Source organism: Terribacillus sp. 7520-G (genome assembly GCF_002271665.1).
Taxonomy (GTDB): Bacteria; Bacillota; Bacilli; order Bacillales; family Amphibacillaceae; genus Terribacillus.
This window is the reverse complement of the sequence record NZ_NQFP01000045.1, coordinates 1-46865: the sequence shown is the minus strand read 5'-3', so window position 1 is coordinate 46865 and position 46865 is coordinate 1. Positions and strand designations below refer to the sequence as shown.

At 46.8% G+C, this 46865-nt stretch carries 53 protein-coding genes; 35 read left to right on the top strand and 18 right to left on the bottom strand.

Annotated elements, in window-relative coordinates; all coding sequences use genetic code 11:
* Positions 1 to 251: 251 nt before the first annotated feature.
* Positions 252 to 473, top strand: a complete 222-nt coding sequence (locus CHH53_RS17945; RefSeq protein ID WP_369819903.1) for a hypothetical protein — start codon at positions 252 to 254, stop codon at positions 471 to 473.
* A 306-nt stretch (positions 474 to 779) separates the two neighbouring features.
* Positions 780 to 893 carry a YjcZ family sporulation protein gene (locus tag CHH53_RS15300; protein ID WP_095217001.1) on the top strand — a complete coding sequence of 38 codons (114 nt, stop codon included), beginning with the start codon at positions 780 to 782 and terminating at the stop codon, positions 891 to 893.
* Between the two features lie 39 nt (positions 894 to 932).
* Here the strand turns inward: CHH53_RS15300 and CHH53_RS15295 are convergent, their stop codons facing one another.
* A complete protein-coding gene (locus CHH53_RS15295; RefSeq protein ID WP_233135147.1) occupies positions 933 to 1376 on the bottom strand; it encodes a YrvL family regulatory protein in 444 nt (147 codons plus the stop codon).
* 63 nt (positions 1377 to 1439) lie between these two features.
* Positions 1440 to 1958 carry a GNAT family N-acetyltransferase gene (locus CHH53_RS15290; protein WP_095216999.1) on the bottom strand — a complete coding sequence of 173 codons (519 nt, stop codon included), beginning with the start codon at positions 1956 to 1958 and terminating at the stop codon, positions 1440 to 1442.
* A 136-nt stretch (positions 1959 to 2094) separates the two neighbouring features.
* Here CHH53_RS15290 and CHH53_RS15285 point away from each other — a divergent pair, with 136 nt between their 5' ends.
* The 9 genes from CHH53_RS15285 to CHH53_RS15250 all read left to right on the top strand — a co-directional run bounded on the left by CHH53_RS15285 (position 2095) and on the right by CHH53_RS15250 (position 7463).
* Positions 2095 to 2301, top strand: a complete 207-nt coding sequence (locus CHH53_RS15285; protein ID WP_095216998.1) for a hypothetical protein — start codon at positions 2095 to 2097, stop codon at positions 2299 to 2301.
* A gap of 140 nt (positions 2302 to 2441) precedes the next feature.
* Entirely contained in the window at positions 2442 to 3527 is a 1086-nt protein-coding gene (locus tag CHH53_RS15280; RefSeq protein ID WP_095216997.1) for a DNA alkylation repair protein, read from the top strand.
* Between the two features lie 17 nt (positions 3528 to 3544).
* Entirely contained in the window at positions 3545 to 4129 is a 585-nt protein-coding gene (locus CHH53_RS15275) for an LOG family protein (RefSeq protein WP_095217008.1), read from the top strand.
* A 111-nt stretch (positions 4130 to 4240) separates the two neighbouring features.
* On the top strand, positions 4241 to 5128 hold the full coding sequence (locus CHH53_RS15270; RefSeq protein ID WP_095216996.1) for a helix-turn-helix transcriptional regulator: 888 nt from the start codon (positions 4241 to 4243) through the stop codon (positions 5126 to 5128).
* A 1-nt stretch (position 5129) separates the two neighbouring features.
* Positions 5130 to 5702 carry a hypothetical protein gene (locus CHH53_RS15265; protein WP_095216995.1) on the top strand — a complete coding sequence of 191 codons (573 nt, stop codon included), beginning with the start codon at positions 5130 to 5132 and terminating at the stop codon, positions 5700 to 5702.
* A 100-nt stretch (positions 5703 to 5802) separates the two neighbouring features.
* Entirely contained in the window at positions 5803 to 5955 is a 153-nt protein-coding gene (locus CHH53_RS17430) for a hypothetical protein (RefSeq protein ID WP_158221580.1), read from the top strand.
* A gap of 69 nt (positions 5956 to 6024) precedes the next feature.
* Positions 6025 to 6513, top strand: a complete 489-nt coding sequence (locus tag CHH53_RS15260; protein ID WP_095216994.1) for a YbaK/EbsC family protein — start codon at positions 6025 to 6027, stop codon at positions 6511 to 6513.
* Positions 6514 to 6622: 109 nt separating this feature from the next.
* Positions 6623 to 7150, top strand: coding sequence for a signal peptidase I (gene lepB, locus CHH53_RS15255; RefSeq protein WP_095216993.1), 528 nt, complete (start codon positions 6623 to 6625; stop codon positions 7148 to 7150).
* A 1-nt stretch (position 7151) separates the two neighbouring features.
* A complete protein-coding gene (locus CHH53_RS15250) occupies positions 7152 to 7463 on the top strand; it encodes a CHY zinc finger protein (protein ID WP_095216992.1) in 312 nt (103 codons plus the stop codon).
* A gap of 158 nt (positions 7464 to 7621) precedes the next feature.
* Here CHH53_RS15250 and CHH53_RS15245 read toward each other — a convergent pair whose 3' ends face one another.
* The gene (locus tag CHH53_RS15245) at positions 7622 to 8788 is read right to left on the bottom strand and encodes a cation:proton antiporter (protein WP_095216991.1); all 1167 of its coding nucleotides are present in this window, start codon (positions 8786 to 8788) and stop codon (positions 7622 to 7624) included.
* 289 nt (positions 8789 to 9077) lie between these two features.
* Here CHH53_RS15245 and CHH53_RS15240 point away from each other — a divergent pair, with 289 nt between their 5' ends.
* The gene (locus CHH53_RS15240) at positions 9078 to 9629 is read left to right on the top strand and encodes a GNAT family N-acetyltransferase (RefSeq protein ID WP_095216990.1); all 552 of its coding nucleotides are present in this window, start codon (positions 9078 to 9080) and stop codon (positions 9627 to 9629) included.
* 26 nt (positions 9630 to 9655) lie between these two features.
* Here CHH53_RS15240 and CHH53_RS15235 read toward each other — a convergent pair whose 3' ends face one another.
* The 3 genes from CHH53_RS15235 to CHH53_RS15225 all read right to left on the bottom strand — a co-directional run bounded on the left by CHH53_RS15235 (position 9656) and on the right by CHH53_RS15225 (position 13397).
* The gene (locus CHH53_RS15235; protein WP_095216989.1) at positions 9656 to 10888 is read right to left on the bottom strand and encodes an L-lactate MFS transporter; all 1233 of its coding nucleotides are present in this window, start codon (positions 10886 to 10888) and stop codon (positions 9656 to 9658) included.
* Between the two features lie 110 nt (positions 10889 to 10998).
* Positions 10999 to 11730, bottom strand: a complete 732-nt coding sequence (locus tag CHH53_RS15230) for a LytR/AlgR family response regulator transcription factor (protein ID WP_095216988.1) — start codon at positions 11728 to 11730, stop codon at positions 10999 to 11001.
* 2 nt (positions 11731 to 11732) lie between these two features.
* A complete protein-coding gene (locus CHH53_RS15225; RefSeq protein ID WP_198946064.1) occupies positions 11733 to 13397 on the bottom strand; it encodes a sensor histidine kinase in 1665 nt (554 codons plus the stop codon).
* A gap of 316 nt (positions 13398 to 13713) precedes the next feature.
* Between CHH53_RS15225 and kduI the strand changes: the two genes are divergently transcribed.
* The 4 genes from kduI to CHH53_RS15205 all read left to right on the top strand — a co-directional run bounded on the left by kduI (position 13714) and on the right by CHH53_RS15205 (position 17566).
* Positions 13714 to 14544, top strand: coding sequence for a 5-dehydro-4-deoxy-D-glucuronate isomerase (gene kduI / locus CHH53_RS15220; RefSeq protein ID WP_095217006.1), 831 nt, complete (start codon positions 13714 to 13716; stop codon positions 14542 to 14544).
* 12 nt (positions 14545 to 14556) lie between these two features.
* Positions 14557 to 15333 (top strand): 2-dehydro-3-deoxy-D-gluconate 5-dehydrogenase KduD, encoded by a 777-nt coding sequence (gene kduD / locus CHH53_RS15215; protein ID WP_095216987.1) that lies wholly within the window; start codon positions 14557 to 14559, stop codon positions 15331 to 15333.
* Between the two features lie 213 nt (positions 15334 to 15546).
* Entirely contained in the window at positions 15547 to 16557 is a 1011-nt protein-coding gene (kdgT, locus tag CHH53_RS15210) for a 2-keto-3-deoxygluconate transporter (protein ID WP_095216986.1), read from the top strand.
* A gap of 58 nt (positions 16558 to 16615) precedes the next feature.
* Positions 16616 to 17566 (top strand): sugar kinase, encoded by a 951-nt coding sequence (locus CHH53_RS15205; RefSeq protein WP_095216985.1) that lies wholly within the window; start codon positions 16616 to 16618, stop codon positions 17564 to 17566.
* Between the two features lie 32 nt (positions 17567 to 17598).
* Here the strand turns inward: CHH53_RS15205 and CHH53_RS15200 are convergent, their stop codons facing one another.
* Positions 17599 to 18360, bottom strand: a complete 762-nt coding sequence (locus CHH53_RS15200) for an IclR family transcriptional regulator (RefSeq protein ID WP_095216984.1) — start codon at positions 18358 to 18360, stop codon at positions 17599 to 17601.
* 97 nt (positions 18361 to 18457) lie between these two features.
* On the opposite strand from CHH53_RS15200, the gene CHH53_RS15195 reads away from it, so the two are divergent.
* The gene (locus tag CHH53_RS15195; protein WP_095216983.1) at positions 18458 to 19117 is read left to right on the top strand and encodes a bifunctional 4-hydroxy-2-oxoglutarate aldolase/2-dehydro-3-deoxy-phosphogluconate aldolase; all 660 of its coding nucleotides are present in this window, start codon (positions 18458 to 18460) and stop codon (positions 19115 to 19117) included.
* Between the two features lie 56 nt (positions 19118 to 19173).
* Positions 19174 to 19392, top strand: a complete 219-nt coding sequence (locus CHH53_RS15190) for a hypothetical protein (protein WP_095216982.1) — start codon at positions 19174 to 19176, stop codon at positions 19390 to 19392.
* A 63-nt stretch (positions 19393 to 19455) separates the two neighbouring features.
* On the opposite strand, the gene CHH53_RS15185 is transcribed toward CHH53_RS15190, so the two are convergent.
* On the bottom strand, positions 19456 to 20505 hold the full coding sequence (locus tag CHH53_RS15185) for a glycoside hydrolase family protein (protein ID WP_095216981.1): 1050 nt from the start codon (positions 20503 to 20505) through the stop codon (positions 19456 to 19458).
* 377 nt (positions 20506 to 20882) lie between these two features.
* Positions 20883 to 21377 (bottom strand): energy coupling factor transporter S component ThiW, encoded by a 495-nt coding sequence (gene thiW, locus CHH53_RS15180; protein ID WP_255374717.1) that lies wholly within the window; start codon positions 21375 to 21377, stop codon positions 20883 to 20885.
* Positions 21378 to 21737: 360 nt separating this feature from the next.
* Between thiW and CHH53_RS15175 the strand changes: the two genes are divergently transcribed.
* Complete coding sequence (locus CHH53_RS15175) at positions 21738 to 22043, top strand: hypothetical protein (protein ID WP_095216980.1); 306 nt, start codon at positions 21738 to 21740, stop codon at positions 22041 to 22043.
* 287 nt (positions 22044 to 22330) lie between these two features.
* On the opposite strand, the gene CHH53_RS15170 is transcribed toward CHH53_RS15175, so the two are convergent.
* On the bottom strand, positions 22331 to 22774 hold the full coding sequence (locus CHH53_RS15170; protein ID WP_095217004.1) for a MarR family winged helix-turn-helix transcriptional regulator: 444 nt from the start codon (positions 22772 to 22774) through the stop codon (positions 22331 to 22333).
* A 28-nt stretch (positions 22775 to 22802) separates the two neighbouring features.
* Positions 22803 to 24014, bottom strand: coding sequence for an MFS transporter (locus tag CHH53_RS15165; protein WP_095216979.1), 1212 nt, complete (start codon positions 24012 to 24014; stop codon positions 22803 to 22805).
* A gap of 111 nt (positions 24015 to 24125) precedes the next feature.
* Here CHH53_RS15165 and CHH53_RS15160 point away from each other — a divergent pair, with 111 nt between their 5' ends.
* From CHH53_RS15160 to CHH53_RS15150, 3 genes are all read left to right on the top strand, one after another.
* On the top strand, positions 24126 to 24443 hold the full coding sequence (locus tag CHH53_RS15160) for an NUDIX hydrolase (protein ID WP_233135145.1): 318 nt from the start codon (positions 24126 to 24128) through the stop codon (positions 24441 to 24443).
* Positions 24444 to 24762: 319 nt separating this feature from the next.
* Positions 24763 to 25212 carry a flavodoxin gene (locus CHH53_RS15155; RefSeq protein WP_095216978.1) on the top strand — a complete coding sequence of 150 codons (450 nt, stop codon included), beginning with the start codon at positions 24763 to 24765 and terminating at the stop codon, positions 25210 to 25212.
* Positions 25200 to 26237 (top strand): ribonucleotide-diphosphate reductase subunit beta, encoded by a 1038-nt coding sequence (locus CHH53_RS15150; RefSeq protein ID WP_095216977.1) that lies wholly within the window; start codon positions 25200 to 25202, stop codon positions 26235 to 26237. Before CHH53_RS15155 ends, CHH53_RS15150 begins: the two co-directional genes overlap by 13 nt.
* Before the next feature lie 21 nt (positions 26238 to 26258).
* Here CHH53_RS15150 and licT read toward each other — a convergent pair whose 3' ends face one another.
* Complete coding sequence (licT, locus tag CHH53_RS15145) at positions 26259 to 27116, bottom strand: BglG family transcription antiterminator LicT (protein WP_095216976.1); 858 nt, start codon at positions 27114 to 27116, stop codon at positions 26259 to 26261.
* Between the two features lie 56 nt (positions 27117 to 27172).
* Between licT and CHH53_RS15140 the strand changes: the two genes are divergently transcribed.
* The 7 genes from CHH53_RS15140 (at position 27173) to menC (ending at position 32097) form a co-directional block, all read left to right on the top strand.
* Positions 27173 to 27364, top strand: coding sequence for a hypothetical protein (locus CHH53_RS15140; protein ID WP_095216975.1), 192 nt, complete (start codon positions 27173 to 27175; stop codon positions 27362 to 27364).
* A 178-nt stretch (positions 27365 to 27542) separates the two neighbouring features.
* On the top strand, positions 27543 to 28079 hold the full coding sequence (locus CHH53_RS15135) for a TetR/AcrR family transcriptional regulator (protein ID WP_158221579.1): 537 nt from the start codon (positions 27543 to 27545) through the stop codon (positions 28077 to 28079).
* On the top strand, positions 28076 to 28396 hold the full coding sequence (locus CHH53_RS15130) for a DMT family transporter (protein ID WP_095216973.1): 321 nt from the start codon (positions 28076 to 28078) through the stop codon (positions 28394 to 28396). The genes CHH53_RS15135 and CHH53_RS15130 overlap by 4 nt, the downstream gene beginning before the upstream one ends.
* Before the next feature lie 13 nt (positions 28397 to 28409).
* Positions 28410 to 28760 (top strand): DMT family transporter, encoded by a 351-nt coding sequence (locus CHH53_RS15125; RefSeq protein WP_095216972.1) that lies wholly within the window; start codon positions 28410 to 28412, stop codon positions 28758 to 28760.
* 217 nt (positions 28761 to 28977) lie between these two features.
* Positions 28978 to 29646 (top strand): GntR family transcriptional regulator, encoded by a 669-nt coding sequence (locus CHH53_RS15120; protein ID WP_255374716.1) that lies wholly within the window; start codon positions 28978 to 28980, stop codon positions 29644 to 29646.
* A 54-nt stretch (positions 29647 to 29700) separates the two neighbouring features.
* Positions 29701 to 30948 (top strand): MFS transporter, encoded by a 1248-nt coding sequence (locus tag CHH53_RS15115; RefSeq protein ID WP_095216971.1) that lies wholly within the window; start codon positions 29701 to 29703, stop codon positions 30946 to 30948.
* Positions 30949 to 30969: 21 nt separating this feature from the next.
* Positions 30970 to 32097, top strand: coding sequence for an o-succinylbenzoate synthase (gene menC / locus CHH53_RS15110; RefSeq protein ID WP_095216970.1), 1128 nt, complete (start codon positions 30970 to 30972; stop codon positions 32095 to 32097).
* Positions 32098 to 32148: 51 nt separating this feature from the next.
* Here menC and CHH53_RS15105 read toward each other — a convergent pair whose 3' ends face one another.
* From CHH53_RS15105 to CHH53_RS15095, 3 genes are read right to left on the bottom strand one after another with little or no spacing between them, the layout of a single operon-like run.
* Positions 32149 to 33153, bottom strand: coding sequence for a FecCD family ABC transporter permease (locus CHH53_RS15105; RefSeq protein WP_095216969.1), 1005 nt, complete (start codon positions 33151 to 33153; stop codon positions 32149 to 32151).
* Positions 33150 to 34145 (bottom strand): FecCD family ABC transporter permease, encoded by a 996-nt coding sequence (locus CHH53_RS15100; RefSeq protein WP_095216968.1) that lies wholly within the window; start codon positions 34143 to 34145, stop codon positions 33150 to 33152. Before CHH53_RS15100 ends, CHH53_RS15105 begins: the two co-directional genes overlap by 4 nt.
* Before the next feature lie 42 nt (positions 34146 to 34187).
* Entirely contained in the window at positions 34188 to 35111 is a 924-nt protein-coding gene (locus CHH53_RS15095; RefSeq protein ID WP_095216967.1) for an iron-hydroxamate ABC transporter substrate-binding protein, read from the bottom strand.
* Positions 35112 to 35320: 209 nt separating this feature from the next.
* On the opposite strand from CHH53_RS15095, the gene CHH53_RS15090 reads away from it, so the two are divergent.
* Complete coding sequence (locus CHH53_RS15090; RefSeq protein ID WP_095216966.1) at positions 35321 to 36367, top strand: NAD(P)/FAD-dependent oxidoreductase; 1047 nt, start codon at positions 35321 to 35323, stop codon at positions 36365 to 36367.
* Positions 36368 to 36479: 112 nt separating this feature from the next.
* Here CHH53_RS15090 and CHH53_RS15085 read toward each other — a convergent pair whose 3' ends face one another.
* A complete protein-coding gene (locus CHH53_RS15085; protein ID WP_095216965.1) occupies positions 36480 to 37538 on the bottom strand; it encodes a tartrate dehydrogenase in 1059 nt (352 codons plus the stop codon).
* Between the two features lie 397 nt (positions 37539 to 37935).
* On the opposite strand from CHH53_RS15085, the gene CHH53_RS15080 reads away from it, so the two are divergent.
* Positions 37936 to 39252, top strand: a complete 1317-nt coding sequence (locus CHH53_RS15080; protein WP_095216964.1) for a hemolysin family protein — start codon at positions 37936 to 37938, stop codon at positions 39250 to 39252.
* 320 nt (positions 39253 to 39572) lie between these two features.
* Here the strand turns inward: CHH53_RS15080 and CHH53_RS15075 are convergent, their stop codons facing one another.
* Together CHH53_RS15075 and CHH53_RS15070 are read right to left on the bottom strand one after the other, a co-directional pair.
* Positions 39573 to 41102 carry an MDR family MFS transporter gene (locus tag CHH53_RS15075; protein ID WP_095216963.1) on the bottom strand — a complete coding sequence of 510 codons (1530 nt, stop codon included), beginning with the start codon at positions 41100 to 41102 and terminating at the stop codon, positions 39573 to 39575.
* The gene (locus tag CHH53_RS15070; RefSeq protein WP_095216962.1) at positions 41099 to 41986 is read right to left on the bottom strand and encodes a TetR/AcrR family transcriptional regulator; all 888 of its coding nucleotides are present in this window, start codon (positions 41984 to 41986) and stop codon (positions 41099 to 41101) included. The genes CHH53_RS15075 and CHH53_RS15070 overlap by 4 nt, the downstream gene beginning before the upstream one ends.
* Positions 41987 to 42302: 316 nt before the next feature.
* On the opposite strand from CHH53_RS15070, the gene CHH53_RS15065 reads away from it, so the two are divergent.
* From CHH53_RS15065 to CHH53_RS15050, 4 genes are all read left to right on the top strand, one after another.
* Positions 42303 to 43070, top strand: a complete 768-nt coding sequence (locus tag CHH53_RS15065) for a DeoR/GlpR family DNA-binding transcription regulator (protein WP_095216961.1) — start codon at positions 42303 to 42305, stop codon at positions 43068 to 43070.
* Positions 43070 to 44356 (top strand): four-carbon acid sugar kinase family protein, encoded by a 1287-nt coding sequence (locus CHH53_RS15060; protein ID WP_095216960.1) that lies wholly within the window; start codon positions 43070 to 43072, stop codon positions 44354 to 44356. The genes CHH53_RS15065 and CHH53_RS15060 overlap by 1 nt, the downstream gene beginning before the upstream one ends.
* Before the next feature lie 14 nt (positions 44357 to 44370).
* Entirely contained in the window at positions 44371 to 45381 is a 1011-nt protein-coding gene (gene pdxA, locus CHH53_RS15055) for a 4-hydroxythreonine-4-phosphate dehydrogenase PdxA (RefSeq protein WP_095216959.1), read from the top strand.
* A gap of 97 nt (positions 45382 to 45478) precedes the next feature.
* Positions 45479 to 46825, top strand: a complete 1347-nt coding sequence (locus tag CHH53_RS15050; protein WP_095216958.1) for a gluconate:H+ symporter — start codon at positions 45479 to 45481, stop codon at positions 46823 to 46825.
* Positions 46826 to 46865 lie beyond the last annotated feature (40 nt).

Genomic DNA, 46865 nt, shown 5'->3' with positions numbered 1-46865 from the left:
TCATTTCCTGCTTCTTTTTTTATGCGTCTTTTATCATCGTAACTTGCTTTCTTACTCTTCATTCATCACAAAAGGACCGCCGAAACTGTGAATAATTTCTCGTTTAAAAAAATGATATCCTCGTCATTTGGGCTTTCCTCCCAATTTCCCCTTATCCAGTTTATGTAGGCGTGATGCGGGAATACATTCACCAAGCGTGGCCGCGCAACGTTAAACTACTGCGAAAGAGACATCTTGAGGAGGAGATTAACATGGCACAGAACAATAACAGCAAAATGAGTTATGAAGAAGCGGGTAAGAAGGCGGACAAGCAACGTCCAATAATCATGACAAAGGATTTTACGAAGACATCGGCTCAAAAGGCGGACAAGCAAATGCAGAGAAGTACGACAAAGAGCACTTCCAGGATATCGGCTCAAAAGGCGGACAAGCAAATGCTGAGAATCATGACAAAGAGCATTTCCAGAATATAGGTTCCCAAGGCGGCAATGCGACAGCGGACAGCCACGGACAGGACTTCTATGAAGATATTGGGTCCAAGGGCGGCAAGGCAAACGCAGATGCCCATGATAAAAAACACTTTCAGGAAATTGGCTCAAAAGGCGGCCGTTCCAATAATAACAATTAAGAAAGCGGCTTGAATGATGGAGAAGGCAAAAAGATCGCTTCCGAATTTACAGGTTCGGAAGCGATTTTTGCTGTTTATGGAATATTTCATACTTGGTAACCCTTATGCAGCCACATACATAAAATGACTTGAATCAAAAAGGAGGGATATCATGTCTGAAGGTTATGGCAAAGGTTACGGCAGTGGTTTCGCGCTTCTAGTAGTACTTTTCATTTTGTTGATCATCATCGGTGCTTCCTACGTTGGCGGTTACGGCGGTTATTAATTGAATGAAGAGGGGAAGCCGCATTATGCAGTGCGGCTTCTATTTTTTCTTTTTCATTTCATGATCCAAGGTCGCCTCTATTAACGCAATGAAGGCAGCCAGGACAATCTCTGTATACCAAGCTAATCGTACTGGTTCATAAAAGCCATTCACGATCGAGATGATGAGCCAATTCATGATGAAATTCAAAGAAAAGGCAACCATGTATTCATGAAATGTCTGTGTCTTTTGCTTGTTAGTCAGGATATGGTAGCAAGCTTTTGCGAAAAACTCGCCGGCAAGGCTCAGTAATAAGTATATACCGACAAAAATGGCTAAATGTTTGGGTGATTCATACGCAATCTCAAGAATGCTGAAGACGCCCAAGAATCCGAAATAGTAGAGTGCAGCAACAAAAGCAATGGAACACCCTGCGAGTATGAATGGAAGGATTGTCATCAATATCTTTGAATCTTTGTTTTGTTTTATCTTAGGCTGTCTCATTGCCACTGCTATCACCCCATACGTTCTCTCTGGCTGTTCATACGTATTACGCGGCTGAATGTTTCATATAGATGTATAGTCAGAGCGAAGCAGGCTATAAATGGTCATATCAAGAAAGATACCATTCAATTTTTCGTATTCGCGCAACATACCCTCTTCATGAAAACCTGATTTCTCCAATAGTCTGCGAGAAGGTATATTTTCGGGCTCCACTTTTGCTTCTATCCTGTTAAGTCCTAATGTATGAAAGCCTTCCTCAAGCAAAGATTGCAGTGCCTGACTCATATATCCCTTTCGCCAGAATTCCTTTCCTATCTCATAGCCTATTTCGCCTCGTTGGTTTCCGGTATCGATGTAATTGAACCCGCAAGTCCCGACAATCGTGTCATCATCCAATAGAATCGTGTAGCGGGCAGCGTTATCAAGCTGTGTAATATATAGAATCATCTCTTCTGCTTGCTCCGCAGATTGCATGGGAGTGATATTCATAAAGGCAGTCACATCAGGATCGGACCAGAAGCGGAATAAAGCTGGTGCATCAGAAACAGAAATCGGGCGTAATCGGATTTGTTGTTTGGACAAGCTGCATGCTCCTCTCTTTGTATAAGAAAATCAATTCCTGAATATGTAATGCGAAAGGTGATGAACAACGATGTCATCTTTGTTTCAATAGGGCTTTCAATCGTTCTGCCGATGGCACTTGAAGAACGTTCCTGACATGGATGTTGGGGCGGCCCCTTTTCAGTCAGGCTCCGATTTTGGCAGCGCCAACGCTCCAAACATACTGTGGCTGCTCGGTGCGGAGCTTTTAATTGCATACGACCGCATTGAAAATACGGACAAGCGGATTGCGATCAACGGTCTAAAAACGACAAAAAAGGAGCTGCCATTCATCGTCGCCGGCACGAGAAAGGCCGTCAAATGAGTTTTCATGGGCTCTCAGCTATTTTGCCATCCTTTTCTTTGTTCTTTTTTTGAAAGGGAGCATATCCCCTCAAAGCGTCATTGTAGCTTACCGCTTTTTTCCTGTAGAATATAGACAAAGATAACCTGGGGGCGGTAAAGGTGGCAGAACCACTGAAAGCTATATATACGAGCGATTTCCTGGAAGGTTTCGCATTTAAAGTAAAACAAGCTTATCCGGTCTTTGATGACAGAAAGTTCATGGAAGAGGTGATGGATGAGCGCTGGGAAGATCTCGAGCTGAAAGGCCGGATCCGGAAAATCAGCCAGACACTCGGGGATTTCCTTCCCGGAAATTATCCGGAGGCTTTAGGTATCCTGCTGGCGATCCAGGAACAGTGTGAAGGGTTTCCTTACTTATTTTTCCCGGACTTTGTGGAAGTTTTCGGTCAGCAGCCAGAGTATGAAGAGCTGTCACTTCAAGCGTTAGAACAATTCACGAAGCGGTCGACTGCGGAGTTTGCCATCAGGCCATTCCTGATCAGGTCCCCTGATAGGATTATGAAAAGAATGGCGGAATGGGCCCGGTCGGATGATCATCATGTGCGCCGTCTGGCAAGCGAAGGCTGTCGGCCAAGGCTCCCATGGGGCCAGGCGCTTCGGCAGTTCAAGAAAGACCCAAGTCCCATTTTTCAGGTGCTGGAATTATTGAAAGCTGATGATTCCCTGTATGTACGAAAGAGTGTCGCCAATAATCTGAATGATATTGCCAAGGATCATCCTGAGCAGGTCATCAGCACTGCCAAACGATGGAGCGGATTTTCCCCGGAGACGGACTGGATCATCCGGCATGGATGCCGTACATTGCTGCGGAGCGGAGAGCCGGAAGTAATGGCTTTATTCGGTTACGAGGAGGCAGCCGGGATTTTGACAGAAGCCAGCATAGCTGCAGGGCATCAACGGGTATACATCGGAGACACAGTAAGCCTGACATATTCGTTTAAAGTAAAGAAGCAGGCGAAGCTGCGTGTGGAATATGCCATCGATTTTATTAAAAAGCGCGGGATATCGAGGAAAAAATTCCTTCTCTCGGATCGGATATTTACAGCGGGGGAAACGGTGACGAAAGGACGAGTCCATAACTGGAAAGATCTTACGACCAGGATTCATTATCCGGGTATGCACCGGGTGGTGCTGTTGGCCAATGGTTCTGAAATTGCTCATACAGAAGTGGAACTACTTAAGTGAAGGAGAGGAATGGAATGATGGAACGAATTGCTGTTTTCTGCGGGTCAAGTGAAGGGGCATCACCAGCTTACGTCGCTGCGGCTAAGGAAGTGGGAAAAACATTGGCGGAGCAAGGTTTGACACTGGTATATGGAGGAGCGAGTGTAGGATTGATGGGAGCTGTGGCGAATGGTGCGATGCAAGCAGGAGGGCATGTCATCGGCGTGATGCCTGATTTCCTGGAGAAGCGGGAAATCGCCCACTCACATGTATCTGAACTGATCGTCGTTTCTTCCATGCATGAACGAAAAGCGAAAATGGCAGAGCTGGCAGATGGCTTCGTGGCACTTCCTGGCGGTCCGGGGACACTGGAGGAATTTTTTGAAATCTTCACATGGGCCCAGCTCGGGCTTCACAAGAAGCCGCTGGGCATCCTGAATGTAGAGGGATATTATGATTTGCTGGTGAACTTATTCGATCATATAGCACGGGAACGTTTCATGCATGAGAAATATCGGACAATGGCATTGGTGGATGACAATCCAGCAAGTCTTCTTGAAAAGTTCCGTCAATATGAGGCCCCTGAAGTTAAAACATATATCAGACGAACAGAGCAGACGTGATGGCGTCTGCTTTTTAATTCATGCCTTTATGGTCATGTTTTATAATTGAGCAAAAATTATCAAAAAAAGTCCAGGCTCTTGCGATAAGCTGTAATCATAGGAGGTGCACGAATGCTAGTTCATGAATCGGCCGTTCAAACAGCCATTTCTTTTATAGAAAATAATTTGCATGAGCCGCTTACAGCGGATCAAGTCGCCAGTCAAGCCGGCTTCTCCAAATACCATTTTCATCGATTATTCCAGTCTTCTGTCGGGTTGTCATTCACGGATTATATTCGCCGGAGAAGGCTGGCTGGAGCATCGGCTGCGCTTTTGCATACTGAGCTGGGGATACTTGATATCGCATTCATGTATCAGTTTGAATCTCAAGAGGCGTTTACCAGGGCCTTTAAAAGGCATTACAATCTTCCGCCAGGAAAATATAGACGCATGATGCGGGGAGCACTGCATCAGAAGGAGGAAAAGATGGAAGCAAACCAAGTAAAGGGATGGATATTAAGCGGTTCAGATCCCCACAGCTATGAAATGGGTATTGATTATAAGCAGGTGCATCAAGGGAAGGCGTCTGGCTATTTGAAGTCGAAGACAGTCATGGGAGGTGATGAATTTGCAACGATGATGCAGCAGTTCAAGGCAGCGAAATATTTAGGCAAAAGGCTGCAGCTGACTTGCTTCATCAAAACCCAAGATGTACAAGGCTTTTCCAGCATGTGGATGAGGGTGGATAATGCATTGGATGATGTAATCCAATTTGACAATATGAGCAATCGTCCGATAAAAGGGACGACCAATTGGACACGGTATCGTATCGTGCTCGATGTCCCGGATAATAGTGCGGTCATTTCCTTCGGTGTGATTTTATCCGGAAAGGGAAAGGTCTGGGCGGATGGATTCCGGTTTGATGAAGTAGATGAATCGGTTCCGACAACGAATTTGGATATGACCTATGATTTACAAGACGAGCCGATCAATCTAGCCTTCGAGGAAGAGTTGGGCTGATATGCTCGAAATGCTGTTCGATGTCATCCAGCTCCTCCTATTGTATTGGAAACAAGGCGTTCCGGTTGAGGTGTTATTCGTGTGGATACCGATGCCATTCTTACTTATGGTATCTGAATTGATCACCCGCCGTATCATCAATCAGCCCTTGGGTAACGCTTCTGCTTACGTAAAACTAATAGGCACTTGTATTGTATTAAGTGGAGCATGGATTGCACTGCTCCCCAGCTTGCTTCATATTGCAGGGGAATTCAACATGATCTCCATCATTTTTCCTCTCGATGAAGCTGTGCTGCTGGCAGGTATATCCCTGGCGATTGCTGCGTGTCTGCTGCCGCTGGCTGTCATATGGATCAAGCTGGAAAGAAAAATCACGAAATGCATCTATGTGGTTGCATGCGGCACAATCGATGCAATGGCAGTGCATGCCGCAGCCGAGGCATTGGGAATGGAATTGCCCCTGATGGTAAGCCTGCTTTTCGGGCTGGCGTTCTGCATGCTGACAGCTGCCGTGCCGAACTTGGACTATGCAGATGAACAAATGACGCATCACTTCAAAGGACAGCATACATAAAATGCTGGTCCTTCTTTTTTTGGTTCCCATTCTAACCTATTACCTATATAGCCAGCATCTTCATTATGGTAAAATATTCAAAAAGAGGAGGCTTTGCAATATGTCGGATTTCCAAATCGGCAGTCTGTTTGTGCATGTGAAGGATGCGAATGAAGCAGCGAATTGGTATGCCAATCTTTTAGGCACTTCCGGAGCTCCTGGGCTTTTAGGCAGATACCATCCTGTGTACAAGGTCACGGCGAGATGGAGATGAAAGCAGTCTTCCAATCCAATGAACTACATATCCAAGGTGCATTTTACTAAGGAATAGGAGGTCTATGAAATGAGTATCGAGAACGTAAAGAACTATTTGGCAAATTTCAATCGAAGCAGTGATATCATAGAGCTCGATCTGTCCAGTGCCACTGTAGAGCTAGCTGCAACTGCCCTCGGAGTGAAACCTGCACGGATTGCCAAGACATTGGCATTCAGGGGAAAAGAAGCGGCAGAATCCGTTTTGATCGTTGCAGCAGGTGATGCAAAAATCGATAATAAAAAATTCAGGCAGTTTTTTGGTGTGAAAGCACGGATGCTTTCAGCTGATGAAACACTGGAACGGACAGGTCACGCTGTCGGAGGGGTTTGTCCGTTTGGATTGAAAAATGATTTGGCTGTCTATATGGATATATCCTTGCAGCGTTTTTCGACTGTATTTCCTGCATGCGGCAGCAGTAATTCAGCAATAGAACTGACGTGTGAAGAACTTGCCGAATTTGGCAAAGGGAAAGAATGGATAGATGTATGCAAGGGCTGGAGTGGCGACACGGCATGAAAGCAATGGCAGCTGTGTGTAAGGGATACTGCTTTGCTTCTGTCTCTGACACTGCTAAACTAAGCATGTACCCTATACTTCACAAAAAGATAGGTTAGGAGAAAGAATCATGTCAGAAAATAATACAAAAAAAGAAGTATTCTCCTGGTTGCGAGCAATCATCATTGCCGTTGTCATTGCTTTTGGCTGCCGATATTTCTTGTTTACACCATCAACGGTCCACGGAGAATCGATGCTGCCGACATATCATGACAGTGATCACGTCATTGTCAGCAAGGTTTCGAAAATAGAGCGGAATGATATCATTGTATTCAACGCCCCTGATGCGGATGCGCATTATATCAAGCGGGTGATCGGTCTTCCGGGGGATACAATCGAAGTGGTGGATAATGTGCTGTATGTGAATGGCGAAGCCCAGGACCAATCCTATCTGCGGGAGGATATGGTAACTGGTGATTTCAAGCTCAAGGAATTGACGGGCGAGGAGAAGGTGCCGGAAGGTGAAGTGTTCGTCATGGGAGATAACCGCACGAACAGTAAAGACAGCCGCATGTTCGGATTCATTTCAGAGAAAGAGGTAATCGGGGAAGTGAAGATGACCTACTATCCATTCTCTGATTTCCATATCGGCGACTGATATGTGTCAGGTACACGGAAAGACAGTCGATGGGGAAACGAGATGTGAACATTATCATTCTCCATTGGATGTCGTAGCAATCAAGTTCGCCTGCTGCAAGGACTTCTATCCTTGTCATCAATGCCATGAAGAGACTGCCGGTCATCAGGCAGAAGTCTGGCCGAAAGACCAATTCGATGAACATGCCATCCTTTGCGGTGTGTGTAAAACGACACTTAGCATCAATGAGTATATGCATACAGACCATTGTCCAATCTGTAAAGCAGCATTCAACCCAGGTTGTCAGCTGCATCACCACTTATATTTCGAATGAATGAAAAGAGGCTGCCGTTAATTTGGCAGCCTCTTTTCATTCATTTTGCTCTCCTGCTCCAGGCTTGAAGGAAAAGGGTGATATGGATATCCCGATGACAGCCAAGCCTGGATGCAGCGCTTTTGGGGCAGGAGGAGATGATCCGCCCCCTTAGATGATCAGGATGCGGAACGCTGTGTACCAGCATCCCCCGTCCGGGAAAATATGAACTTCAGCATGGATGGTGTGACAAGTGTCGTCACGATGACCATGATGATGATGCTCGTATAATATTCCGGATCGAGCAGCCCAGAGCTTAACCCAGTACCTGCAATGATCAAGGCTACTTCTCCGCGGGAGACCATACCTGTACCAATGGCCATGGAAGATTTTCCATTGAATCCGGTCAGCCTTGCGCCAAGTGCGCCGCCGAACAGCTTCGTCACAATAGCCATGATACTGATGAGCACGATGAATAACAGCTGTGACCCGACTCCTTCAAAACTGATATTCAAACCGATGCTGACGAAGAAAACAGGAACAAAGACACCGTAAGCAATCGGCTCCAGCTTATGCTCGACCACTTCCTTATGCTTGGTCTGGGAAATGGCAATACCAGCTGCAAATGCGCCGATGATGCCAGCAACGCCCATATACTCAGCGAAGTAGCTGAACACAAGCGCCAGGATGATCCCGGCAGAAACAACCGTCTCACTTACCTGGAAGCGCGCAAACAGCTTCATCACCATTGGAATCAGCCAAATGCAAGCGATGATGATGATACCGAAGAAGAGCACTTTCTTCCCGATCAGCGCGCCAAGACTGACTGATTCTCCTGTACCAAGCACACTCATCAATACTGCAAGCAGCACGACAACGAGAATATCGTCCACGACAGCAGCACCTAATATTGTCGTCCCTTCCCTGGAATTAAGCTTGTTCATTTCCTTCAATGCCTGAACGGAAATGCTGACACTCGTCGCGCAGAATAGCAGGGCCAAGAACAGTGCATGCCCTTGACTCATACCGAATGCGAGTGCAAGGCTGTAACCGCCGATGAATGGGAAAAGCACACCGAGGACGGCAACGGAAAAAGCGGATTTCCAGTTTGCTTTCAGCTGTTCCAGGTCTGTCTCCAAGCCGGCGATGAACATGAGGACAAGTACACCAATTTCGGAGAATTCATGAATGAAGGATGTCTGCTGTATCCATCCGAGCACTGCAGGTCCGAGGATGACACCGGCAAGAAGCTCCCCCAGGACGGATGGCTGCCCGATTTTCAATGCCAGCTGGCCAGCAATCTTTGTAAACAAAAGAATTAAAGCTAAGTGTAATATGAATTCCATATCTGACTCCTTTGTAGTTTATATTTATGCAATTTCCAGACACAAAAAAGGCATATCCGCCAGTTTTCACTGTGGATATGCCTAAAATGGACACAGAGGGGCCTGGGGTGGCAGGCTCCTCCGGAAATTGCATATGTATTTGATTATAGTTATTCATTATAGAGCAGGATCAGAACGAACACAACCATTTTTCATCAGTTTGCCACGGGCAGCGTATCTAAGGAATCCCAAGCATACGGCGCAGATCCCATCTTCTTATTGCTATAATGAAGAAGAAGGGGGTAAGTGTATGTATGAAAGTGGGAGGCTGCAAATCAGGCCTTTAGAGAAAAGGCATGCGAGGGAGCTTTTGGAGCTGAACTTGCGGAACAGGGAACTTTTCGAATCCATCTCACCAGTGGAACGCAGTGATTCGGATTATGACCTGGAGAAATATCGAAAAAATATCGAAGCTGCCAAGGAGGATTGGAAGGAAGATGCAAGATACGAATTCGGAATATTCCTTAAACAGGATGATTCCCTGATCGGAACCGTTTCTTTGTTTTTCATCGAGCGGAAGACAGCGGAAAAATGCATGATTGGTTACTCGCTGGATGAAGCGCATAATGGAAAGGGCTATATGACGGAAGCTGTACAGTTAGTCCTGGATTTTGCTTTTGGAGAGGCAAAGTTTCATAGGGTCGAAGCAGGTGTGATGCCGCGAAACCTAGGTTCGATAGCGGTCCTTGAGAAATGCGGTTTCCAGCGGGAGGGCTTGGAACGAGACGTGCTGCGGATCGGTGGCCGGTTCGAAGATCATTATAAGTATTCCATATTGGCGACAGATCCACGTACAAAGTAAAACCAGGAGCAGGGACTGCTCCTGGTTTAATGCTGCTGGGATGGAATAGGGCGTGAATGCCGTCTCCGATCGCGGTCTCCTTTAGCAGCAGCAGGCTGCTGCGGGCTCCGAACCGTGACTGCAAGTAAGAAAGAAATGAGACAAAGGACACCGATGGCTATGAATGTCGGCTGGAAACCGCCAAGCAATGATGCAATGAAGGAGCCGCCGAGCGCACCGATACCGAAGCCCTGATAAATCACGCCGTAGTTTTTGCTCTGATTCTTCAAGCCGAAGTAATCGGCAACGATTGTCGGGAAGACTGTGATATTTCCGCCGAAGAAGAAAGCAACGGCTGCCACACAGACAAAGAACAGTGTTGTGGATAGTTCGACCATGCTTAGTACTGCGACAGCTCCGGCAGTGACAAGCAAGCCCGCTGCAACCAAGTACAGCCGTTCCACCTTATCGGACAATGCCCCCAGCACGACTCTGCCGGTTGTATTGCAGATGGCCACGACTGCGACAGCGTTAGCTGCTGTTGCGGCAGAAAGGCCGGCGAGTTCCATGCCGGCATCTTTGACGATACCGATCAAATACAAGCCGCTCATACACGCTGTCAGGAAGATGACAAATAGGATGTATGCCTGCTTTGTATGCAGCATTTCCCTGATGCTGTAATTCTTATTTGCCGCTTTAGCGGTTGTTTCCTGCGGCAGGATGGCGTCTTTAAGGAAGAATGCCCCGCCGCTGATCAGGATGAGGGCTGCAATTCCCCAAATGACGAAGGTGCCTTGCACGCCTGCAGAGGAGAGCAGTGCTTGATTGATATATTTGAAGACAAAGCTGCCTGTCCCAAATGCACCAACCGAAATCCCGGATATGAGACCTTTCTTTTCCGGGAACCATTTGATGACGTTTGATAATGTCGTGATGTAAGCAATGCCGTTGGCAAAACCGACAACCACGCCTGCCAATAGATAGATAAGCCAAAGTGACGCAGCCAGTGAGCTCAGTATCAGACCGGCTCCGAGCAGGATACCGGCAAAGATGACCAGCTTCCTGATACCGAATTTATCCTGCAGCTTTCCCCCGAAAAGAGTCGATACTGCCAATGCGAAGCTCGTGATGGAGAAGGTGATTGCCACAGAGGAGACGCTCCACCCATATGCATCAGCCAATGGCTGGTTGAATAGACTCCATGTATATATAGTACCTAGGCCGATTTGTGTGATGATCGTACCGAGAACAATCAGCCAGCGATTTGTTTCCGTTTTCATGGGAAATCCCTCATTTCATCTGCGTTGTGTTGATGGTTCTATCATATCCGCTGCAGACTTATTTGAAAGCGTTTTCCAATGAGTTGCATCAATGGAGGAATGAATGGTCCTTAAAGGCGCATGATCTGTCTGAATGCTTTTGCCTTGCTTCGGCTGACCGGGATTTGCTCGTTCAATCCCTTCATTTTGACAAGATATGTATTATGGAACCAAGGCAGGATTTCGTGTATTTTCTCCGTGTTTACAATATAGGAACGATGACAGCGGAAAAACCTATCTGTTGGAAGCTGCTGCTCAAAGGTACTGATGGAGCCGGGATAGGTATATACCTCATCCTTTGTATGGACATTCGTCTGTTTTTCATCGGCCTCGGCATAAGCGATATCGTGTAAGTCGATTACATAAATCTTTTCATCTTTCCAAACATTGAGGCGTGCCGGCGGCTTTGCCGTTTCCTTCCTGCCTGCTACGGCGGGGGCGTGCTGCGATTCCAGCTTTTTAAGCATTGCTGCAACCCGTTCCTCGCTGTATGGCTTTAATATATAGTCGAATGCTTCCAACTCGAATGCTTTGGCTGCATGCTCCTTGTAGGCGGTTGTAAATACGATGATCGGTTTATGCTTGAATTTGGCCAGACTCCCGGCCAGCATCATGCCATCCAGCGATGGCAGATTGATATCGAGGAACAGGACATCGGTTGTGTGTTCCTGGAAATATTTCAGCACATCCAATCCATCATCGAAGCAGTCTGTCACATTGATGGAGCTGTAAGTATCAATCAAATACCGCAGCTCTTCCTGTGCCGGGAATTCATCCTCTGCAATGATTGCGCGTAACGTCATGTTCATTTCCCTTCCTTTACTGGTATATCAAAGTAGATCTCGGTACCGGGATCCAGCAGATTGATAGTCAGGCCTTTGCCGTAGATCAGACGGACACGCTGATGTACATTTGCCAGCCCGATATTCTTCACACTCGCTTCATCCCGATATAATTTGTCAACGATTTCCGGATCGATGCCGGCACCTGTATCCCTGATGATGATACGGATAAAATCACCCTTGTCCTTGACGGAGAGATAGACAGCGCCTTGCCACTTACGTTTCCGTACGCCATGATGGATGGCATTCTCCACCAGCGGCTGCAGAAGCAGGCTTGGTACTTTTATCTGCACGGGATCGATATCATACACGATTTGCAGTTTATCACCGAAACGGGATTTTTCGATTTCCACGTAATCCCGCACCTGTTTCAGTTCCTCTTCGATAGCGATCATTTCATCATGGAGCTCTAAGTTATAGCGCAGATAGCCGGATAGGTTGTGGATCAGCTCCCGTGCCCGGTTCGGATCCCGCCGCGTTGTAGAGGCTATCGCATTCAGAGAGTTAAAAAGGAAGTGCGGGTTGATTTTCGACTGGAGGGCCTTCAGTTCGGCTTTATTGGCAGTCTCTTTGATTTGCTCGATCCGGGAGATTTCCATCAGATTCGAAATGATTTGTGCCAGCCCTATCCCAAGTGTCTGCAGGGAATCGGTGATACGGTTTTTCTTCTCATAATAAATTTTCAATGCACCTGTGACTTCATCGCCTTCCTTAAAAGGAACGATCAGCAAGCAGTGCATCTGCGGCAGGTGATGATCATCCACTTCATTCCGGATGACGATTTGCCCGCTGGACAAGGCTTGCTTTGTCATATCGCTGACGATGGATGTAGTATCCCGATAGCGCTCCTCCCCCAGACCATAGTAAGCCACAACGGTTTTGGTATCTGTTATGGCCACTGCATCCGCCCCGATTTCTTCCTTGATGATCTGGCAGATACGCTGTAAGGAAGCAGGCGTGATGGAGCGGAAATAAGGAAGCGTCTTATTGGCAATATCCAAAGCAAGTTTCGCTTGGGCAGCAGCAATCTGCTTCTTTTCTCCTTCGATATTATGTACCAGCAGGATGAGCAAGCCAATGCTGATTTCACCGACCATCATGGGAACGGCAATCTGTTCGACGATGGAAATCCCCTGTGACCTTGGCTCCCCGAGTGCGATGATCAAAAGCATGGTCAATGCCTGACTCGATACGCCTGCAGTGATACCTACGTACCACCAACGATGCTTTTTGACCCTTTGGTTGATGAAACCAGAGGCGAAACCGGCGGTTACGCTGGTAATCAAGCAAGGCAAGGAAGTGATGCCGTCGATGTCGATCAAATAACGGTGGAGGCCGGAGATAATCCCCGTGATGATGCCTACCCATGGTCCGAATAATATCCCGCCTGACAGGATGGCCACGGTCCTGATATTGACAAGGGAGCCTTCCACTTCAATACCGGAATATGTCCCGAAAATGGCAAAGCTGCAAAAGACGACCGTCAGTACAGTGATTTCACGGACTGAATGGTTTTCCTTCTGAAGAATTTCCTTGAAGCCTTTGATTTTGGTCAAGAAGAACAGGATGATCAATAGCAAGGCAGCACGCTCAAATATCGATATGATCATTTCCAATGTTGAATGCATAGGTGTAATCCCTTTCATATGTATTGCTATTAGTTTATCAGAAATTTCGGCTGGAAGGGAGTGGATGTGGTAATGATTGGAGAGAAGAATAATAGATTCATTTGGTTGAAAATCCGGTATGGAAATAATATGTCATAATGTATAAATAGGCTGGATTTATCTGTATGAAAGCGCTATAATTATTATAATGAAACACTGTTCCATAATACGGAACATTAATCTGGCATCACGTTTGATGCCGTTATTTCTGAGTGTCAATGTAAGGGGTTACATCGGACTTTGGAAGGTCATTGAAAAAAGTAAGGAGATGATGGAAGTGGAACTGCGATACGCAACTCATCCAGCTCATGCGAAGACATTCACTACGGAGGAATTGCGCAATCACTATTTGATTGAGGAGCTTTTTGTATCCGGGGAAGTAAAGCTTGTGTACAGCATGGAAGACAGGACAATTATTGGCGGTATCCAGCCAGGCGGCAGTGCCGTTGCTTTGGAAGGTTATGATGAAATCAAGGCAGATTACTTCCTGGAAAGGCGGGAAGTCGGCATTTTCAATATCGGCGGCGAGGGTACGATCACAGTCGATGGTGAAGTATATGAGATGGCAAACAAGGATTGCCTGTATATCGGCAAAGGAAAACAAGAATTGCTTTTCGCAAGCAATGAGGAAGCAAATCCAGCTAAGTTTTATCTATTTTCTGCCCCTGCACATACCTCTTATCCAACCAAGCATGCATCCTTCCGAGATATTCCGGGAGATGCCATGGGTGCAAAAGAAAGTGCGAATGAGCGTGTCATCCGCCGCATCATTCATCTTGAAGGCATCCAGAGCTGTCAAATTGCCATGGGTATCACGATTCTCGAAAGCGGCAGTGTCTGGAACAGCATGCCGACCCATACCCACAATCGCAGGATGGAGGCATATCTGTATATCGATTTGGATGAGGATGCACGTATGTTCCATTTGATGGGCGAACCGAATGAAACGCGTCATCTTGTCATGAAGAATGAGCAAGCTGTCATATCACCGCCTTGGTCCATCCATTGCGGCAGTGCTACAAGCAATTATGCATTCATTTGGGCAATGGCTGGTGAAAACAAAACATACACCGACATGGATCAGGTGTCGATGGATGAGCTTCGCTAGAGGGGGATGAATATGAGTTTGACGGACTTTTCGATGGATTACTTTAGTTTGACTGGCAAAGTGGCGATCGTGACAGGGGGCAGCAAGGGGCTTGGTCAAGGTTATGCAGTTGCTTTGGCAAAGGCAGGTGCGGATGTTTTCGTCGTCACCCACAGAGATGATTGGGGGGAAACGAAGGCGCTGATGGAAGCAGCAGGGGGCAAGGTGCATTTTCATCAGGCTGATCTGACTGATAGAGAGCAAGTGAAACAAGTTGTGCCGAGCTGTGTGGATGTGTTCGGAAAGGTCGATATTCTCGTCAATAATGCCGGAACGATCATCCGGACGCCGCTGCTGGAGTACAGGGAAGAAGATTGGGATAAGGTGATGGACGTCAATCTGCATGCTGTTTATCTGCTGGGACAGGAAGCAGCGAAAGCGATGGCAGAACAAGGCGGCGGGAAGATCATCAATGTCGCATCCATGCTGTCGTTCCAAGGGGGTAAATTCGTACCGTCTTACACTGCCAGCAAGCATGCGGTAGCAGGATTGACCAAAGCCTTCGCCAATGAACTGGGAGCATATAATATCCAGACAAATGCGATTGCGCCGGGATACGTGGCGACTGCGAATACTGCGCCGATACGTGCTGATGAAAAAAGGAATGCGGAAATTCTGTCCCGTATACCAAGCGGGCGCTGGGCAGATCCGTCCGATTTGATGGGAGTGGTCGTATTCCTGGCAAGCCGTGCGTCCGATTATATGAATGGCCATGTCCTGGCAGTGGATGGGGGCTGGCTCGCGAGATAAGCAGGGTGGAAGTTTGCGTCGGGGCAGTTTGACGGGAAAGAGAGATTGAGAGGACTGGGAAGGTGACCAAAGATCTGGAGAATCTTTGTGTATGCCACCCTCTCATTCCAATGATCTGGCCGATCATTATAAAAATAGCATATCACCCTATGTGATTCAAATATCTCAATTTCTTTTGCTCGATTACCTATAAGGAAAGGTAAGGGATGCAAAATGAAAATAATGAAAACGATGGAGAGAATTCCTGGCGGGCTCATGCTCGTACCGTTATTTTTAGGGGCAATCATCAATACCTTCGCACCGAATTCGGCGGAATATTTCGGGTCATTCACAGGCGGACTCATGACTGGTACCATTCCGATCCTTGCTGTGTGGTTCTTCTGTATGGGAGCAGGCATCCAGCTGAAATCGACGGGTACGATCCTGCGAAAGTCCGGAACGCTCGTCATCACTAAAATTGCCGTTGCATGGATCGTAGCTATCATTGCAGCTCAGTTTCTGCCTGAAGGTGGTATTCAGACAGGTTTGTTTGCCGGTTTTTCCGTCCTGACTCTTGTTGCGGCCATGGATATGACGAATGGCGGGCTTTATGCATCGATCATGCAGCAGTATGGATCAAAAGAGGAAGCCGGGGCATTCGTACTCATGTCCTTGGAATCCGGTCCGCTTATGACGATGATCATCCTTGGTTCCACAGGCCTTGCTGCGTTTGAACCGCAAGTTTTCGTCGGTGCGGTACTGCCATTCCTGGTCGGCTTCCTGCTTGGGAACCTGGATGGTGATCTGCGTGCTTTCTTCAGCAGGGCAACACAGACAATGATTCCTTTCTTCGGTTTTGCACTGGGTAACTCGATTGATTTGGGGGTCATTCTGGACACTGGGCTTGCTGGTATCATCCTTGGTGTACTCGTTATCGTCGTGACTGGTATTCCGCTTATGCTTGCAGATAAGTATATCGGCGGCGGAAATGGAACCGCCGGTATCGCAGCTTCCAGTACGGCAGGAGCGGCAGTTGCCAATCCGATGATCATCGCGACCATGATTCCGGAATTCATGCCGGTAGCAGAAGCGGCTACTGCGCTGGTTGCGGCATCCGTGGTTGTCACTTCGATCCTCGTTCCGATCATAACGGCTTATTGGGCGCAATATATGAAAAAGAAGGAAAAACGGAACTCGGATGATACGGCTATCGATCCGAACAATATCAACTCAAATACTGTATAAAAACAAATGGAGAGGCATATACAGTATGTCTCTCTTTGCATAAAGGAGACGTTGACAGATGAGCAGGATTCTAACGATTGGGGAGCCGATGGCGCTATTCGTGGCGGAACAGGAAGGCTTGCTGGATGATGCGGAACGCTTTTCGCGTTTCATTGCCGGGGCGGAAGTTAATTTTTCCATCGGGATGGCGCGTCTTGGACATCAGGTGACGTATATCACGAAGCTGGGCTTGGATCCTTTCGGCAGGAACATTCATAAATTTTTACGGAAAAATAAGATCGATACCTCCTTTATCGCCTATGAGCCCGAATTTGTGACGGGGATGCAATGGAAGCAGAAAGTGAAAAGCGGCGATCCGGAGGTATTCTCGGCAAGGAAGAATTCCGCGGCTTCACATATGGATAAAAAGCTGATCAAAAAAATAAAATGGGCTGATTATGACCTTCTCCATCTTACAGGTATCCCGCCTGCTTTGTCGGATGGCTGCCGGGAGCTTGTTTTTCAGATGATGAAGGAGGCGAAGGAAAATGGGCTGCAAGTATCATTCGATCCGAATCTTCGGCCGGGATTGTGGCCGGATAAGCAGGAAATGGCACGGGTCATCAATGATCTTGCCGGCCAAGCTGATATCATCTTCCCGGGCGCAGCAGAAGGAAGACAATTGACTGGCAAGAACGATGTGCTCGATATTGCCGCGTATTACCATGAAGCTGGAGTGCCGACCGTTGTATTGAAGCTTGGGGAGGAAGGTGCCTTCACAAGCTGTATGGATGGTATGCAATTCTATACAGAAGGCTTCCCGGTCGAAGAAGTCGTCGATACGGTCGGTGCAGGAGATGGCTTTGCGGTCGGTGTTGTGAGCGGATTGCTGGAAGGATTGAAGCTTTCGGACAGCATTGCAAGGGGAGCTGCCATTGGTGCACTGGCAGTCATGTCACCTGGGGATAATGACGGTCTGCCAAATCGGGATGAGCTGCTGCGATTCATGAAACGGGAGCCGATCGGATAAAAAAGGGCCTTCCATCTGGAAGGCCTTCTCCTCTATCCGGTATAGCCCAATGCACGGGATATTTCCTCGCTGCAGGCTCTTACCTTCTGTATCAATTCGGCATTCACCCTGTCTGTTGTCACTCGGTTGCTTGGTCCTGAGATGCTGAAGCTAGCCACGATCCGGTGCTCATGGCTGTAAATCGGAGCGGCTATACAGCGGATGCCTTCTTCATTTTCAATATCATCGAGTGCATACCCTTGTTGACGGACTCTGTCCACTTCGGTGTACAGCTCTTCCTTCGAAGCAATCGTGCGTGGTGTACGCGGTATGAAGGCAATTGAATCAGCTATTTCCGCCAGCCTGCTTTCCGGCATGCCTGATAAGAGTATTTTTCCGACAGCTGTACAGTACATGGGAGCTCTGTTCCCGATCCGGGAATACATGCGGATCGTCTGGTTGCTTTCGAGCTTATCGATGTAGACGATTTCACCTTTATCCTCGATGCATAAATGCACCGTCTCATTCACATCTGCACAAAGCTGTTTCAGATATGGCTTGGCTATATTGACGATATTGTTATTATTCAAGACGCTGCGCGCAACGTAAAGAGTTTGCAACCCAACTTTATAATTGTCCGATTCCGGATCTTTGGCAACGTAATTCATGTCCACAAGCGTTGCCAGCAGCCGGTGAGTCGTACTTTTTGACAGATCTACCAGCTTGGTCAGCTTCGCAATCGGCAAACCATCTGGGTGATCGGAAAGCGTATTCAAAATAGTTAGCGCTCGTTCAAGTGATTGCACATTAGACATAGATTTTACTCCGTTTCCATTGCGTTCATTGCTTACTTCTATGATACGGGAACGGCTGGTATTTGTAAATTTCAGTATACAAATGGAGGGGAAACAAATGAGAAAAGCTGAGGTTCTGGCTAAGCTGACTGATCAAGGTATCGTAGCTGTCGTTCGTGCCGATTCGGCAGAAGAGGCAATCCGGATTTCAGATGCTTGTATAGAAGGCGGTATTACAGGGATTGAGGTGACGTTTACCGTCAAGGACGCAGACCAGGTTATCAAGCGGCTTGCCGATTTATATAAAGAGAACACAGATGTAGTGGTCGGAGCCGGAACAGTGCTTGATAGTACGACAGCTCGTCTGGCCATACTTGCTGGTGCCAGTTTCATCGTCAGTCCGACGTTCGATGCCGACACTGCCAAACTGTGTAATCTTTATCAAGTCCCTTATTTGCCGGGGTGTATGACGATCGGGGAGATAAAACAGGCCATGGAAGCAGGGGCAGACATCATCAAGCTCTTCCCGGGAAGTGTGTTTGGACCGGATTTCATCAAAGCGGTCAAAGCTCCGCTTCCGCAGGCGAATATCATGCCGACCGGCGGGGTGGACTTGGAGAATATCGGAAATTGGCTGAAAAATGGTGCAGCTGCTGTCGGGGTCGGCGGCAATCTTGTGGCACCTGCCGCTACAGGTGACTATGCTAAGATCACGTCCATCGCTCAGCAATATGTAGAAAAAGTAATGGAAGCAAGAGTGCAGCGTGTGAACATTTGAACATGAGTCAAGCCCCCTGGGACATAAACTGAACACGGAGGAAGGGGGCCTGCTTCATGTCAGCGACTAAGCGGGGAATTGTGATTGTAGTCGTGAAGGCGACAGCCATTTACTCGTTCGTCATGATAGATATTGCCGCTGGGACAGGTTTGTATGTGACTGCGAAGCTTTTGGGGGCGGGAATGATTGTTGCTTCCCTCTGCAGCATGGCCGGTGTCGAAGGTCTGAAGAGAGGACCTGCATTCGTCCGTGATCTGACAGGAAGGGGACGCTAGGAAATGGTATGGTGATCAGGGATTTTGACATAATACAAAGGAATGCAGGAGCTGCATTCCTTATTATTTTGCGGCAGCATCTTCATTAAACCGCATATTTCCGACGGTAAAATAAAAAGGTGCAGGAAACGGCGGCTTTTTCCCTCTCTTGATTCGGGCGCCAGCTTCATTAAGCCAGTAGATGGATTTATTGATAGCCGAGAAGAATACAACCAGCTCTCCGTTATCATCAACACAAAGACAGGAGCCGAATATGCCGTTCTGGTACCAGGCTTCGCCATTGTCTGCTTTAAGGACCAGCTTCGGCTCTTCCGACCAATCGGCTCTTGTAAAGCTGGCTGTTTTGCTTTTGAACAACCAGAGATCTTGCGGTTTATATGTCTCTTCACCGAAGGCGTTGCCGCAGCGGCTGACGAGTAAGTAGTACATATCACGAATCCGTTTCGGCCTTGCGTGCGTGAAAGCATCCTCCCGGGTGAAAAACAAGCGGGGCTTCGACCAGTTGTCCAAGCCGTTTTCGCTTTCGGACGCATACACCTCATGCATCGGAATATCTCCTTTGGCCGGTTCGTGTGGCGTAGCTGCAAACCACATCTTCCATTTCCCTTCATCATAGATCACTTTAGGGGCAAGTACACTGTCATTTCGGACGGTCCCTACCATCACGGGCTTTGGATGACGGAACCATCTGCCATGCCTCATTTCCAGACAGCCGATGGAATAAGGAGATTCATTTCCTGCGACATTGCTGGCACTCCGACCCGTGTAGTAAATACGGCGCACATAATCTCCATTTACCTTCCCTTCCGCATAACAAGGTTCACGCAGTCCATACCGATCCCAGGCGGCTTCCTTTGGCTGGGGAAGCAAAGGCTTCGCTTTGTGCGGTTTTCCCGGGTAAGTCGTAATCCGCCAGGCATTGGCTGTCAGCGGAGCTCCTTTTGGTAGGCTGGCGCTGAATAGATTATTTTTGAGATTGCGCTGGAAGCCCCCAAAGAACATCCACCATTGGTCATCTATTTTCTGTACACTCGGGTCGCCCAATCCTAGCAAATTACGGATCGGTTTGTACCCGTCCAGCATGGAATATAATAGATTCGGTTTTGCATCCATCCTTACCACCTCACTAGTCAGCAGTATGGACGGATGAAGCATCAAACATACCAGGCAGCAAAGTCTTGCAAAACAGAAACGCCGTCATCACGCTTTTTGCTCCAGCCATGATCCTTCCGATGATTTTTGATCGATAAAGTCTAAAACAATTTGCAATTGAGTCAGTTGATTTCTTTGTGCTGAAGCATGTCTGCATTAACTCAGGATGCTCATATATGGCTTGTTTCGGCAATACATAGGTAGAGTTTCGATTAATCTGAGCTGCATCCAGCTTTTTTCATACAAATGATTATTTGCATCCGTCCAATGTCCGTCGATAAAAAAGAGTGATGCCAAGGGCAATTGATTTCGGGAAGTAATCTTTGTAAAAGGGCCTCTTAGGATCCTGATTTACGCTTGTTCTGTTTAGGCGTTTTAACCCGTCGGATAATGAGCCAGCCAAGTATGGCCCCCGTAATGGAACTGGCGAGGAAACCCGGTACAAATGCCAATGCGCCGGTTTTTTGTCCCATAAGTAAATTAGCAATCGGAACGGATAGCAGGGAACCAAGCACGCCGGTGCCGATCATCTCGCCAATCGCCGCTGCACCCTTCCGGCGGAAGAGACGATAAAACAACCCCGCGAACAAAGCTCCTATCATCCCTCCCGGAAAAGCCAGCAAACTCCCAAGCCCCAGCATATTGCGAACAAGCCCGATAAGGAAGGCGACAACTACAGCAGGCCCAGGACCAAGCAGAACAGCAGCAATGACATTCACTGCGTGCTGTACAGGAAAAGCACGGGCAGCCCCTGTTGGGAACCAGATGAATTGTGCACCGAGCACGCCGATTGCAGCGAGGATGGCCATAAGAGTCAGTTTTTTGGTTTTCAAATCTATCCACCTCGTTATTTCTAAAAAGTACTGCTGTCATTATAAATTTTATTACAGGTTTCTGGAAGAGAAGTATATATACGAAGGGGATTTGCGCAAGGAGGTATATACAGCATATTTACCAATTGCCATTCCGAGGGTTCCTCTTACAGTGGCAATAACATATGCTGACAGCAGCGTATATATCTGGAGGTGCAAAAATTGACTCCTTTGAATAATGGAGACGGATGCAACGGCAGGGGGAACATACTACCCGAATATGTTCAACGACAGTCCAATAGGAGCCACGGGGGTCGGGTCACAGGCGTTACCGGTCCGACAGGGGGACAGGGGTAGGGCTGCAAGCGGGCGTACCATTCAATGCTGCAGCTGCCCCTTCCTATCCAGTATGGCAGATGGTCACATATAACGGCAGCATTTATATATCGAATGTGGCATCAGCGGAATTCCAGACAGCTCACTGATTATACAATGTCAGCAGCTGCAGGAGCCACAGGCATACCTGGTCCGATTGGGCCTACCGGTGCAACGGGAATTGGATTAGGCGGTGTACTCCCTTTTGATCCAGCAGCAGCGCCATTTTATACAGCGGATCAAGTGGTCGGTTATGGCGGCGGTTTGTACATCAGTGAAGTGGCATCTCCTGTTGGAATACCAGGAACTTAGCCAGACTATAGCACGCTTTTGGCTGGGATAACTGGAGCCATGGGGGTAACAGGGAATACTGGTGCAATAGGAGTCGGATTGACTGGAGTGGTAGCGTTTGATGCTCAGCCACACCTTTTTATGAAGGTAATGTGATCGTAAACTTAACTGCCGGGAATACAGATGCTTTGCAGCTATTTGGTTTAGCGGGCACTGCCATACTGAACGGCGGGCGGTTCCATCGGAGCATCCCTTACCGTCACCCGCTTAAGCTAAAAAAAAAGAGGTGCCCCAACTCGGCGGCACCTCTATTTCTTTTGTTTTCGTATGACATCATTAATCCGCATCATGGTCTCTGTCATTTGATGCAATTCTTCAAGGTCGATTTTGGAATAATATTTATCGATGAGTATCTCGTCCAATTGTTTGAGGCTTTCCATATACTCTCGTCCTTTGGTTCCGAGAGCCAGAAAGTATTCCCGCTTATTCGTGGGATTGGCTTGCTTCGTAATCATTTCTCTTTTCTCCAATTTGGATAGCACTTGGCTTACAGCACTTTTGGAGATGCCGAAATCTGCTGCGATATCATTGGCGGTGGTTTGGTCGTTCTTCTGGATATAAGACAGCATGTATTCCTGTTGGACGGTCAAATCCAGCTCATCTAGTTTCTTGGTTTCTTGAGAGATCAGGATGCCGAACTCCTCATATGCTTCATTCATTCTTCGGATGACTTCCTTATATGAATGGTCCATGTTCATCGTTCCTTCCAAAACTGCTTCTTTATTGCATATTACGCCATTTCTTAGCTTTTGCAAATACCAAGACTGCCATAAGCAATCCGGTTCCGGCGAATGCGGCAAGCAGAATCCTTGCCGAGAGGCCGATGGACATCAAAGAACTGAACAAAGTTTGGGAGATTGGATCGAATGCCGTGGAAGCCAAAAATACAATACTCATGACCCGTCCCATCATTGCGGGGTCCGTTTTTTCCTGAATGATGACATCGGTCGGGATGTACGTAATGAAGCTGAAGAATCCGATCATTGCTGCAACAGGAATCAGCCAATGCAAACTTGGAATCTGACTGAAGATCCCAAGAGATAAAACGCTGGCAATCAGGAACAAGAGCACTAGTCTTCCGCGATTCTTTTTTAGTGTGAAGAAAAGCAGGAAGATAGTGGCTGCTAGGGAGCCGACAGAGAAACCAGCCTCTAAAAAGCTAAGATCCAGAGCGCTGCCGCCCAGCTCTTCCGCAAGTATTGGCAAGCTCAGGAACATCGGGCCGAATACAAAGAAATTCACAATGATGATGATGCTGATGGCAGATATATAGATGGAAGAAGAACGCAAGTAACGATAGCCTTCTTTGAACTCCGTCATAAAAGACGTAGTTTCTTTGTATTTATCTGGCTTGGCATCCTTGATAAATGCAGGGAATACGAAGCATGCGCCTATGACCGTAGCAGCAATGCTGACCGCAAAAGTAGCACTGAAATCATAATAGTGCAGGATGGCGCCTGCAGCAATCGGGCCGATCAAATATAACAGTTCCTGGGAACTGTGAATGAGTGTATTGGCAGGTTGCAGCTCTTTTTGGGTCACAATGCTGGGAATCAAGGACGAAAGAGCAGGAAAGAAAAATCCATCCAAGCAGCCGATGAAAAATGAAACAACCAGCAATAACGCAATCGTCAGGGAATCGTGAGCAAGCCCCCAAAGCAGGACACCGATCAACAGACCCTGCAGCAATTGGGTGCTGAACAGGATCTTTGATTTCTGGATGCGATCAGCGAGTACACCGCCAATTATCATCGTGATCATACGCGGTATGGAAGCAGCCGCCATGACCAATCCGAGGTATTGGGGATGATGTAAAACATCGACGACGTACCAGGATACGGTGATCATATACATGGAAAAACTCAAAACCGAGAAAAGTTCTGAGAAAAGCAGACAGCTGAATTGTTTATTTGTGAATAATGCCTTCATCATAAACACCTCATAAATTAAGTTAACTAAACTAAACTATATATACTTCTTTACTTATTGTCAACAGAGTACTATTTGTTTGGTATATACTGGATGAAAATGAAGGGAGTACAAGTGGCCTACGCATTGATCCATCATGAAGAAACAAAGGAAGTACTTATGGTTCATAACAAAAAGAACGGCAGCTGGACATTGCCGGGAGGCTTAGTCGAGCAAGGTGAGTCGCTTGCCGAAGCTGCGGTGCGGGAGGCGAAGGAAGAAACTGGGCTGGTCGTAGAAGTAACCACCATCCTTGCAGTGAAAGAGGCAAAGCTGCAAGCCAGGGATGAGCATGCTATCTTTGTGACATTCAATGCCAGGCCGATCAGTGAAGAAATTCGGATACAGGATACGGAAAAAATAGCTGAGGATGTATGGATATCTTGTGCATGAAGATGAAATGAGTTTTGGTTTCCTCCTCATCATGGGCGGATTTAATCATTGACATCCCATAAAGCAGTGATCGCAGCAAATGAGCGAAACGGAAAGCCGGCATCTTTTGGCCGTCTTATTTGTTTATATCCAGATTCGGACACATAAAGTTAACAGAATAATACTACATATACATTTTTGTGTTTGAGTTATATCCATATATAGTTTTCTTTGTTAAGATAGAGGGAAGAGAACATCTATCGAATCGACACGCTTTATGATAAAATGATGAACAGACTGGACTGATACGATGGTACTTTCTGATAAAGGAACAGCAACGATGCAAAAATCCCTCCAAACAAAAACCTTACTCATTGCATATGCTTCAGTCAGTGGCAACACGGAGGAAGTTGCCGAGCTGATTGCGGGAGAATTGAACCAAAAGCAGCAAGACGTGACGCTCTATTGCATCAATGGCAATGAGCCGTTTCCGCATGTTCCGGATTATGATGCGATGCTGATCGGCACGTATACATGGGGCTCAGGCGATACCCCATTCGATGTAAAGGATTTTGTGGCGGATGTAGGATATAAGCCAGAGAATGTATTTGTCTTTGGCACAGGAGATACGCAATTCGGCGGAGACGATATGTTTTGCATGGCGGCGGACAAGCTGGCAAAATTTTATCATTCACCGATTGCACCGCTCAAGATCGAGCAGTCACCAAGGGGATCTCAGGAAGAAGAAGTATTGGAATGGACGAGAGGAGTATTGGAATGGCTAAATTGATGAAGGCTGCGGTGCTTGAGCCGAAGCATCCAAATAAATCTACTGCATTATTCAACGGGGAAGCAAGCGGAATCCTGCATTGGGATAATGTTGCATACCCGCATTTCTATGAATTGCGCAAAACGATCCGCGGTCTGTTCTGGACTGCAAATGAAGTGAATATGGTGGCAGATACAAAGCAATTCGCTCATTTATCGGAGCAGGAGCGTACAGCATTCCTGAAAATCATCGGTTTGCTTGCGACATTGGACGGTCCGCAAACGGATATCGCCTCCAAAATCGCTGCTTATTCGACGGATCCTAGTGTCAAATCGATCCTGGCAACGATTGCCGACCAGGAAAGCGAGCATAATCACAGCTATACGTATGTACTGGCTTCTGTTACAAATTATGATAACCAGATTGCATCTTTCAATGAAGGGCGCACGGATAAAGTATTGCTTGAACGCAATGAAAGAATTGCGGCTGTATATAACGAATTTGCACAAAATCCGACAATCGAAACAGTCCTTAAAGCAATGGTTTACTCAGCTCTATTGGAAGGCTTATTCTTCTACAGCGGGTTTGCGTTCTTTTATAATTTGGCACGCAACCAGAAAATGGTCGGCACTTCCACGATGATTTCTTATATCAATCGGGATGAACTGCATCATGGCCGTTTCATCAGTGAATTATTCCGTGCAACGCTGGCGGAAAATCCGGAGTATAACAACGAGGAATTCATTGAGTGGGTATATGATCAATTCCGTCATTCTGTCGAGCAGGAAACAAGATGGAGCCGTTATGTACTTGATGGTATCGATGGCATCAACTTGGATGATATGGAAGGCTACGTAAAATATCGTGCAAATAAAATGCTGCGCATGCTTGGACTAAGCGAGATTTACGAAGGCTATGAAAAGAATCCGATGAAGTGGATCCGTGCTTACACAGATAACTTCAACGGTACAAAATCCGATTTCTTCGAACAGAAGTCCCGCCAGTACACAAAAACCAGTGACCTGAACGGGTTTGACGATCTATAAGAACAGCAAAGAGCCAGCCGGTCACGGCTGGCTCTGGTTATATACTTCTTTCTTTTGGACAACTCGGTGTATGTGAATGGTCAGGTAAAGCAAATCCTCATTGGTAAGCTGCTCCTGATATATCTTTTGGATATAGGATTGGATTTTCTGCGCACAGGAGAAGGCTTTGCTGTAATTGACCTTCACCATCTCGAATAAACTATTATCTTCCTCTTTCTGGCTGCGATGGTTCAGGATTCGCTGAGCAAAAAATTTCAAATGGGTAACAAATCGATAATAGGCAAGCGACTCTTCGTCATATTCAATGCCAAAATGAAATTTTACAATGTGAAGGACGTCCTGGATGAACTTTGTGATATTGATCATGACTGGCATGTCTTCGTTCATTTGTGCATTGACTATATGCAAGGCAATGAAGCCTGCCTCATCTTCAGGCAGAATGATACCGACTTTCTCGGCTATGATCGATAGGGCATGCTGTCCGATTCGATATTCATCTGGATAAAAACGTTTTGTTTCCCAAAGCAACGCGTTCTTTATATCAATTCCCTGCTGAAAACGTTCTACAGCATAATAGATGTGATCAGTCAAACTTACATAGATATTATCGTGTATCTTCTTGTTGGTGTGCTGTTTGGCGTATCGGATGATCTCTTCGGATACCTCGACGAAAGAAAGCGGTATTTCAGCCAATAATTCCATCAGCCGTTTATTCATTTCCTTATCATCGAGCTTGAATATCTTCTCGATACGGGACTCATCCACTTTATCACCGGCTTTGCGGCCAAAAGCAATACCCCGTCCCATGATGACAAGCTCATGTTCCTGCTCGTCCAAGACGGTGATGACATTATTATTCAACACTTGCTTGATCTGCATCAGGATCACCTATTCCTTAAAAGAGGATAATCTATCTAGGTCTATAGTATAGGAAAATGAGAACGATTACAATCGCCATTGCCTACAAAAAAGTGAGCGGCTCGATCATCTCCGATATTCAGGCCATTTCATCCCCATCTTCCTATCGTTGGATTGATGAACCGGGATCCAGAGAGCTTAAAGGAGAGATGTATCAACTTCCCTTGGTGCGCTCTATCTTCTGGATTGCCGGAATTATCGATCCTTAGTTTTGTCTTTGAGGATGGATCGCTATCAGAGGATAAAGGGATGTGATGCTGCTGATGCAGCCCTTTTATTCGCTGAGGGCTCATGAGAAGCAGGGTGATGTTTTTTGAGATGGATTGCCAAAATCAGATGCAGATGTTATTTTGTTGCTATACCGTCTGGACGGTTAGGGGTGAAAGAATGAAAACACAAGATAGAATCTTGGACGCAGCTGCTAAGCTCATCCTTGAAGAGGGCGTCAGTAATGTCACGCTTGAAAAAATAGCCAAGCGGGCAGAGATCAGTAAAGGCGGCTTGCTATATCATTATCGTACAAAGGAATCTCTATATCAGGAGATGAATTTGACTGCTATAAGAGAATTTGAAGAAACGATTGATCGTTATCTTAAAGAAAAGCCAAATGGGAGAGGAGCTTATACAAGGGCTTATGCATTAGCCACGCTGGAGGATATCCAAAAAGGGGCAATACATCGAAGCAGCGCGCTTATTTCCATCTTTAGCGACCATCCAGAAATCTTGGAGCTCTGGAAAGAAGGTTATTCGAGATGGCAGCAGCAGCTCGAGCAGGACGGTTTGGAATGGGAAGAGATGGCTACGATTCGCTTTGTCTGTGATGGGCTATGGTTCAATGAGATGTCTGGAATGACCAGCACATCGGCCTTTGCGGCAGAATTAATGCACAGGCTGCTGGACCGGATGGATAAAGGAGGAAAATGAAAATGGGTTATTTATTCTTGGCGGCTTCCATACTGTTTGAAGTTTTCAGCTCGACAATGCTGAAATTATCGGATGGATTTAAGCGGCTGCTGCCTATCATCGGCATTGTAGTGGGCTATGGCATAAGCTTTTATGCATTGTCGATTACATTGCAATCGTTGCCGCTAGGGGTGGTTTATGCTACCTGGAGCGGGGTCGGGACGATTTTGACGGTTGTGATCGGTATATTGCTTTTCAAGGAGAAAATCAATAAAAAAGGAGCACTGGGCATTGCTATATTGCTTGTCGGGCTTATATTGATGAATTTATCAAAGTAAAGGAAGATGTGGTATGAAAGCAGGTTTATTTCTTGCAGCGGCAATCATATTGGAGACGATTGCTTCTTCCATGCTGAAAGTATCCGACGGATTTTCTGTATTGCTTCCATCTGTCATTGTGGTGATCGGATATCTTGGAGCATTCCTATTTTTATCTTTTACGCTGAAATCCATGTCTTTGTCCACAGCTTACGCAACCTGGTCGGGAGCAGGGACAGCACTCACGGCGATGATCGGAATAGGGTTTTTCGGAGAATCGGTATCACTGATGAAATTCAGTGGATTGATATTGGTCATTGTCGGCTTGGTGCTTCTCAATACACAGCATAAGGAAGCAAAAGAAAAAGAAGCTTCGGCTCAATGAAATAAGAGGTACTGCGCAGACGGTACCTCTTATTTTTTCAGCACATATATTAGCAGGATACGCATTTCTTGAAATCAGGGCATGGCCCTTTTGTATTCAGCGAGAAGATTTCCGTAAGAAAATTTAACAGAAAACTTTGAAAATTATAGCGAGGCAGATAAGATTAGTAGTAACCAATTGAGTCGACAATCGACGGAGGATACGTTTCATAAGGCAGGTGTCTCGTATAAAACAACTTGATTTAAGTAAGCAGGGACTTTCTTATATCATCTCAGAATATATCATGGAACAAATCATAACAGGCGAATTGAAAGCGGGAGATAAATTAATCGAAAGCCAATATGCTGAACAATTTGGGACAAGCAGAGCCCCTATCCGGGAAGCTTTCATCCTTTTGACAAACCAAGGGTTATTAGAGAAAATCCCTCGTAAAGGTACAGTCGTGCGTGGTTATACAAAAGCTGATATATCGGATATTTTGGAACTTCGCATTGTCCTGGAAGAGATGGCGATGAGCCGCATCATTGAAAGAGGGATCATATCTGATTGTGTTTTGAAAATGGAAGGGATACTCATTCAAATGCATGTCAATCAAAACAAAAGTGATTATACCAAGCTTAATTATCTCTTCCATCAATGCATTATCGATATGGCGGGTAGCAGCATCATCAAGAAAATGTATGAAGGATTGGGAATATCCCTTTTGGGACTGCAGAGCTTAACATTTTCAGACAAGCAAAATGTAGCTAAATCGATCAAAGATCATCGTGTCATTGTTTCTTTGCTGAAAGAAAATCAAGCAAGCGAAGTGGCTGCCTTACTTCAGCAGCACAACAAGGATTTACTGCACCATGTCAAGCGGCGTATCCATGCGGGAATGAGCTGATCGAAATGATCAGCTTCCATATAAAGTCGACAATCGACTTAAAGGAGGAACAAGATGAAAGCATTCTTTTCCAGGCATTCTGCAGGCAAGTATTCCGTGTTGGTTTTATTGTTCATCGGATGGTGCATTTCGTATATTGATCGAGCAGCAATCAGTATTGCATTGGCATCCATCGGCGCTGACTTCAATTTGGATTCTTCTGTTCTTGGAATTGTATTAAGTGTTTTCTTCATTGGTTATGCCGCCATGCAAATACCCGGAGGATGGCTTGCTGATCGATTTGGTTCAAAGAATGTCATTCTTTCAGCAATCTTGCTCTGGTCTGTTTTTACAGCAATCACTGGACTTGCATGGTCATTGGCTTCCCTTATTGCCATTCGTCTGCTTTTTGGCCTGGGGGAAGGAGCTTATCCTTCTGCCAGTATCAAGGGTCTCGCTGAAAACTTCCCGAAAGAGCAGAGGCCTAAAATGTCCTCTGTCATGCTTTCTTCCAACTACATTGGAAGTGCCATCGCTCCTTTGCTGGTAGCCCCGCTTCTGTTGGCTTTTGGGTGGCGGAACTTGTTCTTTATCATCGGAATTGCTGGAGTGGTGTTTGCACTAATATATTGGTTTTGGGTTAAACCTGTAAAACCGAAAAACATGGATCAGATACAAACCGGCCAAGCAATAAAGAAAACCGAAAAGGTACCACTCAAACAGCTTTTGGCAACCCCGATCCTTTGGCAGCTTGCGCTGATTTGGTTCGGCATGAGTCTCATCAATAAGGGGCTGGATTCTTGGATGCCGACCTATTTGCTGACGGAAAGAGGACTGGATTTAAAAGCTATCGGACTGCTTACCCCGCTTCCTTTCATCGCTGCTGGAATTTCAACAGCAATTGGTGGGTGGGTGATGGTGAAATTTTTTGACGGCAGGGAAAAAATCCTTTTGATAACAAGTGCTTCCATCACTGCTATCTTCCTTTATTTCATGTATACCGCTCAAACTGTAGGATCCGTCATTGCCTTTCAAGGCATCGTCTATTTCTTCAAATCATTTGTATTGGCAACCACAATGGCATTGCCATTGAAAATTTTATCAGGAAAAGTTGCCGGTTCTGCTGCAGGTGTCATCAACCTGTTTGGTCAATCAGCTGGCTTTGTTTCCCCTGTCATCATTGGAATCATTGTCGAGGTATCCGGTTCTTTTGGCTCTGCATTTTGGTTTTTGATTGTGGCGGCATGTTTGTCCGTTGCAATCAGCTTCATGCTTAACACACGGAAGCATCGTCATTCCAATGCCAATGTACAAGCAATTTAATATGGAGGAGGAAAATGAAAGATGAAAATCAAAAAAATAGTGCTGCGTAAACTGAAAATGGATTTGAAGAAGCCATTTCTCGTAAGCTTTGGTGAATTGAAACATAAGGATTTTATTGTTGCCGAAGTACATTCCGGGAATCACATTGGTTATGGGGATTGCTCTGCTATGCCGTTTCCTTACTACAGTGAAGAGACAAATAAGACTGCTTGGCATATTCTCGAAGATTATCTGATTCCCTTGATTTATTCGCAGGAAGAGATCACACATCCGGAGGAAGTATATCATCTTTTCAAGCATATACGAAGAAATAATATGGCGAAATCGGCGCTGGACTGCGCAATCTGGGATTTATACGCCAAAGAACAAGGCATTCCGCTTGCGCAGGCATTGGGTGGTGTACGCAAGCAGGTGGAGACCGGTGTAAGCATCGGTATTCAGGAAAGTCCGGAGGCATTGGTGGAAGTCGTCAGACAGCATCGTGCGGAGGGTTATAAACGGGTAAAGGTAAAAATCAAGCCCGGCAGTGATCTTGCATTCCTGAAAGCTGTACGCGAAGAATTCCCTGAGGTCATGCTGATGGCCGATGCAAATTCTGCCTATACATTAAAGGATATCGGATTATTTAAGGAACTCGACAAGCTTAATATGATCATGATCGAACAGCCGCTTTCCCATGACGATATTGTAGACCACGCCAAGCTTCAAGCGGAGGTAAACACGAGAATTTGCCTGGATGAAAGTATACATTCAGTCGAAGATGCCAGAAAGGCGATAGAGCTCGGGAGTACGGGGACAATCAACATCAAAGTGGCACGTGTCGGAGGCTTGACTGCAGCTAAAAAAATTCAAGCGCTTTGTGCAGGATACGATATTCCGGTTTGGTGCGGAGGCATGGTGGATTCGGGTATAGGACGAGCCCATAATATAGCGGCAGCCACCCTTCCAAATTATCAATTCCCAAACGATATCCCAGCTTCAGACAGATACTATATACAAGATTTCGTTACACCGGATGCAGTATTGGACAGTGAAAGCAGGATTCACGTGTTGGATAAACCAGGAATCGGATTTGAACCAATCCCTGATATCTATGAACGATATACGTATGAAAGGAAGGAATTCCTTCGTCCGAATGTGCTTGTTTAATAAGCAGAAAAGACTCCTCATGTACATGGAGGAGTCTTTTCAGTATAGTGACTATTTTTTCAGCAATAGATAAAGGAAGTACGGAGCACCAATAAAGGCCACGACGATACCGGCAGGCAGGCCGTCAGCAGTCGCGATATTCCGTCCGATCGTATCTGCCAACAGCAGGAGCCAGCCTCCGATCAAGGCAGCGACGGGAAGGACATATTGATGTCTCGCGCCGACAAGTGCACGTGCAATATGGGGTGCCATCAGCCCGACGAAGCTGATGCCGCCAGCAACGGAAACGGCTGCTGCCGCAATGGCGACCGCTGCCACCAGCAATATGATCCGATCCCGGGTCAGCTGGACGCCGATGCCGACTCCGACTTCTTCGCTTAGGGCCAATACGTTCAGCCGATTCGCCATATAAAGGGTCAGCGGAAAGATGACAATGATCCACGGCAGCAGTGCAAGGACGAATGGCCAGTCCGTCCCCCAAATATTCCCCGCCAGCCATTTGGCTATGAAATCGACTTTTTCCCTATCGGCCGAGGATATCAGGACGATCATCATACCTGAGAGAGCCATGGAAAAACCGACTCCGACTAACACAAGTCGAACTGGCTGCAGTCCATGTCTTTTACGATAAGAAAACAGGTAAATCAGCATAGCAGTCACCAGCGCGCTGGCAAAGCCGACAAGAGGCAGGACATAAGCAAAGTTTCCGGCATCGATCGGCATGAACAAAAAGAACACGGCGATACCTAGCCCAGCTCCTGAGTTGATCCCGATGATACCAGGGTCGGTCAGGTCATTCCGGGTGATGCCTTGCAGGATTGTACCGGCCAGTGCCAATGCCATCCCGGCAAGCAGCGTGACCGCAATGCGGGGGAGCCGCACATCAAATAGGACAAATGATTCGGGAAAGGTCCCATTACCGAGTAATGTCGGCAGTAAACGATCATAGGAAAGTGAAGCAGGACCAAGTCCCATCCCAATGATGATGGTGACCAGAATGAGGGCAGCCAATGCGATCATCAGGATGGCCTGTCTGCTTTTTTTAGCTGTTTTCATGAGTAAGCCCGACCTCCCCGATGAACGATGAATAAGAAGAATGGCAGACCGAGCGCAGCTACGATAGCTACAAGCGGCGTTTCATATGGTGCATTTACCGTCCGGGCAGCTGTATCAGCCAAAAGCATGAAGGTTCCGCCGGCAAAGAAGGACAACGGCAATATATAACGATAATCCGTCCCAGCAAAAAAGCGGACGATGTGAGGAATCATCAAACCAATGAAGGTCATGTTTCCGACCAATGCGACAGATGCCCCTGCCAGCAGGATGGTCACAAGGAATAACAGCGCTTTGATTGCGAATGTCTTCTGACCAAGTCCGACAGCAACCTCATCACTCAAACTGAGCAGTGTCAGCTGATGGGATAGGAATAGCGATAATAGGATGCCTGCCAGTATGATCGGTATGATGAGCTGCAGCTGTGTCCAATTGACACCGACCAATCCTCCGGCTGTCCAGGCAGAGACTTGCTTGGACAGTTTAAAGCTCAAGCCGATAGCTTCTGAAACCGCATATAACAGGGCGGACACAGCAGCGCCTGCCAGCACAACCTTGACCGGGGAAAGGCCGCCCAGGCGGAGGGAACCGATCCCGAACACAAGACCGGCACCGATGGCAGCGCCGATGAAGCAGGCGATGATGATGACGATATAATTCGCATCGGGAATGAAGGCCATGGCAGCAGCGAGTGCTGCATTGGCTCCAGCTGTCAAACCGAGCAGTCCTGGGTCTGCCAGCGGGTTTCGGGTCAATCCTTGCATGATGGCACCTGCCACAGCCAGGGCAGCTCCGACGAAGAAGGCCCCGATTTCACGCGGCAGCCTGTTTTCGCGGATGACCAGGATATCATCGTTGGTATGGCTGCTGAATAACGCATTCCATACATCACGTAAGGAAATATCAGCCGCTCCAAGGGATAAAGCCAAGACAAATGCCGCAATGGATAAAATAAGTCCAATGAAAAGTTTCAAAGCAAATGGTATGTTCTTCATCAGCCACGCATCTTTCTATGTAAGGATAAGGGAAAGAGCTTCCTATTTTCCTAGGAAGCTCTCCTTGATGAACTCTAACTGGTAATCCAATGTATTGGAGTCGTTAAAGTAAAAGGCATTTCCGTCCACTTCATATACCCGATCATTTTTTGCAGCAGCAGTGTTTTGGAAGGATTCGGAGTCTTCAACGGATGTGTCTGCATCATCGAATTTACTGAAGATCACATAGTCGCCCATGTACTCTGGCAAAACTTCTGTCGATAATGCGAAGTAGCCAGCCTCCAGTGCATCCTCTTTCACCTTCTCGGGCATATTCAAGCCCATCGCCTGATAAAGCACTTCGGTGCCGCGGCCCCAGTTATCGCCATATACATAGAGCTGTTTATCGAAGTTCTCCACCACGGACACGGTTGCATCGGGTCCGATTTTCTCCTTGATCTGTTCACCGGCCTCTGCAGCACGCTTTGTGAAATCATCGACCCAAGCCTGTGCTTCGTCCTCTTTGTTGACCAGCTTGCCGATTTCCACATGCTGATCGAGATAGTTCAGCTTACCGTAAGTGAAGGTCACTGTAGGGGCAATTTCTTTCAGTTTATCGAGATTTTTCAAGCTTGAGAGTCCGATGATCAAGTCAGGTTTGAGCTCGATGATTTTTTCTAAGTCATCCTCGGTGACTTCCTCTGCGTCCTTCAAGGCATCTTTAAAACGAGGATTCTGCATGGACCACGCATCGGCACCGACAATCGGTACATCCAGATCGATCAAATCACCGACATATGAAGAAAGAACGACAACACGCTTCGGATCAGCGGGCACTTCGACCGGTCCATCCTCGGAATCATATGTAATCATTTCGCCTTCATTGTCAGCTGAATCCGCTTTCTTGTTGGAATCAGCGGAATCGTTGCTGCCGCATGCAGCCAATATAAGCAAAAGAATAAATAAAGCCGGAATTAATTTTTTCATTATGTATGTCACTCCTCATACTAATAGGGGGGTGCCCTGTTAGGGGGACAGGGCACCAGGGTTATACGATGAGAATGAGAATGATTATCAATCTCGCTTGATTCCATAATAAAGGCAGAAAATTCGGATGTCAACATTGATTTTGAGATTTATTTTCGGTATATTTAAATGAGAATGATTATCACTATCGGTTTGAAGGAGGAATCAGTGTGCAGGAAGATTGGCTATATGATGTGACGATCATCGGTGGAGGTCCCGCTGGATTATATTCCGCTTTCTATAGCGGGCTGCGGCAAATGAAGACAAAGATCATCGAGTTCCAGCCTTATCTGGGCGGTAAGCTCCATGTTTATCCGGAAAAGATGGTCTGGGATGTGGGCGGAGTGCCACCGCTTCCAGCTGGCAAACTGATAGATCAGCTCACCGAGCAGGCAATGACCTTTGATCCCGATGTGGTATTGAACGAAAAGGTAACGAGTATCAAACGCAATGAAGAGGATATATTCGAACTCCACACAGCGGGCGGTGTAACGCATTATTCGAAAACAATCATCGTGGCTGCAGGCGGCGGTATCCTTAATCCGCAGAAGCTTTCCATCGAAGGCTGCGAAAAGTTCGAGGTTGCGAATCTTAATTATACGGTGAAAGACATGCAGCGCTTCCGGGATAAGACGGTCATCATCTCAGGCGGCGGTAATTCAGCGGTCGATTGGGCCAATGAATTGGAGCCGATTGCGAAACAAGTATATGTCACCTATCGGAACGAAGCTTTAAAAGGACATGAAGCGTCTGTAGAGCGTCTTATGTGCAGCGGGGCACGCTGCTTCCTGTGCACTTCGATTACGAAGCTTGTTGCATGCCCGAATCAGCAGCATATCGAGCGGGTCGAGCTGACGAATCATGAAACCAATGAAATTACGTATTTACCGATTGATGAGGTCATTGTCAATCACGGCTATGACAGGGACATGGATCTGATTCAGAACAGTGAAGTGGATATCGAGCTAGTGGATAATTACTACATTGCAGGAACACCAAGCGGCGAATCTTCCGTACCAGGACTGTTTGCTGCAGGGGACATCCTGAAACATGAGGGTAAAGTCCACCTCATAGCCGGCTGTTTCCAGGATGCAGCCAATGCAGTCAATAAGGCCAAACAATTTATCGAGCCTTCCGCAGACGAATGGGGGATGGTTTCTTCCCATAATGTATTATTCAAGCAGCGGAATCGGGAGCTGGCGAAGAAATTAGTCTAGAGCGCAGATGCGCTCTTTTTTATAGCGGGTTATGAACATAATCCAATTTACAGCAACAATAATATTTCAAGAAAAGGAAGCTGGCAGAAAGCAGCTTCCTTTCTTGATGGAATTATAATTTATGGACCCTTTCCACGATCGCTCCAGTTACATCCTCCGTTCCATACGCACCGCCAAGGTCAGGTGTCAGGATTCCGGCTGCTGTCACGTCTTCTATGATATCCAGCAGTTCATCGCCGAGTTCTTCCTCGCCGAAATGATCAAGCATCAGCTTTGCCGTCCAAATCTGACCGATTGGATTGGCGATTCCTTTGCCCACGATATCCGGTGCGGAGCCATGCACTGGTTCGAACATCGAAGGGTATTTACCGTTCACATTGATATTGGCTGCTGGTGCAATCCCGATACTTCCCATGATGGCGGCGCCTATATCGGTCAATACATCGCCGAATAAATTGCTGGCGACAATGACATCGAAGCGCTGCGGCTGTGTGACGAAGAAGGCGGCCAGGGCATCGATATGCTGGCTGTCTGTCTCTATATCCGGATAATCTTTTTTAACGGATTGAAAGACTTCGTCCCAAAACGGCATGGAATGAACGATTCCGTTGGATTTCGTTGCGCTTGTGACATGCTTCCTGCGTTTTGCGGCCAGCTCAAATGCATAGCGCATCGCTCTTTCCGAACCGCGTCTTGAGAATACTGCGTTTTGGATAGCCATCTCTTCCTCGCCGCGGAAAATCCGTCCGCCAATTTCACTATATTCACCTTCACTGTTTTCCCGCACCACCAGCAAATCGAAATCCTTCGGGTTGGCAAGCGGGGAAGTAATACCCTTCAGCAGCTTGGCGGGACGGATATTGATCACTTGCTCGAATTCACGGCGTATTTTGATCAGCATGCCCCATAGGGAGACATGATCCGGTACAAGCTTTTGGTTCCCGACAGCACCGAGGAAGATAGCGTCTGCATCCTGCAGTCTGTCCAATGCATCATCCGGCATCATCCGGTCATGCTCCAGGTAATATTCACAGCTCCATGGATATTCGGTGAAATCGAACTTCAATCCGCCATGCACCTCGGAAATCGCTTTCAAAACAGTCTGAGCTGCCGGAACCACCTCTTTACCGACTCCATCCCCTGGCAAACTGGCTATTTTTAAATTCTTCATAAGTCTCCTCCTAATTTTCATCTGTGTTTCCTGCTCTTTTCACGGAATTTGTCCTGTGAGACAGTGGCGATATGTTAAACAATGGAAAGAGCATTTTGGCTCCATGGTTGATAGCGGTTACTTTTATTCTACATGAATGAAATAAAGTTCGAAAATAATTCACGCGGATTTGATTGAAAATACTGTATATATATTTTATAATCTCGCTAAGCTAGCATAAATGAACGGAGAAACAGGCCTCCATCCCGGTAACGAGATGGGGGTCTTTTTTCAAACTGGAAAGGAGGCGATTCCCTTGGGAAGGTGAAGGTTTTGAATATATTGCCGCTGCGGAAGAAGACCCCAATATAGACAGTAAGCATAATACGGAGGTGAACCCCTGTAAAAGGGGGAAAATTTGGACCCATTATTAATACTCAATCTAGCTTTAGTCGCCTTGTTCATCATTCTGACGGCATTCTTCGTCGGTGCCGAATTCTCGGTCGTGAAGGTACGTATGTCACGCATCGAACAGCTCATCGAGGAAGGGAACAAGAACGCCTTAGTCGTACAGAAGCTTGTCCGTGATCTCGATTACTACTTATCTGCCTGTCAGCTTGGAATCACTGTCACTGCATTGGTACTTGGTGCATTGGGTGAGCCGACTGTCGAGAAGATATTGCACCCGGTATTCGATTACTTCGGTTTATCAGAATCTCTTTCTACCATTCTTTCATTCGCCATCGCCTTTGCGGTCGTGACTTTCCTGCATGTCGTCATCGGTGAGCTGGCTCCGAAAACCTTGGCTATCCAATATACAGAGAAGATGACGCTCATCCTGGCGCGTCCGCTATACTGGTTCGGAAAGCTGATGGCACCTTTCATCTACACACTGAATGGATCTGCACGCGTATTCCTGCGCATGTTCGGCGTGAAGCAGGTTGCGCATGAACAGGCCCACTCCGAAGAGGAACTGAAGATCATCATGGCACAAAGCTTCCAGAGCGGTGAAATCAACAAGACTGAGCTGGATTATATGGAAAACATTTTTACATTCAACGATCGCGTCGTAAAGGATATCCTTGTACCGCGGACACAGGTCATTGCAATCTCCGATGCTATGACTCGCAAGGAAATCCAGGAAGTGATGGTCGAGCACCAATATACACGTTATCCCGTTTCACAAGACGGTGATAAGGACAGGATTTATGGCTTTGTGAACGTCAAAGAAATGCTCACTGATTTCACGTCCAGGGAGGATAAGGAACTGGAAGATTTCATTCACCCCATACCGACGGTGCATGAAGGAACGAGTCTCAATGATACACTGCTGACTATGCAGAAAAAGCGTGTCCATATCGCGTTAGTCGTCGATGAGTACGGCGGAACTGCTGGCATCGTGACGATGGAGGATATGCTGGAGGAAATCGTCGGTGAAATCCGTGACGAATTCGATGCCAATGAAAAGCCGGATATCCAAAAGGTTGCTGAGGATAAATACCGTTTGAATGGCCGGGTGTTGCTTGAAGAAGTGGAGGAGCAGTTTGACATTCGTTTTGTAAATGAAGCGGAAGTCGATACAATCGGCGGCTGGATGCTCACCAATCTTCGCAATATCGAGGAGCATCGACTCATGGAAGCCCATGGCTTTGAGTGGGAAATAACCGAAATGCAAAATCACCAAATCGTGGAAGTGGAGATGCGCAAGCAAAACCAACCCAGTACCATAGGTTAATGTGGAAATGAACACCTTTCCTGCTGAAATCGGTTAATGAGCCGAATGATGCGGGAGGGTGTTTTTGCTAGTGGCATCATGCGATATTTTTAATTGCATCCTGATGGATTGCTTCCAAGGTGCAAGATTTATTACTGCGCTTGTAGTCTATCAAAGTAGATATTCTACCTCGTAATCCTAAAAGAAGCGCATCTTCAATAAAATAAACGCCGTCCTTATAAAGGAGCGGCGTTTATTTATTGGATGTATCTACTTTCTGCATTTAGTATCATATTCAAAGCAACATCTATGTTTTCCAGCGGGTGGATTACATGTGCAGGTCAAGCCTCGCGCTTTTCTTTCTCTTTATCGCTTTCGAGCTTCCCGTTGCCAATGAACAGGGCTGCAATGACTGCTGCGGCAATCAGTGCCGCAGAGACTAAGAACATGCTATGCAGGCCGCCGATAAAGATATTTACCAGTTCGTTGTAAATATCTGCAGGTACGCCTATTGGGTTGCGCAGTATATCTTGAATGTTACCGGAAAGTACACTTACCATTTCAGGGCTTTCACGGACGCTTGCTTCGATATCCGAAGACATTTGACTATTCAATACGCCGCCTAAAACACTGATGCCGATGGTGGCACCCAGGGATCGGAACAAATTGATGGAGGCCGTGGCGGCTCCGATATCTTCCTTTGGAACCAATTCCTGTGTCAAAGTGGTCAACGCAGGCATCAGTACACCCATTCCCAAGCCGATCAACCCAGCACAGCAGCCAAAGAACCAAAGCGATGTATCGGCTGACAGCGTGTACAGCATCAGGAATCCGCCCACCATGATCAGCAGACTCGTGACAAGCAGGTTCCTATACTTGAATTTTGTCAGGACAAAACCTCCGAATATCCCGGCGACCATGGCAGCAATCATCATGGGAAGCAGCATGTAACCGGATGCGGTAGCGGACAGCTGCTTTACATTTTGCAGATAAAGCGGAAGGAACGATATTGCGCCAAACATGCCAAGCCCCATAAAGAAGCTGACAATGGATAAGATAGAGGTGACACGGTTCTTAAACAAGTAGATTGGTAAAATGGGATCTTTTGTTTTCGTCTCGATCCATACAAAGACCGCGAGCAAGGATAACCCGCCGGTCAGCAGCGTGATGACAAGCGGGGAGCCCCAAGTATGACTCGCTGAAGCTCCGCCTTCACCGCCGGTCAAGACCGTCGTCAGCAATGTTGCTACGATACCAATGGAGAGTGTGATGGCTCCCCACCAATCAATGGATGGATTTTGCTTGTCGGTACTTTGCTGATACCCGAACCAGATGAAAATGGCAGCAATCAAAGCAATTGGAATATTAATGAAGAATATCCAATGCCAACTCAAGTTCTCTGTCAAAAATCCTCCGATTGCAGGTCCGATGATACTGGAAATCATGAACATGGATCCAAGGACACCTTGTATCTTGGCACGCTGTTCCACGGAATAGATATCTGCAATCATCGTAAAGGCAAGAGGCATCAAGGCTCCAGCCCCGATCCCTTGAATTCCCCTGGCAATGACCAATAGGACAATATCGTGAGCTAATCCGCATAGGATGGATCCTGCCAGGAAAAAGCCGAGTCCGATCAAATAGATTTTCTTGCGGTCGAACAAATCGGATAATTTTCCGAATATGGGAATACCGATCGATTCGGCGAGCATGTAAATGGCAACGACCCAGCTGTAAAACGCCAGGCCGCCCAGGTCGCTTGTAATCGTAGGGAGTGCTGTGGATACGATGGTCTGATCCAAGGAAGCGAACAGCAGCCCCAGCATAACGCCAATTGTAACCAGCGTCTTGTTGGTCCCTCTTTTTTTCATGAATTCCTCTCCGTTTCTTTATATGTAAATTGTATAGACTTCACTATCGGCTCGACTTCCTCTGATTGGGACAAGTAGTATAGCACAGAGTCTACAAGATATTCTCTCGGTCTGGACATTGAAAACTCTTGTTGCAGAAATGCTATGTTCGAAAGGTAATTATCCCTTTCTGATTCATCGATAGGGGCATTCAGAAGGATTTCCTCCATACGATGCAGCTTTTCTGACAAGGTATTTTCCTTTTTATGAAACATCTTATTTTCTTCCAGAATGAGTCTGTCTATTAAGGATGGCAGTAGGTGCAGGGATTGATGATGATCCTTGATGATTATTTTCATGGCCGCTGCAATGTATCGTGCTATTTGAACAAAATCAATATCATCTGTTCCAAAAATGTGGATAATCTCAAGCCATTCCTTTACCAATCCTTCATACGTGACAGCCATACTCCATAGAGAGCGATCATCCAAATCAGCTCCAAAAGCATGACGGAAATTCTTTTTATGCATGCGATATATTTCGAGCTTGTAAGGCTTTGCGTATTGTTTCATTTCGTCCAGTTCTTCTTCTGAGAATGCCTCGGGCACAGAAGCAAAAAGCTCATGATTGAAATGGAAATGGGAAAGAAACATTGCTATCTTTCTAATGAGTTTTTCATCGGCAGTCAAATTGCCGAGGTCTAACTCATCGTTTTTCCTATGCAGTTCTTCATGCTGTAAGTTGAGTGCATGAAGCAAAATTTCTTTTTTTGAATCAAAAACTTTATAAAGAGAAGCCTTTGAGATACGGCACTTTCGAACAATGTCTTCAACGGAGGTTCGGCTGTACCCCTTTTCTTTGAACAAGAGAACAGACGATTCGATAATCCTTTGTTTTATATCCATGATCTGCTCCTTTCTGCTTGGATTTTACAGTACCGACTAGTACTGAGTCAAATAAATTCCTTTAACTTAAATCAAAATACGGTACTGAATGGTTTCCTTCGGGGTGATACAAAACTGGGAAAACCATTCATTTGTAGTGCGGACAAGCGGAGGGAAGAAAATCTGGTTTTTCTAAGGTCTCCTGCAATTCGATGTTCAACTTTAACAATAATCGAATTAAATTTGATAATAAATAACAATAATATGTTGACTTTTAACAAAAATACGCCTATCATGAACACATAAGATGTTCATGATTAACAAAAGGTGATATAAAATGCAGCCAAACGAACGCAGGAATGTGATTTTAGAACAATTGAATAAAAACGAAAAGATAGATATCGACGCACTTGCCAAAGAGCTGGATGTATCTGCCATGACGATCCGCCGTGATTTGAATTACTTGGAGGAGCAAGAGCAGATCATCCGCACCCTGGGCGGTGCAATCCTGAACAAACCATTGGTAATGGAGTCTTCCTTTCAAACCAAGGAAGGAAAGAATGCACAGGAGAAGCGCTTGATTGCCAAACGTGCTGCTGAACTGGTGCAGGAACACTTTACCATCCTGATTGATTCGGGGACGACGACACTCGAGATCGCCAAGCTGTTGAAGCACAAGCGCAATTTGACGGTCGTAACGAATGATATCAAGATTGCGGCCGAACTGATGGATAGTGAGGTCAAGGTGATTTTGACTGGCGGCGAGATGCAGAACAATATCGGAGCACTGTTCGGTCCGCTTACCGAACAGACGCTGCGCAACCTGCATGTGGATTTGTTTTTCCTGGGCGCCCATGCAGTGCATCTCCAAGTCGGTGTGACGGCGCCTACCTTTGAGAAGGCTTCCATCAAGAAGTTGATGATCGAGTCGGCGCAGGCTACTTGGCTGGTGGCTGATTCGAGCAAGCTGGATCAAAAGGCGTTGGCTAAGGTTTGTGATTTGGAAGCATTATCCGGTGTCATTTCGGATAGCGGAATAAGGTCTTATCACCCGGAAGAATTGACGGAGCTTTTGGAGGTCGTAGCAGCAGAGGGGGAAGCCTGATGAAGATTGGTGTGATTGCAGATGATCTGACTGGTGGTAATGGCACGGGTGTCAAACTGACGAAGCTGGGATATAACGTTGCGACGATGGTCTTTTACGACCATCTGCCCTCCTCGGATCAAATCAATGGCGTGATTGTCGATACGGATAGCCGCTATGTGAAAGGGGAGGTCGCGCATCGCCGGGTGAAAACGGTGGCGCAGAACTTGAAGAAGTGGGAAACGGATATTGTCTGCAAGAGGATCGATAGTACAATCCGCGGAAATATCGGTGTTGAACTGGATACCCTGCTTGATGAGTTGGGACCGCAAGCGATTGCGGTTGTCGTACCAGCTTATCCGGATTCGGGACGAATCGTCTCCGGCGGGTATTTGCTCGTTCATGGTGTACCGGTACAGCTTTCGGATGTCGGGAAGGACCCGGTCAAGCCGGTGACAGAATCGCATGTCCCGAAGCTGGTGGAAAAACAGAGCGAATACCCAGTAGCAAGCATTGGCTTGGAAACAATACTGGCCGGAAAGGAAGCCATCGAGCAAAAGATGGAGGAGGCAATCGATGCCGGTGCAAGAATCCTTGTCCCGGATATCATTACGAATGAGGACATCGATGCAGTGGCAGGGGCCATGGCGGAGCTTGAGGCTTACCAAATGGTGCCGGCCGATCCTGGTCCGCTGACAGCGGCATTCGCAAGAGCTTTCAGCCGCAAGCGGATGAAGGATAAGAAAATCATCGTCACAGTCGGCAGCGTAACATCCAACAGCTCCAGCCAGCTGCAATACTTGATCGATAAGACGAATTTGCGACCGATTTATGTTGATTCCAAGAAGCTGGCGACAGTGGACGGTATGTGGGATGAAGAGGTGGATCGAGTAATTGACCTGGCAAAGCAGGAGATGAGGAAGCAGGATATACTCTTGATCACCACGGATGCACCAGGAGCTGAAATCCTTGATTTGAAAACGCTTGCGGCAAATCAGGGTGTGAGTCAGGACGCATTGGCGAAGCGGATTGCTGATGGTTTGGGGAAAATCACGAGAGTGGTTGTACAGGAAAGCGAGTTTGAAATCGGCGGCTGTTTTTCCAGTGGCGGAGATGTAACCGCTTCACTTTGCTCGATCAGCAGAGCGGAAGGCATTCAGCTGATGGATGAGATCCTGCCGCTGATCGCTTATGGCAAATTCATCGGCGGTTATCTGGATGGCATCCCGATCGTGACCAAAGGCGGCACCGCCGGCGGGACGAAGGCGATTTATACAAGCGTGAAATATTTGGAAGCCAAATTCTAAGGAGGAAAAACACTATGACTGAAAGAGCTATCATCGCAATTCCAATGGGAGATCCGGCTGGTATCGGACCGGAGATTACAATGAAGTCCTTATCGAAGCAAGAGATTTACGATGTGTGTAAACCACTCGTGATCGGTGATACAGCAGTGATCAAAAAAGCGATTGAAATCGTGGAAGCGAATTTGGAAGTGAATGAAGTATCTTCCCCGGCGGATGGACAATATGAATTGGGCACTGTCGACGTAATCAATCTGGACAACATTGATATGGAAAAGCTGGAGTACGGTCAAGTTTCCGCTCAAGGCGGTCAGGGAGCTTTCGAATATATCAAGAAATCCGTCGAGCTTGCGATGGATGGCCAGGTTCAGGCACTGGCAACTACACCGATTAACAAGGAATCCTTGAAAGCAGCCAAGGTTCCTTATATCGGACATACAGAGATGCTGGAGGATCTTGCTGGATCGGATGATCCGCTGACAATGTTCCAGGTGAATGGCATGCGTATCTTTTTCCTCACTCGTCACCTTTCCTTGAAAGATGCCATCGCGCAGATGACGAAAGAAAGAGTGCACGATTACTTGGTTCGCTGTGATAAAGCACTGCAGCGCCTAGGTGTGGAATCCCGCCGATTTGCAGTGGCAGGCTTGAACCCGCATAGCGGTGAAGGCGGCTTGTTCGGCTGGGAAGAAGTAGAGGAAATCAAACCTGGTATCGAGCTTGCCATGAAGGAAGGCATCGACGCGGTCGGCCCGGTCCCTGCTGACTCGGTATTCTTCCAGGCCCTGAATGGCAAATATGATGCAGTACTTTCCTTGTATCATGATCAAGGACATATCGCTGCAAAAATGACAGACTTCCATCGTACTGTTTCCATCACGAACGGTCTGCCGTTCCTGCGCACATCCGTTGACCACGGTACGGCGTTCGATATTGCAGGTAAGAACATTGCGGAGAGCATCAGCATGGAAGAATGCATCAAGGTTGCGGCTGAATACGCGCCAAACTTTACACGTACAACGCTGTAAGAAGGCAATATACCGTCAGAAAGGAAGGATGCGTCAATCCTTCCTTTCTGACGGGCAATAATGAAAACACTTACAAATGGATTTGGGGGAAATCATCATGCCATTACTGATCATAGCTTTAGGTGTACTATTACTGCTCATCATGATTATGGGACTCAAGCTCAATACATTTGTTTCCTTGATCATCGTTTCCTTTATTGTTGCGCTGCTGTTAGGCATGCCGATGTCAGATGTCGTCAGCTCGATTGAAAGCGGTTTAGGCGGGACGCTCGGACATATTGCGCTGATCTTTGGTATGGGCGCCATGCTCGGCCGTCTGATTGCGGATGCCGGCGGTGCCAATCGGATTGCTACGACACTTATCGATAAATTTGGTGAAAAACGTATTCAATGGGCTGTCCTGTTTGCTTCTTTCATCGTTGGTATAGCCTTGTTCCTCGAAGTGACAATCGTCTTGCTCATACCGATCATTTTCTCGATTGCAAAAGAATTGAAAGTATCCATCGTCCATCTTGGATTGCCGATGGTCACAGCTGCACTTGCAACACACGCTTTTCTCCCGCCGCATCCAGGTCCGACTGCAGTAGCTGCGGAGTATGGGGCAAATATTGGACTTATGCTTATTTATGGAATCATCATAGCGATACCTACCGTGATTCTTGCTGGCATTCTATATCCCAAGCTGGCAAAACGGATCGTTCCGACTGCTTGGACACGTGAGGGCAGTGAATCCTTTGGCGTCGCAAAATCCTTTAAGGAAGAAGAGATGCCGGGTTTCGGTATCAGTGTTTTCACTGCACTATTCCCAGTCATCCTCATGGCAATCGGTGCAGCTGTGGATATCGCCCAAGCTGAAACTGGATTTGCTGACAATCTGTTGATAGAAATCATCCGTTTTGTGGGTAACTCCTCCACGGCGATGGTGATTTCCCTGCTGGTTGCGATATACACAATGGGGATAAGAAGAAATATCCCGATCAAGAAGCTGATGGATTCCTGTGGATCAGCCATCAATGCACTTGGAATGCTGTTATTGATCATTGGTGGAGGCGGAGCCTTGAAACAGGTGCTTATCGATGGCGGCGTTGGTGATTATGTTGCATCCATCTTTGCAGGCTCATCCATGTCACCGGTATTCTTTGCTTGGATGGTAGCAGCAATTTTGCGTATCTGCCTTGGTTCAGGTACCGTTGCCACGCTGACGACGGCTGGTCTGGTCATTCCATCCCTTGGAACCATGCCGGATGTGAATTTGGAGCTTGTTGCGCTGGCAACGGGTGCAGGAAGTGCCATTGCCTCCCACGTCAATGACGCCGGATTCTGGATGGTCAAAGAATCCCTTGGCATGACATTGAAAGAAGCTTTTGGTACGTATACAGTGCTTTCGACAGTCGTGGCTGTCTCGGGTCTTGTATTCACAATGATTCTTGATATCTTCATTTAAAACAATACAAAACGACACCCCGTCCTTGGACGGGGTGTCG

Bases quoted from the DNA above. Each gene is read 5' to 3' on its own strand.
- CHH53_RS15230 (WP_095216988.1), bottom strand. From the start codon at position 11,730: ATGACGTTACGCGCAATCATTGCAGAGGATGAATTCCCGGCACAGGAA.
- CHH53_RS15200 (WP_095216984.1), bottom strand. From the start codon at position 18,360: ATGTCTAATGTGCAATCACTTGAACGAGCGCTAACTATTTTGAATACG.
- CHH53_RS15225 (WP_198946064.1), bottom strand. From the start codon at position 13,397: ATGCATTCAACATTGGAAATGATCATATCGATATTTGAGCGTGCTGCC.
- CHH53_RS15165 (WP_095216979.1), bottom strand. From the start codon at position 24,014: ATGATGAAGGCATTATTCACAAATAAACAATTCAGCTGTCTGCTTTTC.
- kdgT (WP_095216986.1), top strand. From the start codon at position 15,547: ATGAAAATAATGAAAACGATGGAGAGAATTCCTGGCGGGCTCATGCTC.
- CHH53_RS15265 (WP_095216995.1), top strand. From the start codon at position 5,130: ATGCTCGAAATGCTGTTCGATGTCATCCAGCTCCTCCTATTGTATTGG.
- CHH53_RS15260 (WP_095216994.1), top strand. From the start codon at position 6,025: ATGAGTATCGAGAACGTAAAGAACTATTTGGCAAATTTCAATCGAAGC.
- CHH53_RS15190 (WP_095216982.1), top strand. From the start codon at position 19,174: ATGTCAGCGACTAAGCGGGGAATTGTGATTGTAGTCGTGAAGGCGACA.
- CHH53_RS17430 (WP_158221580.1), top strand. From the start codon at position 5,803: ATGTCGGATTTCCAAATCGGCAGTCTGTTTGTGCATGTGAAGGATGCG.
- CHH53_RS15075 (WP_095216963.1), bottom strand. From the start codon at position 41,102: ATGAAAAAAAGAGGGACCAACAAGACGCTGGTTACAATTGGCGTTATG.
- CHH53_RS15150 (WP_095216977.1), top strand. From the start codon at position 25,200: ATGGCTAAATTGATGAAGGCTGCGGTGCTTGAGCCGAAGCATCCAAAT.
- CHH53_RS15100 (WP_095216968.1), bottom strand. From the start codon at position 34,145: ATGAAGAACATACCATTTGCTTTGAAACTTTTCATTGGACTTATTTTA.
- CHH53_RS15235 (WP_095216989.1), bottom strand. From the start codon at position 10,888: ATGAAAACGGAAACAAATCGCTGGCTGATTGTTCTCGGTACGATCATC.
- CHH53_RS15170 (WP_095217004.1), bottom strand. From the start codon at position 22,774: ATGGACCATTCATATAAGGAAGTCATCCGAAGAATGAATGAAGCATAT.
- CHH53_RS15135 (WP_158221579.1), top strand. From the start codon at position 27,543: ATGAAAACACAAGATAGAATCTTGGACGCAGCTGCTAAGCTCATCCTT.
- CHH53_RS15085 (WP_095216965.1), bottom strand. From the start codon at position 37,538: ATGAAGAATTTAAAAATAGCCAGTTTGCCAGGGGATGGAGTCGGTAAA.
- CHH53_RS15240 (WP_095216990.1), top strand. From the start codon at position 9,078: ATGTATGAAAGTGGGAGGCTGCAAATCAGGCCTTTAGAGAAAAGGCAT.
- CHH53_RS15050 (WP_095216958.1), top strand. From the start codon at position 45,479: ATGCCATTACTGATCATAGCTTTAGGTGTACTATTACTGCTCATCATG.
- lepB (WP_095216993.1), top strand. From the start codon at position 6,623: ATGTCAGAAAATAATACAAAAAAAGAAGTATTCTCCTGGTTGCGAGCA.
- CHH53_RS15185 (WP_095216981.1), bottom strand. From the start codon at position 20,505: ATGGATGCAAAACCGAATCTATTATATTCCATGCTGGACGGGTACAAA.
- CHH53_RS15205 (WP_095216985.1), top strand. From the start codon at position 16,616: ATGAGCAGGATTCTAACGATTGGGGAGCCGATGGCGCTATTCGTGGCG.
- CHH53_RS15125 (WP_095216972.1), top strand. From the start codon at position 28,410: ATGAAAGCAGGTTTATTTCTTGCAGCGGCAATCATATTGGAGACGATT.
- menC (WP_095216970.1), top strand. From the start codon at position 30,970: ATGAAAATCAAAAAAATAGTGCTGCGTAAACTGAAAATGGATTTGAAG.
- CHH53_RS15250 (WP_095216992.1), top strand. From the start codon at position 7,152: ATGTGTCAGGTACACGGAAAGACAGTCGATGGGGAAACGAGATGTGAA.
- CHH53_RS15115 (WP_095216971.1), top strand. From the start codon at position 29,701: ATGAAAGCATTCTTTTCCAGGCATTCTGCAGGCAAGTATTCCGTGTTG.
- CHH53_RS15070 (WP_095216962.1), bottom strand. From the start codon at position 41,986: ATGGATATAAAACAAAGGATTATCGAATCGTCTGTTCTCTTGTTCAAA.
- CHH53_RS15065 (WP_095216961.1), top strand. From the start codon at position 42,303: ATGCAGCCAAACGAACGCAGGAATGTGATTTTAGAACAATTGAATAAA.
- CHH53_RS15105 (WP_095216969.1), bottom strand. From the start codon at position 33,153: ATGAAAACAGCTAAAAAAAGCAGACAGGCCATCCTGATGATCGCATTG.
- CHH53_RS15155 (WP_095216978.1), top strand. From the start codon at position 24,763: ATGCAAAAATCCCTCCAAACAAAAACCTTACTCATTGCATATGCTTCA.
- CHH53_RS15285 (WP_095216998.1), top strand. From the start codon at position 2,095: ATGGATGTTGGGGCGGCCCCTTTTCAGTCAGGCTCCGATTTTGGCAGC.
- CHH53_RS15175 (WP_095216980.1), top strand. From the start codon at position 21,738: ATGCTGCAGCTGCCCCTTCCTATCCAGTATGGCAGATGGTCACATATA.
- CHH53_RS15295 (WP_233135147.1), bottom strand. From the start codon at position 1,376: ATGAGACAGCCTAAGATAAAACAAAACAAAGATTCAAAGATATTGATG.
- CHH53_RS15300 (WP_095217001.1), top strand. From the start codon at position 780: ATGTCTGAAGGTTATGGCAAAGGTTACGGCAGTGGTTTCGCGCTTCTA.
- CHH53_RS15060 (WP_095216960.1), top strand. From the start codon at position 43,070: ATGAAGATTGGTGTGATTGCAGATGATCTGACTGGTGGTAATGGCACG.
- CHH53_RS15095 (WP_095216967.1), bottom strand. From the start codon at position 35,111: ATGAAAAAATTAATTCCGGCTTTATTTATTCTTTTGCTTATATTGGCT.
- CHH53_RS17945 (WP_369819903.1), top strand. From the start codon at position 252: ATGGCACAGAACAATAACAGCAAAATGAGTTATGAAGAAGCGGGTAAG.
- pdxA (WP_095216959.1), top strand. From the start codon at position 44,371: ATGACTGAAAGAGCTATCATCGCAATTCCAATGGGAGATCCGGCTGGT.
- kduD (WP_095216987.1), top strand. From the start codon at position 14,557: ATGAGTTTGACGGACTTTTCGATGGATTACTTTAGTTTGACTGGCAAA.
- CHH53_RS15270 (WP_095216996.1), top strand. From the start codon at position 4,241: ATGCTAGTTCATGAATCGGCCGTTCAAACAGCCATTTCTTTTATAGAA.
- CHH53_RS15275 (WP_095217008.1), top strand. From the start codon at position 3,545: ATGGAACGAATTGCTGTTTTCTGCGGGTCAAGTGAAGGGGCATCACCA.
- licT (WP_095216976.1), bottom strand. From the start codon at position 27,116: ATGCAGATCAAGCAAGTGTTGAATAATAATGTCATCACCGTCTTGGAC.
- CHH53_RS15130 (WP_095216973.1), top strand. From the start codon at position 28,076: ATGAAAATGGGTTATTTATTCTTGGCGGCTTCCATACTGTTTGAAGTT.
- CHH53_RS15245 (WP_095216991.1), bottom strand. From the start codon at position 8,788: ATGGAATTCATATTACACTTAGCTTTAATTCTTTTGTTTACAAAGATT.
- CHH53_RS15140 (WP_095216975.1), top strand. From the start codon at position 27,173: ATGAGAACGATTACAATCGCCATTGCCTACAAAAAAGTGAGCGGCTCG.
- CHH53_RS15195 (WP_095216983.1), top strand. From the start codon at position 18,458: ATGAGAAAAGCTGAGGTTCTGGCTAAGCTGACTGATCAAGGTATCGTA.